The organism is Halomonas rhizosphaerae (assembly GCF_030010555.1).
Lineage (GTDB): Bacteria > Pseudomonadota > Gammaproteobacteria > Pseudomonadales > Halomonadaceae > Halomonas > Halomonas rhizosphaerae.
The window spans coordinates 1-57,671 of the sequence record NZ_JASCQP010000038.1 but is presented as its reverse complement, the minus strand read 5'-3'; the positions used below and the strand labels follow the sequence as shown (position 1 = coordinate 57,671).

Here is a 57,671-nt window from a genome sequence, read left to right as displayed (position 1 = left end):
GCCGGCCGACCGGACCTTCATCGAGCTCTTCTACACCTACCTGAACCCGCCCTCCGCCGGCCGCAACCTGCTGGGCGACACCGGTTACGACCAGCTGATGGCCGAGCTCGACGAAGGCGAGCACGCCATCGCCGTGATGGGCCGCGGCGACTACTCCTTCAAGGGCTCGGGCTACGTGCGCGGCGGCATCTTCGACCGCATCGAGCTCTCCCAGGGCAACGCCACCGTCAGCTTCCACGACCGCGACCATATCCGCCTGGGCGGCCTGGGCATCGAGGGGGCGCCGCCGTTCGACGAGCGAGACATCTTCATCGTTCGCGAAGACGCCGCCTTCGATCCCGGCCAGCCATGGCAACTGGAACTGCTGGTACGCCGTGCCTCGGGCCCACTGGACACCGAGTTCAGCCGCTTCAGCGCCGACTATAGCGTCCCCGAGGCCTATATCGAGCGTCCCGAGCCGCCGGTGGAAGAGCCGATCTGGGTACAGGTATGGCGCGACAAGGCCTTCCAGATCGGCGTGCTGGTGGCCGGCCTGCTGGTGCTGACCGGGATCATGCTGTTCCAGGACGTGCTGGCGCGTCACCCGAGGATCCTGCGTCCCCTGCGCCTGGGCTTTCTGGTCTACACCCTGGTGTTCATTGGCTGGTACTCCCTGGCCCAGCTCTCGGTGGTCAATATCCTGACCTTCACCAATTCGCTGATCAGCGGCTTCAGCTGGAGCTCCTTCCTGATCGACCCGATGATGTTCATCCTCTGGTCCTTCGTGGCGGTGACCCTGCTGCTTTGGGGCCGCGGCGTCTTCTGCGGCTGGCTGTGCCCCTTCGGCGCCCTGCAGGACCTGGTCAACAAGGCCGCCCGCAGGCTCGGGGTGAAGCAGATCGAGGTGCCCTTCGGCCTCCACGAGCGGCTCTGGGCCATCAAGTACATCATCCTGCTGGGGCTGTTCGCCGTCTCCCTGCACTCGCTGGGCACCGCCGAGCGCTACGCCGAGGTGGAGCCCTTCAAGACCGCCATCACCCTGCGCTTCCAGCGTGAATGGGCCTTCCTGCTCTATGCCCTGGGCCTGGTGGCGATCTCGGCCTTCAACCACAAGTTCTACTGCCGCTACGTCTGCCCGCTGGGCGCCGGCCTGGCGATTCCCGCCCGCCTGCGCCTGTTCGACTGGCTGAAGCGGCACCGCGGCGACTGTGGCACCCCGTGCCAGATCTGCGCCAACGAATGCGAAGTGGCCGCCATTCACCCCGATGGCCGCATCAATGCCAACGAGTGCCACTACTGTCTCGATTGCCAGATCACCTACCACGATGACCAGCGCTGTCCGCCGGTGATCAAGCGTCGCAAGCGCTACGAGAAGGCGGCCCGCCTGGCTGCGGGACAGGAAGGCGTCGAGACCCATGACCCCGGCAGCGCCGGACAACACAAGCTGCAGCGAATTCCGACCCATCAGGAGGAGTGAATCCATGAGTGACAAGAAGAAAGCGATCGAGAACCTCGGCCGCCGCCACTTCCTGCGCAACAGCGCGGTGACCGGTGTCGCCGGTGCCGGCCTGGCCGGCGGCTTCGGTGCCGGGGCGCTGATGAGCAGCCACGACGCCCGGGCCGCCGAGAACGGCATCGAGGTCTCGCCCGGCGAGCTCGACGAGTACTACGGCTTCTGGAGTGGCGGCCACCAGGGGGAGGTGCGGGTGCTGGGCATTCCCTCGATGCGCGAGCTGATGCGCATCCCGGTGTTCAACATCGACAGCGCCACCGGCTGGGGCATCACCAACGAGTCGAAGCGCATCATGGGCGACTCGGCGCGCTTCCTCAATGGCGACTGCCACCACCCGCACGTCTCCATGACCGACGGCCACTACGACGGCAAGTACCTGTTCATCAACGACAAAGCCAACACCCGGGTGGCGCGCATCCGTCTCGACATCATGAAGACGGACAAGATCACCACCATCCCCAACGTCCAGGCGATCCATGGCCTGCGCCTGCAGAAGGTGCCGCACACCAAGTATGTGTTCGCCAACGCCGAGCTGCCGATTCCCCAGATCAACGACGGCCGCGACCTGGAGACCCCGGACAACTACTTCACCATGTTCAACGCCATCGACGCCGAGAGCATGGACGTGGCCTGGCAGGTGATCGTCGACGGCAACCTCGACAACACCGATGCCGACTATACGGGGCGCTTCGTGGCCTCGACCTGCTACAACTCCGAGAAGGGCATGACCCTCGCCGACACCATGCGCGCCGAGCGCGACTGGGTGGTGGTATTCGACGTCGAGGCCATCGAGGCCGCCGTGGAAGCCGGCGACTTCGAGACCCTGGGAGACAGTGAGGTGCCGGTGCTCGACGGCCGCAAGGGCTCGAAGCTGACCCGCTACATCCCGGTGCCCAAGAACCCCCACGGCCTCAACACCTCGCCGGACGGCCAGTACTTCATCGCCAACGGCAAGCTCTCTCCGACCTGCACCATCCTCGCCATCGACAAGCTGCCGGAGCTGTTCGATGACGCCATCGAACCCCGCGACACCGTGGTCGGCGAACCGGAACTGGGCCTGGGGCCGCTGCACACCACCTTCGACGGCCGCGGCAACGCCTATACCACCCTGTTCATCGACAGCCAGGTGGCCAAGTGGAACATCGAGGACGCCATCCGCGCCTACAACGGCGAGGAAGTGAACTACCTGCGCCAGAAGCTCGACGTCCACTACCAGCCGGGGCACAACCATGCCAGCCTGACCGAGTCACGGGATGCCGACGGCAAGTGGCTGGTGGTGCTCTCCAAGTTCTCCAAGGACCGCTTCCTGCCGGTGGGTCCGCTGCACCCGGAGAACGACCAGCTGATCGACATCTCCGGCGAGGAGATGAAGCTGGTCCACGACGGCCCCACCTTCGCCGAACCCCACGACTGCATCCTGCTGCGCGCCGACCAGCTCAACCCCTCGCGGACCTGGACGCGTGACGACCCCTTCTTCGCCGAGACGCGTGACATGGCAGAAGCGGACGGTGTCACCCTGGAAAGCGACAACACGGTGATCCGCGACGGCAACAAGGTGCGGGTCTACATGACCTCCATCGCCCCGCAGTTCGGCCTCACCGAGTTCAAGGTCAAGCAGGGCGACGAGGTGACCGTGGTGGTGACCAACCTCGACCAGGTGGAGGACCTGACCCACGGCTTCGTCATGGTCAATCACGGCGCCTCCATGGAGATCGGCCCGCAGCAGACCGCCAGCGTCACCTTCACCGCCGACAGGCCCGGGGTGTACTGGTACTACTGCTCCTGGTTCTGCCATGCCATGCACATGGAGATGACCGGTCGCATGCTGGTCGAGAAGGCCTGATAGCGTTCGAATCAAGACAACAGGCCAAGGGAGGGTCACCGTTAGCCTCATGAAGCGAGAGGCGCCGGGGACAAGCCGAAGAGGAGGTCCTACGCCAGGGATGGCGTCGGTAGCGTACAGGGATGTATTCACAGCGCCTCCTCGCAGGCTTGTCGCCGGGTCAGCCTCGAACGATGAAAGCCAACCCTACTGCCCCTCGAAATTCCCCCGCCTTTTCGCGGAGAGACGCATGACCCGACGACTGCGAGACGTCGTCCTGACACCGATTCTTGTCGCCTGGTGGCTCGCGTGGCTGCCGGGCGACCTGCTGGCCGCCGAGTGGACGGCCAGCCCCGGCGAGCCGCTGCAGCCGCTGATCGACCAGGCCGACGACGGCGACCGCCTGAAGCTGCCCGAGGGCCGCTATCCCGGACCGCTGTCCATCGACCGCACGCTCACCCTGCAGGGCGAGCCGGGCGCCGTGATCGACGGCGGCGGCGACGGACACGCCGTCATGCTCGAGGCCCCCGACATCGTGCTGGACGGCCTCACCATCGAGAACTGGGGCGCCAACCTCACCGACATGGACGCCGGCATCTTCGTCGAGGCCAGTGCCACCGGCAGCGTGATCCGCGACTCGCGCCTCACGGGTCCGGGGTTCGGCATCTGGCTCGACGCCGTGGCCGAGGTGCAGGTGCTCGACAACGTGATCCGCGGCGACGCCTCGCTGCGCTCCCAGGATCGCGGCAACGGTGTGCACCTGTTCAACGTCCGGGACGTCACGGTGGCGGGCAACGACATCCGCCATACCCGCGACGGCATCTACATCGATACCAGCAGCCAGAGCCTGCTGCGCAGCAACCACATGCAGGCGTTGCGCTACGGCGTGCACTACATGTACGCCCACGACAATCGCCTGGAGGGTAACACCACCCGGAACACCCGCACCGGCTACGCGCTGATGCAGTCCAAGCGACTCGAGGTGATCGGCAACCGCTCGGAGGATGATCGCCACTACGGCATCCTGATGAACAACATCACCGACTCCACCCTGCGCGGTAACCATGTTACCGGCGTCAACCAGCGCCGGGACGCGCAGGGCCAGGGCCTGGTCAGCGGCGCCGAGGGCAAGGCGCTGTTCGTCTACAACGCCCAGTACAACCGCTTCGAGGCTAACCGCTTCGCCGAGAGCGATATTGGCATCCACCTCACCGCCGGCTCCGAGGACAACGTGCTGGTGGGCAACGCCTTCGTCGACAACCGCCAGCAGGTGATGTACGTGGCGACCCGCGCCCAGGAATGGTCGGAGAAGGGCCGCGGCAATCACTGGAGCGACTACCTGGGCTGGGACCTGGACGGCGACGGCGTGGGCGACATGCCCTTCGAACCCAACGATGCCATGGATCGCCTGCTGTGGCGCTACCCGGTGGCGCGGCTGCTGATGCACAGCCCCGCGGTGCTGGCCCTGCGCTGGGTACAGCGCCAGTTCCCGGTGTTTCGCCCCCAAGGCGTCAAGGACAGCCACCCGCTGATGAAAGAACCCGATCTGAATGAACCCGGCTTGAATCAACACAACCTCGGAGACACCAGCGCATGACCGCGGTGATCGACTTCCAGGGCGTGACCCGCCGCGACGGCGACCTGGTACGCCTCGACGCCCTCGACCTCGAGGTAAGCGAGGGCGAGGTACTGGCCCTGCTCGGCCACAACGGCGCCGGCAAGACCACCACCATGCACCTGATCCTCGGGCTGCTCTCGCCCAGCGAGGGGCGCGTGGCGGTGCTCGGCGGCGCACCCGACGGTGCCCACGCCGAGACCCTGCGCCGCCGCCTGGGCTACCTGCCCGAGAATGTCAGCTTCTACGCGCAGCTCAGCGGCCGCGAGGTGCTCGACTACTTCGCCCGGCTCAAGCGGGTCGACCGAGGCCAGGTGGACGAGCTGCTGGATCGGGTGGGCCTCGGCCACGCCGCCCGCCGGCGCGTGAAGACCTACTCCAAGGGCATGCGCCAGCGCCTGGGGCTGGCCCAGGCGCTGCTCGGGGACCCCCGCCTGCTGCTGCTCGACGAGCCCACCACCGGCCTCGACCCGGCCGCCACCCGCGACTTCTACGATACGGTGCGCGGCCTGCGCGAGCGCGGCTGTACGGTGCTGCTCTCCTCCCACGTGCTGCCCGGGGTGGAGCCCTACATCGACCGCGCGCTGATCCTCGGCGGCGGCCGCCGCCTGGCGCTGGGCAGCCTGGACGACCTGCGCCAGCTAGCCGCCCTGCCGCTCACCGTGCGCGCCCGCGGCCGCAGCGCCGAGGCCGACCTGACCCACTGGGACGACCCGCGCATCGCGGCCACCGCCGTCAACGGCCACGAGGTGGCACTCAGCGTGCCGCCGGACGCCAAGCTCGCCGTGCTGCGCCGGCTCACCGGCACCGCCGGCGTCGAGGACATCGAGCTGCTGCCCCCCACCCTGGAGCACCTCTACACCCACTTCTCCGCCGGCCTCTCGCCCGAGCAACGAGGAGACGCCCAATGAACGCCATCCTGACCATCGCCGGCAAGGAGTTCCGCGACGGCCTGCGCAATCGCTGGGTGCTGGCCATCGCCCTGGTGCTGGCCTTTCTCGCCGTGGGCATCGCCTGGTTCGGCGCCGCCGCCAGCGGCGGCCTGGGCTTCACCTCGCTGGCCACCACCCTGGTCAGCCTGGCGACGCTCGCGGTGTTCCTGATCCCGCTGATCGCCCTGCTGCTGGCCTACGACGCCGTGGTGGGCGAGCAGGAGGCCGGCACCCTGCTGCTGCTGCTCACCTACCCCATCAGCCGCACCCAGCTGCTGCTCGGCAAGTTCCTCGGCCACGGCTTGATCCTCGGCGCCGCCACGGCGCTGGGCTTCGGCGTCGCCGGGGGGGTGATCGCGGTGGGGGCCGAGGGGGTACCGCTCGGCGAGCTGGCCGCCGGCATGGGGCTGCTGATCGGCAGCAGCATCCTGCTGGGCTGGGTGTTCATCGCCTTCGCCTACCTGATCAGCGTCTGGGTCACCGAGAAGGCCCGTGCCGCCGGCCTGGCGCTGGTGGTGTGGTTCCTGTTCGTGCTGGTCTTCGACCTGGGGCTGCTGGCGCTGCTGGTCAGCGTCAAGCAGGGCGGCGACTGGCTGCCCTGGCTGCTGCTGCTCAACCCCATCGAGTGCTTCCGCCTGATCAACCTGGCCGGCTTCGAGGCCGCCCGCGACTATAGCGGCCTGACCTCCATCGCCGAGGGCGGTGCCTTCCGCCCCGCCGTGGTGACCACCATCCTGGTGGCCTGGGTGCTGGTGCCCCTGGGCCTGGCGCTGCTGCGCTTCCGCCGCCGCGCCGCCTGAACCCTCCTTACACGCATCGAGAGACCACCATGATCCGACGCGCCCTGTTGATCGCCCTACTCGCCAGCCTGCTACTGTCCGGCTGCGGCGAGTCCGAACCCGAGGACCTGGCTGCCGCCCAGCCCATCGAGGCCGGCGACAGCTGCCATGTCTGCGGCATGCTGATCGAGGAGTTCCCCGGGCCCAAGGGGGAGGCCTTCCTGGACAGCCAGGGCGAGGCGCTGAAGTTCTGCTCCACCATGGACCTCTTCGCCTTCCTCAAGCAGCCCGAGAACGAGACCCGTCTCTCCCACGCCTATGTCCACGACATCGGCGTGCCCCCCTGGGGGGAGCCGTCGGACGAGGCGTTCATCCGCGCGGAGGAGGCCTGGTACGTGGTAGGCCACGACCGGCGCGGCGCCATGGGCCACACCCTGGCCTCCTTCGCCGAGCAGGCCGACGCCGAGACATTCCGCAAGGCGCACGGCGGCGAGCTGGTCGCCTATGAGGAGATCGACCTCGACCTGCTGGGCCGCCTGGGCCGCGGCGAGCTGGGTGGCGATGGCGACGAGGGCATGGAGGACATGCCCGGCCATGACTGACGAGCTCGCGGGGCGTCGGGGATAGGCCAGCCCCCTCCAGCGTGCTAGCCTCGGCGCATCGCCGCCCGAGGAAGCGTCCCGCCATGCCCCGCCTCTCCCGACTCGCCCCCTACCTGCTGCCGTTCTGCCTGATCCTGGCCGGGACGGCGTCGGCCACCGACTACAATACCGGCGACGTCCAGGCCCATGGCGGCTGGCACTCCCTGGTGCTCTCGCTGGGCGAGGAGCGCCACTTCCGCGCCATCGACCAGCAGAGCTACAGCGACGCCATCTTCAGCGTCAACGCCAGCGCCGGGGCCTGCGAGGTGCCCTGGCTGGAGCTGCGCGTGGCGCTCGCCGAGAACCAGGCCGAGAGCGCCACGGTGAACCGCGTGCCCGCCGACCTGCGCGTCGATCACGCGACCATCCACCGCGGCAGCGCCGCCTTCGTCACCGAGCGCGGCGACGATGGCTTCTACGTGCGCTTCGCGCTCCCCGACCTGGCGCTGCTGCTCGAGGAGATGGCCGAGGGCGAACTGCTGCGCCTGCGCATGATGCGCGGCGAGGACGACCCCTGGTTCATGGTCTTCGGCCTGGCGGGCGCCGGCGAGGCGATCGAACGCCTGCATCGCCTCTGCGCCGAGGCCGGGCGCTGAGAAGACCGCACAGGGTTCGCGGAGGTCGAGAGGAGGAGAAGACGTGGCCGTGCTGCTGTTCCACCTGCGCAACGTGCCCGATGAGGAGGCCGAGGAGGTACGCCGGCTGCTCGACGAGCACGGCCTGGACACCTTCGAGACCCGAGCGGGCTTCTGGGGGCTCGGCGTGGCCGCGATCTGGCTGCGTGACCCGCACGAGCTGGCGCGGGCCCGTGGGCTGATCGACGCCTACCAGCAGGCCCTGGGCGAGCGGGTGCGGAGCGAGCAGGATGCCCTCGCCGCCCGCGGTGAGGCCCCCACCCTGTGGCGGCGCCTGGCGCGCCAGCCGATCCGCACGCTGCTGCTCGCCCTGCTCGCCGCCGCCGTGCTCGCCCTCTCTCTGCTGCCCTTCCTGTGGCTGGCCGGCTAATGCCGCCTCAGGCGCGCGGCCGGCGACTCTCGTCGCGCAGCGCCGCAAGCGCAGGCCCCAGGTCCTCGGCCAGCGCGGCCACCGCCGGCCGCGCATGGAAGTAGCCCTGCTGGCGGGTGATACCCGCACGCGCCAGCCAGAGTGCCTCTTCCCGGGTCTCCACGCCTTCGGCGATCAGCAGGATGTCGAGCTCGTCGGCCAGCCGCTTCACGGCCTGCAGCAGGACCTGGCGGCGACGGTCGCCGTCGCAGCCCATGATCAGTTCGCGGTCGACCTTGAGACGGTCGGGCGTGAGGTCGGTGAGCAGGTCCAGGTTGGCGTAGCCGTTGCCGAAGTCGTCCAGCGCCGTGGCGAAGCCCATGGCGCGGTAGGCCTCGATGATACTGCGCAGGTGCTGGCGGTCCCTGACCCGTTCGGTCTCGGTGATCTCGAAGACGATGCGCTCGGTGGGCCAGCCGACCCGCGCCGAGACGTCCAGGGTCGCCTGGATACAGGCCTCGGGCTCATAGACCGCATTGGGCAGGAAGTTGATCGACAGGTTCTCGCGCATGCCCAGCGCGCTGGCCATCTCGATGGCCCGCACCCGGCACGCCTGATCGAAGCGATAGAGCAGGTCATCGGTAACCTGGGCGAGGACACTCCAGGCCGATTCACCTCCCGGCCCCCGCACCAGCGCCTCGTAGGTGATGATCCGCGCCGCGTCCACGTCGACGATCGGCTGGAAGGCCATGGTGAAGTCGAAGGGCAGCTCCCCTTCGCAGCGGCCGCAGTGCCCCGCGACTCGCGCACAGCTCGACATCGGCGACTCCTTGTCAGTGCTTGTCGGTCTCCTCCCCCGGCAATCGATGCGGGGCGCTGTCGGTCTGGCCGAGGGCAGGCACCGTCGGCCCCACTATCCCAAGCATGAGAGGGTGACGCAATCACCGGTCCGGTGGCACCGGGCAGTTCACGCCGCCCCGGCAAGGGTGTAGGGTCATCGCCAGACCCCACGAGGACACCTCAGCCCTTGAACGCCCCGACATGCTACAGCGATGCCCAGATCGCCGCCGCCCTGGAGGCCTGCGCGCGGGAGCCGGTGCACATTCCGGGGGCCATCCAGCCGGCGGGGTGCCTGATCAGCCTCGATGCCGCCATGCGCCAGGTCCGGCAGGTCAGTGCCAACCTCGAGGAGGTCCTCGGGATCGGCGTCGCCGAAGCCCTTCGCTGCTCGCCCCGCGCGCTTCTCGGTGAACGGCTGTTCGACCGGCTGAAGCGGGAACTGGCCGACCAGGAGCGACTGCCCGCGGCCCTCACCATTCGCCGTCGGGTGAAGGGGCGTGAGTGCTACCTGCATGTGGTCGCCTATCGCAGCGGCGCGCGGCTGGTGGTCGAGCTCGAACCCCTTGCCCGGTCCGATGAGCGACGCCTGCTGGCGCTGGTCAACGAATGGCTGGTCCAGGTGGGCGAGATCGATGACGCCGAACGGCTGCTGCAGGCCCTGACCCGCATGGTCCAGCGACTCACCGGTCACGAGCGCGTGATGGTCTACCGCTTCGACGAGCAGTGGAACGGCCGGGTGGTCGCCGAGCACCGGCTGCCCCTGGCAGAGAGCTTCCTGGGCCATCACTTCCCGGCCAGCGACATTCCCGCCCAGGTCCGCCGGCTCTATGACATCAACCGCGTTCGCAGCATCCCCGATGCCGCCGCGGCGCCGGTCCCCCTGATGCCCGCCACGGACCCGCAGGATCCCGCCCCGCTGGACCTCTCGCGGGGCGTGCTGCGTGCCGTCTCCCCCATCCACCAGGAGTACCTGAGCAACATGGGCGTGGCCGCCTCCCTCTCCATTGCCATGCATGACGAGGGAAGGCTGTGGGGTTTGCTGGCCTGCCATGGCCTGTCCCCCAGGCCCCTGGCCGCGGTTGAGCGGGATGCCGCGCGCGCCCTGGTACAGATCGCCGTTCCGCGACTGATGCTGATACGCGCGCGCGACGAGGCCCGACTGCTGCAGAGCATCCACGACAGCCGCGACCTGCTGGCCGGGGAGCGCGGGCTGCTGGTCGACCCCGGCGAGATGGTCAAGCGCCACGGCCAGCAGTGGCTCGACCTGCTGCGTGCCGCCGGGGTGGCGCTGGTCGAGGAGGACCGGGCCCATGGGGTTGGACGGCGGCCGGACGACGGTCGGCTCAAGGCCATGGCGGAGTGGCTCGGCCGCCACCAGCGCCACGACACGCCCTGGTCCACCCAGACACTGGGGGAGACGCCGCTGGCCGACTGGCAGCAGGGCGACCTCTGCGGTCTGCTCGCCGCCCCGCTGCCCACCGACGCGCGTCGACCGGCCTGGCTGATGCTGTTCCGGCACGAGCAGCGCGAGGCTCGCCGCTGGGCCGGCAAGCCCGAGGACGTGCCCACGGAGCGGGACGGCAAGCTGATCATGACCCCACGCCGGTCCTTTGCCCAGTGGCAGGACGAGGTGAAGGGGCGCTGCCCCGCCTGGGGCGCCATCGAGCGCCGTGCCGCCGGGGACCTCGCCGAGGACCTCGCCGTGCTGGCCTCCGGCCACCAGATCCATCGGCTGAACGTGCAGCTGAGCCGGGCAAACGACCAGCTGCAGTCGCTGGCCTTCAGCGACAGCCTGACCGGCAGCTGGAACCGCTATCGCATGGAGCAGGCCATCGACGCGTCCCTGAATGCCGCCGAACGCTACGGCCACCCCTGTGCGGTGCTGCTGTTCGACGTGGATCACTTCAAGCGGTTCAACGACACCCACGGCCATGAGGCCGGGGATCGGGTGCTGGTCGAGATCACCCGGGCGCTGCAGGCCAGCCTGCGCGACAGTGACACCCTGGGGCGCTGGGGCGGCGAGGAGTTCCTGGTGCTGGCCAGCCACTGCGAGGGTCAAGGGGCGCTACACCTGGCGGAGCGCCTGCGCCGGTGCGTGGAGGGCGTCGACCTGGCCGAGCTGGGCCGGGTGACCATCAGCATCGGCGTGGCCAGCTGGCACCCCGGCGATACCCGCAAGCGGCTGGTCGCGCGGGCCGACGAGGCGATGTACCGGGCCAAGCAGAACGGCCGCAACCGCGTGGAGCAGGCAGCGGACGGCGCCGCGCAGGCATGAGGTACCGGCCATGGACGAAAATGCCCCCGCCGGGCCGACCGGCGGGGGCATGGGAGCGAAGGGCCTGCGGACGTCGACGACGCCCGGGGCGGTGGATCACTGGCGAATGAGGTAGTCGAAGGCGCCCAGGGCGGCCTTGGAGCCCTCGCCCATGGCGATGACGATCTGCTTGTAGGGCACGGTGGTCACGTCGCCGGCGGCGAAGATCCCGGGGACCGAGGTCATGCCGTGGGCGTCGACCACGATCTCGCCGCGCTCGGAGAGCTCGATGGACGAGTCCTGGAGCCACTCGGTGTTGGGCACCAGGCCGATCTGCACGAAGACGCCCTCCAGCTCGACCTGGCGGATCTCGCCGCTGGCGCGCTCCTCATAGGTGAGGCCGTTGACCCGCGTGCCGTCACCGTTCACCTCGGTGGTGCGGGCGCCGAGGATGATCTCCACGTTGGGCAGGCTGCGCAGCTTCTTCTGCAGTACCGCGTCGGCGCGCATCTCGTCCATGAACTCGATCAGGGTGACGTGACCGACGATGCCGGCCAGGTCGATGGCCGCCTCGACGCCGGAGTTGCCGCCGCCGATCACCGCCACGCGCTTGCCCTTGAACAGCGGGCCATCGCAGTGGGGGCAGTAGGCCACGCCCCTGTTGCGGTACTCGGCCTCGCCGGGCACGCCCATCTCGCGCCAGCGGGCGCCGGTGGCGAGCACCAGGGTCCGGCTCTTGAGGCTGGCGCCGGATTCGAACTGTACCTCGTGCTCCTCGCCGGGCTGGCCGGGCACCAGCGTGACCGCACGCTGCAGGTTCATGATGTCGACCTCATACTCCTTGACGTGCTCCTCCAGCGCCGCGGCCAGCTTGGGGCCCTCGGTGTGGGGGACGGAGATGAGGTTCTCGATGCCCATGGTGTCGAGCACCTGGCCGCCGAAGCGCTCGGCGGCCACCCCGGTGCGGATGCCCTTGCGGGCGGCATAGACCGCCGCCGCGGCGCCGGCGGGGCCGCCGCCGATCATCAGGGTGTCGAAGGTCGGCTTCTCGCCGAGCCTGGCGGCCTCGCGCTCGGCGGCGCCGGTGTCCACCTTGGCCAGGATCTGCTCCAGGCTCATGCGGCCCTGGTCGAAGGGCTCGCCATTGAGGTAGATGCTCGGCACCGACATCACCTGGCGCTCCTCCACCTCGTCCTTGAAGAGCGCGCCGTCGATGGCGACGTGGTGGACACCCGGGTTGAGGATCGCCATCAGGTTGAGCGCCTGGACCACGTCCGGGCAGTTCTGGCAGGAGAGCGAAAAGTAGGTCTCGAAGCGGAGCTCGCCCTCGAGGCCCTTGATCTGCTCGACGACCTCGTCGCTGGCCTTGGGCGGATGGCCGCCCACCTGCAGCAGCGCCAACACCAGTGAGGTGAACTCGTGGCCCATGGGCAGGCCGGCGAACACCACGCCCGTCTGCTCGCCGGGGCGGTTGAGCGCGAAGGAGGGACGGCGCGCGTCCTGGCCATCGAGCTTGAGGGTGATCTTGTCGGTCAGGCCGACGATATCGGTCAGCAGACCGTGCAGTTCCTTCGACTTGGCGCCGTCATCGAGGGACGCGACGATCTCGAAGGGCTGGGTGACCTTCGCCAGGTAGGCCTTGAGCTGAGTTTTCAGATTGTCGTCCAACATGACAGCGGCATTCCTTCATGTTCGGGTATCGGGGTGGAGGCATGAGGGGACCGGGACGTCCCGCGCGGGAAAGCCCAGTTCGCTCATGCTTCCGGAATCAGGGCCCGGGCAGGGGATACCCGGGCGGGGCAGGCGAGGCCGGAGCGGGCCTCGCCGGCAGGGGCAGGTCGCTTAGATCTTGCCGACCAGGTCCAGGGACGGAGACAGGGTCGCTTCGCCTTCTTCCCACTTGGCCGGGCAGACCTCGTTCGGGTTGGCGCGCACGTACTGGGCGGCCTTGACCTTGCGCAGCAGCTCCTCGGCGTTGCGGCCGATGTTGCCGGCGTTCAGCTCGATGATCTGGATCTTGCCGTCGGGGTCGACCACGAAGGTGCCACGCTCGGCGATGCCGTCTTCCTCGATCAGCACCTCGAAGTTGCGCGAGATGGCGTGGGTCGGGTCGGCCAGCATCGGGTACTGCAGCTTGTTGATGGTCTCGGAGCTGTCGTGCCAGGCCTTGTGGGTGAAGTGGGTGTCGGTGGAGACGCTGTAGATCTCGACGCCCAGCTTCTTGAACTCCTCGTAGTTGTCTGCCAGGTCACCCAGCTCGGTGGGGCAGACGAAGGTGAAGTCGGCCGGGTAGAAGAAGAAGATGTTCCACTGGCCCTTCAGGCTCTCCTCGGTGACGTCGATGAACTCGCCATTGTGGTAGGCAGTGGCCTTGAACGGCTTGACTTCGGTGTTCAGCAGCGACATTCGGTAGTGCTCCTTTCGACTTTCGTTGAATGGGTGACGGCGATACGGGGCGCATGGTAGCCCGTATCTCCCGATAGCGTAAATTGAATGGCGTCATGGACCTGATAATTCAACCCTATGGTCCATGACGGCGGGCGTCAGCCGATGTCCACCGCCTCGCCCTGGCGGTCGAAGGCCAGGAACTGCGAGATGTTGCCCATCTTGAGCGACTCCACCATGCGGTTGAGGTGCTGCTCGGCCTGGGCCTGGGCGTCCTCGCCGGCCAGGGCCGCCACGAAGACGATGTCCCAGTCGACCCCGGTCTCCCGGGATTCCGCCACCAGCGCTGCCATGTCGGAGAGCTCCTCGGGGGCCTTGTCGACGCAGACCACCGGGGTCAGCACGCCCCCTTCGCCCTGTTCGAAGCGGCGCCGCTGCTCCTCGCTGGGATGGTCCGGCAGCTCGGCGCGGGTGAAGACGAACAGCAGGCGCTGCGGCTCTGGCTGGGCACGCGCCTCGTCCAACAGGTCGGCATAACAGGAAATGGCCACGGGCTCTCCTCCGGTTCGGGATGGTATCGTGGCAGGCAGCGTAACGGGCCGGCTCCGCTTCGGGAAGGGGGTTTCGCGGCCCATGCGACCCAGGTCACGTTCCGGAGCGCCGATGAGCCCCCCTACCCCACCGCTGGCCCGTCAGCTGCGCGATGCCACCCGCGACGCCCACCGCGCCCTGGACCACCACCCGGCGCTGCAGTGCCTGCTCGCCCCCACCCTGACCCGGGAGGCCTACGCCGCCTCGCTGTTGGCGCTCTATCCCGCCCATGCAACACTGGAGAACCGCGTCTGCCAGGAGATCGCGCGGCTCGGCCTGCGCCTCCGGGTGCCACGGCGGCTGTCGCACCTTACCGACGACCTCGGCATCCTCGGCCTGACGCCGGAAGCGCCCGCCTCCGAGACCGCACATCCCCCGACCTCCCCCGCCACCCTGGCGGGAGAGCTCTACGTGCTGGAGGGCTCGCGCCTGGGGGGGCAGATGATTGCCGACCGGCTGCGCCGGACCCTGGGCCCCGGGGTGCCGCACGCCTTCTTCTCCCTGGCCATGGCCCCCGAGGAGTGGCCGCGGCGACTGGCCGAGCTCGAGGCGCTCTGCCCACCCGGCCAGAGTGACGCCGCCCTGGCCGGCGCCCACGAGGCCTTCGCCCGCTTCCACCATCAGTTGGACACTCACTTCCGGGCCTAGCCGGCCATATTCAGCGGGAGGTCATCGCCTGGCGCAGGCGTAGCTCCAGGCGCCGCTCATAGAGCCCCTTGGTCACCAGGGTGCCCAGCACCAGCCCGCCCCCGACCAGGGCGATCGGTGCCGGGGTCTCGCCCAGCAGCCACCAGGCCCAGAGGGTGCCGACCACCACCTCCAGCAGCAGCAGCAGGCCGACCTCGGCGGCGGGCAGGTAGAGGGGCCCGCGCTGCAGCAGGGTCACGCCCGTCGGCACGATGAACAGGCACAGCAGGACCACCAGCAGCCAGCGATCGATGGGCGGCATGACGATCCCGCCACCGCCCAGCCACAGCGCCAGGGCAGCGCCGCTACCCACGATGAGGCCGTTGAACACCAGCATCGGGCTCATGTCCACGCCGGGGCGCCGACGGCAGAGCGTGAAGTTGAGCGCCAGGGTGGTGGCGGCCATCAGGGCGAAGGCATTGCCCACCCAGGAGCCGGCCCCGGTGTCATCGATCACGATCATCCCGATACCCAGCATGCAGAGCCCGATCGCCAGCCAGGTGCGGCGCGGCAGCCGCTCGGCGAGGATCGTGCGGGACAGCAGGGCGGCGATCAGCGGCGCCCCCGCGAGGATCAGCAGGACGTTACCCGCCTTGGTGTACTGGTTGCCCAGCACGAAGCCGCAGGTCGTCAGGCTGAAGAGCAGCGCCACGGCGATGCCGGTGCCGCCGCAGCGCCGGTAGGCGGCCAGGGTGCCGCGGCCGTAGCGCGCCAGGGCGATCACCAGAAAGCCCAGCGCCGAGAGGAATCCCCGCCACATCAGGATCTCGGCGTCCGGCAGGGCCGCCAGCTTGATCAGCAGGGCATCCGGCGACATGATCAGCGCCCCGCCCCCGGTCAGCAGCAGCCCCTGCTGGCGGTGGGAGGGCCCGTCGCCCGACCGCCACGCCATCACGGACGCCCCTCCATCAGCCCTTCTCCCGCTCCAGGACGCGGATGACTTCCGGCACCGTCAGGCCCTGGTCGTCGATCCCCGCATACAGTGCCTCCACCGCCTCGGCGACGCTGCGACCGGCCCCCAGCTCGTCGGTCATGGCATGGTAGTAGCCCAGGTCCTTGCTGGCATTGGCCACGCTGAAACGGAAGCCGGATGCGTCGCCCTCGGCGATGAAGGGCCGCAGGCGGTCGAAGACCACCCCGCCACCGCCGCCCTTGCCCACCACCTCGAGGAAGGCCGCATCGTCGATGCCCGCCCGGCGCGACGCCGCGGCCGCCTCGGCCAGCACCGCCGAGAAGCCCAGTGAGACGAAGTTGTGCACAAGCTTCAGGGTATGCCCGGCCCCCACCTCGCCGGCATGTGTGATGTTCTCGGCAAAGCTCTCGAGCAGCGGCCGCATCTGCGAGAACAGCGCCGAAGAGGCCCCCACGATCAGGTTCAGGCGCCCCTCCTCCGCCTCCCGGGGGGTCCGGGTCATGGCGGCATCCATGAAGTGGCCGCCGGCCTGGACCACCCGATCGGCGACCCGGGCCGTGGAGCTGGGCAGCGCCGTGGAGCAGTCGATCACCACGCCCCCCGGCGCCAGGCCCTCCAGGACCCCACCCGGCTCGAAGAGCACCGCCTCGACCTGAGGCGAGCCGGTCACGCAGAGCAGCACCGCATCCGCGGCCTCGGCCACCTCGTGCCCCGTGCTCGCCAGCTGGGCCCCCGCTTGCACCAGGTCATCCACCGGCTGGTTGCCGGGATGCTCCAGGAGCGTCAGCGGATAGCCGCCCCGAAGGATATTGCGGGCGATACCGTGGCCCATCAGGCCAACCCCGACCAGGCCGATACGCAGCGTCTGTGTCATGCTTGCCTCCTTGCTCATCCGTGGTGGATCGCGACGGTCTTGATGCGTGTATAGCTGCGCAGCCCCTCGAAGCCCTTTTCGCGACCATGCCCGGAGCGGCCGACGCCGCCGAACGGCAGCTCGATCCCGCCGGCGGCACCATAGTTGTTGACGAAGACCTGGCCGCTGCGCACGCCCTTGGCCAGGCGCAGCTGGCGACCGCCGTCGCGGGTCCAGATGCCCGCGCAGAGGCCGAAGTCGGTGCCATTGGCCAGTGCCAGGGCCTCGGCCTCGTCGTCGAAGACCTGCACCGCCAGGACCGGCCCGAACAGTTCCTCACGCAGCACCTCGTGCCCTGCCGGGATATCGACCAGCAGCTGCGGCACCGCGAAGTGGCCGCCGGCGGGCGCTCCCGCCGCCAGTTGTCCGCGGGCCAGGGTGCGGATGCCGTCGGCATGGGCCGCCGCCAAGCGGGCCTCCAGCTTCGCCTTCTGGCGGGCGTTGATCAACGGACCGCAGTCGGCGTCCGCCTCGCCGACGTCGCAGCGCAGGGCTTCGAAACGTGCGGCCAGGCGCCCCAGCAGCTCATCGGCCACCTCGCGCTGCACCAGCAGCCGACTGCCTGCGGAGCAGGTCTGGCCGGCGTTCTGGATGATGCCGCGAACCACGAAGGGCAGCGCCGCCTCCAGATCCGCATCGGCGAAGAGGATCTGCGGCGATTTCCCCCCCAGTTCCATGGTGACCGGCACATGGTGGACCGCGGCGGCCTGGGCCACCAGGGTGCCGGTTTCCGGGGAACCGGTGAAGGAGAGATGGTCGATGGAGGGGTGCGCCGACAGCGCGGCACCGGCCTCGCGGCCAAGGCCGGGCACGACATTGAGCGCTCCCGCCGGCAGGCCATGCTCTACGGCCAGCTCGGCCAGGCGAAGCACGCTCAGGCAGGCGTCCTCGGCGGGCTTGAGCACCACGGTATTGCCGGCCGCCAGAGCCGCGGCGACACAGCGACCGAAGATCTGCGCGGGGTAGTTCCAGGGAATGATCTGCCCGCAGACCCCATAGGGCTCGCGCAGGGTCATCACGGCGAAGTCGTTCTCGAAGGGGATCGTCTCGCCATGGAGCTTGTCAGCGGCCCCGCCATAGAAGCGGAAATATCGGGCACAGGCGCTGATATCGCCACGTGCCTGAGTCATCGGCTTACCGGTATCCGCACACTCCAGGGCGGCGAGCCGCTCATGATCGTCCTCGATGGCCGTGGCGAAGGCCAGCAGCCACTCGCTGCGCCGCCGGGCCGTCCAGCGCGACCATTCGTCGAGCCGGCCGGAAAAGGCGTGGCCGGCCGCCGACACGGCCTGGTCGATCTCTTCTTCCTGGCAGCGGGCGATCCGCGCGATCGTCTTGCCGTGGGAAGGCGCCTCCACGTCCAGGGTCGAGCGGGTGGCAACCCAGGCTCCACCGATCAGGGCCTGGTGGGAGGGCATCTCGGGGAAGGACTGCACGTCGTGGACTCCTTGTCATTGTTGTCTTCGCCACCCCGACAGGAGTCAGGTCACGGCGAACCTTCATTCAATACAGCAGGTCGACCAGTCCCATGGATATCCAGGGCATATAGGTGATCCCCATGAGGCAGGCCAGCACTACCAGCACGAAAGGCAGCAGCCAGGGCAGCATCTCGTCGATGGAGATCTTGGCCACCGCACAGGCGGCGAAGAGGTTCACGCCCAAAGGCGGGGTAATCATGCCCAGAGCGAGATTGACGACCATGATCAGCCCGAAATGCACCGGCTGAATGCCGAACTGGATAGCGATCGGCGTCAGGATCGGCGCCAACACCAGGATCGCCGCGGAGGTCTCGATGAACATCCCCACGATCAACAGCAACCCATTGACGGCCAGCAGGAAGGCCCAGGGGCTCTCGAACACCTGGTTCACCCAGGCAGCGATCTCGCCCGGCAGTCCAGAACGGCTGATCAGGAAGCTGAACAGGGCCGCCGCCGCGATGATCAGCATCACCGCCGCCGTAGAGATCACGCTCTGGCGCAGGATCGGCCAGAGATCCTTCAGACGCAGCTCGCGGTAGAGCAGACCGCCCACCGCCAGGGCATAGAAGACCGCCACCGCAGAGGCTTCGGTGGGGGTGAAGATACCGCCATAGATCCCGCCGATCACCACCACCGGCATCAGGATGGCCGCCCAGGCACGCTTGAAGGCCACCGTAAAGTGGCTGCGATCCTCGCGATCCTGCAGGCCATAGCCACGCAGCTTGCAGAAGAGGTAGAGAAACAGCAGCAAGGCACCACCGATCAGCACCCCGGGGCCGATGCCGGCGATGAACAGCTGACCGATGGAGGTATCGGTGCTGACGCCATAGAGGATCAACGGAATGGACGGGGGGATCAGCACGCCCAGCTCAGCGGAGGACGCCTGAATGGAGGCCGCCAGCGGCGTGGGGTAGCCATGGCGAACCATGGCCGGGATCAGGATGGCGCCGATGGCGAAGGTCGTGGCCACACTCGATCCCGAAACCGCGGCAAACATCATGCAGGTCAGCACGCAGGTCATGGCCAGGCCGCCCTGGACACCGCCGACGATGGACTTTGCCAGGTCGACCAGGCGGCTGGATATCCCTCCCGAGGCCATCAGGTTGCCGGCCAGAATGAAGAACGGAATGGCCATCAGGGGGAAATGGTCGATGCCCACGAAGATCTGCTGCGGCACCATCAGCAGAGGCAGTCGCGAGAAGAATTCGATACCGATGATCGAGGCCAGGATGATCGAGATGGCGATGGGAACGCCGAAGGCAAAGAGGATGATCAGCGAGAGGCCGATGACGAGGTTCATGGACGATCACCTCCGTTGACCGAGCTGTGGCCGGCCTCTCCCTCGGCCAGGGTGGAGCTCGCCTGCTGAACCACATCGGCATCCACCTCGGGAGCCAGATTGCTGTTCTCCGGGCCCAGTTTCTCCAGCCCGAGGCCCTGGGAAATCAATCGGGCGATCACCGCTACCATGGCGAAGGCACTCCCGGTGGGAATCGCGGCGTAGGACCAGGCGATGGACATTCCCAGGCCCGAGAGCATCTGGCTGCGTACCCGAAGCGTCATCTGGATGCCGTACACCATCAAGACACCGAGGACCAGCAGGCAGCAGGCGCCGATGACTATCTCGAGCGCCAGCAGGGTTCGACGCGGTACCAGCTTGTAGACCAGTTCCACGGCCATCATGTAGCCACCACGGAAGGTAGCCGCCGCCCCCATGAATACGCACCAGATCATGGTGGAACGCGATATCACTTCCGACCAGGTGGAGGGCGCGTTGAAGATGAAGCGCGTCAGAACCTGAAAGAAACCCAGCGACACGGAAATGATGAGCATCACCACCGCGATCACCAGCGCTAGCCGGGTCAGTCGGCTTTCCAGGCGAAGAAACCAGGAGAGCATCGGGATCACCTTGTCAGGAAAAGGAAACCTCCGGCGACCACGCCGGAGGTTGGGTGGGATCAGCAGTCGCTGGCGCGGATACGATCCAGCATCTCGCTGCCGTACTCATCGGTGTAGATCTCGTAGGCAGGTTCGACCGCCTCCTGGAACGGCGCCGGGTCGATATCGGTCTTGACGGTCATGCCCTTCTCACGCAGCAGCGCCACACCTTCTTCCTCGAGACGGCTGACTTCCTCGCGAGTGGCTTCGGCCGACGCTTGAGCGGCCTGGTTGAACCACTCGCGCTCTTCGTCACTCAGGCCGTCGAGCAGGATCGGCGAAGCCAGGATGGCAGCGGGCGAATAGACGTGTCCGGTGAGCGACAGATGATCCTGCACCTCCCAGAAGTTGGTCGCCACGATCACCGTGATGGGGTTCTCCTGGCCATCCACGGTGCCCTGCTGCAGCGCCGTGAAGAGCTCGGGAAACGCCATCGGCGTAGGGCTGGCGCCCATCTGCCTGAAGGCTTCCTGGTGCACCCGGTTCTCCATGGTGCGCACCTTCAGCCCTTCCGCATCCTCCGGCGTATTGATCTCGCGCATGCTGTTGGTCATGTGGCGAAAGCCGTTCTCCGACCAGGCCAGGCCGACCAGGTCATGGTCACTCATCTTGGTCAACAGTTCCTCGCCGATCTCGCCATCGAGCACACAGCGCGCCTGGTCGTAGTCCTCAAAGAGGAACGGCAGGTCGAGCACATAGGTCTCGGGGACGAAGTTGCCCAGCGGCCCGGTGGAGGTGATGACCACATCCACGGTGCCGATCTGCAGGCCTTCGATCATCGCCCGCTCGCCACCGAGCGAACCGGAGGGATGTTCGTTGACCGTGAACTCACCATCAGAGAGCCGCTCCAGCGTCTCCTTGAAGGCATCGGCGCCCACCGAGTAATGAGAGCTGTCCGACAAGGTGTGCCCCAGGGTCACCTCGGTGGCGGCCTGAACCTGGAGGCTAAGCGTCGTGGCGGCCAGACCACCGATGGCGACGGCGAGCGTGCGGCGTGCGAAATGCTTGGTCATAGTGATTCCTCTTTGTTGTTGTCGGGACGACGAGAGCCTCGGCGTTCTCGTCCCGCATCCAGATCGGCACCCTAAAGGATGCCGGTTTCACGAGCGTTCCCGGATGAACGCCTCGATGATCTCCCGGAGATCCCGGTCTCCCTCGAACCCCAGTCGCCGGGCCTTGGCGGTATCGAAACGTGCCGGCCAGTTGGAGACGATGGCGGTGATGGCCTCGTCCGGCTCGTGGCGGACCCTGGACACGGCCTCGGCACCGGCCACTTCGCCCAGGGCCTCGAGCATCTCGGCCACAGTGACCGTGATGCCCGGCAGCATGAAGGCACGGAAAGGGGCCCAGTCTGCCCGTGGCACCTCGGCTCCGTGGATCAACGCCTCGATCACCCGGCCGGGCGACATCACGAATAGCGCCAGGTCGGTGGGGACCGGACAGACGGCCTCCTCGCCGCTCAAGGGCTCGCGCAGGATGCTGGAGGCAAAGCTCGAAGCCGCGGCATTGGGCCGTCCCGGGCGGATGACGATGGTCGGCAGGCGCAGGACACGGCCATCGACGAGGCCGCGACGGCCGTAGTCATTGATCAACAGCTCACACATGGCCTTCTGGGTGCCGTAGGAGTTCTGGGGGTGCAGCGCCGTCATGTCGTCGAGCGTCTCGGGCAGGTCGCCGCCGTAGGCAGCCACCGAGCTGGCCATGATCAGGCGCGTCTCCGCAAGGGCATGGTGTCGGCAGCCCTCCAGCAGTGCCCGGGTGGCATCGAAGTTGACCCGCATCCCCAGGTCCAGGTCGCCCTCGGCGGCGGAACTGACCACCGCCGCCAGGTGATAGATCACCGTCGGCCGCTCGACCAGGATGGCATCCAGTGCCCGGGGCGCGGTGATATCCATGGCCAGGGAGATTATCTCCACATCGGTCGCGGCCGGTACCTGTGGCTCGATCTGGTCGACCAGGGTCAGGCGGCGTATCGCCTGGCCGTCGAGTTCGCCCCGCTCGAGCAGGCGGGCGAGGAGGCGTTGTCCGAGAAATCCGGCGCCGCCGGTGATGACGATATGCATGCTGATCCTGTTCCTGTTGTCGTTGTCTGTCTCTCGAGAGGCGCCGTGGGGTATCAGGGCGCCAACCCATGCTCTCGTCCCCAGCCCAGCCCCTCGCGAGTACCCGCGGCCGGACGGTACTCGCAGCCCACCCAGCCCATGTAGCCGAGCGCCTCGAGTCGCGCAAAGAGCGCGGGATAGTGCACCTCGCCGACATCCGGCTCGTGACGCTGGGGTACCCCGGCGATCTGGACATGCCCGATCCGCTCGAACTGCCGTTCCAGGTGCTTGATCAGGTCGCCGTCCATGATCTGGCAGTGGTAGAGATCGAACTGAAGACGCAGGCTGGGCTGGTTCACCTCCTCCAGCACCGCCATGGCTTGGGCCTGGCGGGACAGAAAGAAGCCGGGAATGTCGCGAGTATTGATCGGCTCGATCAACAGCTCGCGACCCACCCTGGCCGCTTCCCCGGCGGCGAACCGCAGGTTCGCCAGATAGGTGGTCTGGTGGGCCGCCTGGGTCTCGGGATCGGCATCCGGCGGCAGCAGCCCCGCCATGGCATGCACGCGGGGGCAGTCGAGCGCCTCGGCATAGCGCAGCGCCTCGACCACGGAATCGCGGAACTCGGCCTCGCGTCCGGGCAGGCTGGCGATGCCTCGCTCCCCCGCCTCCCAGTCGCCGGGCGGCAGGTTGAACAGCACCTGCTCGAGGCCGGCCTCATCCAGTGCGGTCTTGATGTCCTCGGGGGAATGGGCATAGGGAAACAGATACTCCACTCCACGAAAGCCGGCCTCGGCGGCCGCAGCAAAGCGGTCGAGGAAATCATGCTCGCTGAACAGCATGCTCAGGTTGGCGGCCAGTCGGATCATGGTCGGGTCCTTGTGGAATCGGATCAGTCGCGGGGGAAGCGGGCCTCGAGCTCGGCCACCTGTTCCGGTGTCAGGGCGCGCGGATGTCGGCCGTGCAGCAGCAGATAGAGCTTGGCAGTCTCCTCCAGCTCCTCGGTGGCGTAGACCGCCGCTTCCAGGCTCTTGCCGGCCACCACCGGGCCGTGATTGGCGAGCAGCACGGCACTGTGTTGCCCCGCCAGGCCGCGCACCGCATCGCCCAGGGCGGGGTCTCCCGGCAGGTGGTAGGGCACCAGCGGCAGCTTGCCCACTCGCATCACGTAATAGGCGGTCAGGGGAGGAATGCAGTCACAGGGGTCGATATCGGGCAGGCAGGAGACCGCGACCGAGTGGGTCGAATGCAGGTGCACGATGGCCTCGGACTGGGGGCGTTCGGCATACATGGCCATGTGCAGGAAGTGCTCCTTGGTCGGCCTGTCGCCCTCCTGCCAGCGCCCCTCGCCGTCGAGCCGCGAGATGCGCGCCGGGTCCAGCCGACCCAGGCAGGCATTGGTGGGAGTCATCAGCCAGCCGCCGTCATCCAGCCGCAGGCTGATGTTGCCGCTGGAGCCCATGGTCAGGCCCCTGTCGAACAGCGACTTGCCCAGCGTGGCGATCTGTTCACGCAGTCGCGTCTCGTCGTGGCGGCTCATGCGCTCCCCTCCCCTGCGGTCAGTTCCTCCAGCACGGTGAAGGCCCGGGTAAAGAAATCCTCTGCGCCGAAGTTGCCGGACTTAAGCGCCAGCGACAGCGGTGCCTCTCGGCCGGGCCAGGGCGCCTGGGTCCAGGGCACCCCGGGGTCGATCTGGCCACCGATGCGAAGCTGACGGACGCCCAGCGCAGAGACCACCGCGCCGGACGTCTCGCCGCCGGCGACCACCAGGCGGCCGACGCCTTCGTCGACCAGGGTGCGCGCCAGCTGGCCCATGGCCTGCTCCACCTGCTCACCGGCACGCTCGACCCCGAGCGCCGCCTGGGCCTCCTTGACGCGCTGGGGATCCGCGGAGGCATAGACCAGCACCGGGCCGCCGTCGGCCAGCTGCTCGCGGGCGAAGGCCAGGGCCTCGGCCAGGTGAGACTCGCCCGCCGCCAGCGCCAGCGGGTTCAGGGCGACACCAGGATGGCGCCCGAGGAAGTGATCGACCTGGCCGAGCGTGGCACGCGAGCAGCTGCCCGACAGCACCAGCGCACTGCCGGCAGCCGGCGACAGTCGCCCCGGCTCGGAGACCTCGTCCAGCCAGCCCCGGCGGCGATACTGCTCGGGCAGCGCCTGTCCCAGCCCCGACCCGCCGGTCACCAGGGGATAGTCGACCAGTGCCTCGGCGAGCACCTCGAGGTCCCGTTCGTCGAGGGTGTCGCAGATCACATGGCGTACGCCCTGTTCCGACAGGGCACGAAGATGGTCGCGCGTGGCATCGGCGCCACGGGCCAACACCGACCGCGGCGCCAGGCCCACCGCATGGGGGGTCTGGCGGCTCAGGAAGCGCACCAGGTCGGCATCCGTCATCGGGTTGAGCGGATGGTGCTCCATCCCGCTCTCGTTGAGCAGGCGATCGCCGACGAAGAGGTGGCCCTGATAGACGGTACGGTGATTGGCCGGGAAGGCGGGGACCATCACGGTCTGGGCGCTCCCCAACCGCTCCAGGAGGGCATCGGCCACCGGCCCGATATTGCCGGCGTCCGTGGAGTCGAAGGTGGAGCAGTACTTGAAGAATATCTGTCTTGTGCCCCGGGCCTGCAGCCACTCCAGCGCTGCCAGGGACTCCGTCACGGCCTCGCCTGCCGGGCAGGAGCGGGACTTCAACGCCACCACCACCGCATCGACATCGCCGATGTCTGCCTCGGCGGCCGGCACGCCGATGGCCTGCACGCAGCGCATTCCGGCGCGCACCAGGTTGTTGGCGAGATCCGTGGCCCCGGTGAAGTCGTCGGCGATAGCACCCAGCACGATGGCCATGGTCAGGCTCCTTCGGCGTCGTTGGCGGCCTCGGGCAGCGTGATGCCCGACAGCCGCTCGTAGACCTTGATCACGGCCGCGTCGTCCTCGCGGCCGAAGCCGGCCCCCTTGGCCGCGGTGAACTGCTGCAGTGCCGAAGAGGCGACCGGGGTCGGCAGGGCCAGCTCACGCCCGGTCTCGTGGACGATATTGAGGTCCTTGACGAAGATGTCGACGGCAGACAGCGGCGTGTAGTCGCCCTTGAGGATATGCGGCACCCGGTTCTCGAACATCCAGGAGTTGCCCGCCGAGTGGGTAATCACCTCGTAGATGGTATCCGGGTCGAGCCCCATGCGGATGCCCAGTGCCATGGCCTCGGCGGCGGTGGCGATGTGCACTCCGGCGAGCAGCTGGTTGACGAGCTTCATGCTCGAACCCACGCCGGGCGTGTCCCCCAGCCGGTAGACGGTGGCGGCCATGGCATCGAGGACGGGCGCCGCCATGGCGAAGGCACTCTCGGCGCCCGAGGCCATCACCGACAGCTCGCCGCTGCGCGCCTTGGCGGCGCCACCGCTGATCGGCGCATCGAGCATCTCGAGTCCCTCGCCGGCGAGCCGCTCCCCCAGGCGACGCGCGATGCTGGGGGCCACCGTGGCGCATTGCATGATCAGCCCACCGCGGCGTAGGGAACCCACGACCCCCTGGTGGCCGAACAGCACCTGCTCGACCTGATCGGCATTGACCACCACCAGCAGCACGATGTCACTGCGGGCCGCCAGTGCCGCCGGCGTCTCGGCGCTCTCCCCGCCGCGCGCCTCGAAGGCCTCGCGAGCCCCGGCCGAGATATCGCAGCCCGTGACCTCCAGGCCGCTCTCGAGCAGCGCAGTGGCCGTGCCCATGCCCATGGCCCCCAGGCCGATGACGCCGACGCGGGGCGCCCCTGTGGTTGCATCGCTCACCTTCTGGCCTCCTGATGACGGATCCATTCCCGTGACTGGTAGCGCTAACATGTTAGCGCTAACATCGTTGTAGATGATCCATCATCAGGCAGCAAGGGCCGAGAGAGAGGGTGCGACCAATGTCTAAAAACAAGACACAGTCACGTCAGAGGCGGGGCTCCCACCAACCGACCCTCGCCCAAGTAGCTGAAGTGGCTGGTGTTTCTTCCATCACGGCTTCACGAGTGCTCAACGACCCCGAACGCGTCAATGCCTCGACGCGACAACGTGTCCTGGAGGCCATGGAACACCTCGGATACGTACCCAACCTGATCGCAGGCAGCCTGGCATCGGCTCGATCCCGCTTCATCGCAGTGATCGTACCGTCGCTGGCCAACACCGTCTTCATCGAGGTCATCAAGGGGCTCCAGGCCACCTTCGAGGCTGCTGGCTATCAGATCCTGCTGGGTAACACCGACTATGACATCGAGCGCGAGCAGCAGCTGGTCAGAACGTTCCTGGGCTGGTCCTGCTCCGCGCTGGTTACGGCGGGACTCAAGCACACCCCGGCGTGCCGTCGATTGCTGAAGGAGTGTGATCGCCCCGTGATGGAGGTGATGGAGCTCGGGGACGCGATGGATCTCAACGTCGGCCTGGACCATCAGGAAGCGGGCCGCTGCATGGCCAGGCATCTGCTGGGGCGCGGCTATCGCCAGCCGGTCTACGTCGGCGCAAGACTCTCGGATGACTATCGCGCAGGCATGCGTTATGCGGGGCATCGCGAAGTGCTGCAGGCCTCCGGAATCGAGCCCCTGCTGATCGAACTCGACCAGCTCGGCAGTCTCGAAGAGGGGGCTAGAGGGCTGGAGCAAGTTCAAGCGCACTATCCCGGGGCCGACGCCATCCACTTCGCCAACGATGACCTGGCATCCGGCGCCCTGCTGCATGCCCAGCGTCTCGGCCTGCGGGTCCCCGGGGATATCGCCATCGCAGGATTCAATGGGCTGCCGCTGGGTCAGTACGTCATGCCGCGCCTGACCACCATTCAGTCACCCCGCGAGGCCATGGGGCGATTGGCGGCAGAGCAGGTCTTGAGACGACTGGACCACCAGCCGGTGACGCAACCGCAGCAGGATGTGGGTTTCACGCTCATGCTCGGCCAGAGCACCTGAGGCCGGGAATCCCGCGCCCGGCCTTCCGCCTGTGCGCTGACGGGTCGGGTCATGAACGCCCTCACCCTCTCCGGTTCGGCGGCACCAGGCCGTGGCGCTGCATCCGCCGGTAGACGGTGGGGCGCGACACGCCCAGCCGCCGGGCCACCTGGCTGATGTTCCAGCGGGCCTGCTGCAACAGCTCGTGGAGGACCTGCCCGTCGTCGTCTACCGCCTCGTCGCCTTGCTGAGCCAGCGTGAGCGTAGCCGGAGGCGCATCGACCAGGCACTCCTCCGGCAGGTCATGGACGGTGATCTCGTCCCCCTCGACCGTGGCCAGGGCAAAGCCCAGGGCATTCTTCAGCTGCCGGATGTTGCCCGGCCAGCCATAGGCCAGCAGGGCACTCATGGCATCGGCGCGCAGGCGGGTGGCCTGCTCGCGCTCGGCGACCAGCGCCTCGTAGACGCTGCGGATCACGAAGTGCCGGTCGGCGCGCTCCCGCAGCGCCGGCAGGCGCAGCTGGGCGCCGTTGAGCCGGTAGTAGAGGTCTTCCCGGAAATGGCCGTCGCCAATCATCCGGCTCATGTCACGGTGGGTGGCGGTGATCACCCGGATGTCGACCTTCACCGGCGTCTCGGCGCCAAGGGGCATCACCTCGCGCTCCGCCAGCACCCGCAACAGCCGCGACTGCAGGGGCAGCGGCATGTCGCCGATCTCGTCCAGGAAGAGGGTGCCACCGTCGGCCTGCTGGATCAGCCCGCGCATGCCGTGGCGTCGGCCGCCGGTGAAGGCGCCCGGCAGGTAGCCGAAGAGCTCGCTCTCGATCAGCGACTCGGGGATGGCCGCACAGTTCACCGCGACGAAGGGACCGCTCGCCCGCGTGCCGCTGTCATGCAGGGCCCGCGCCAGCACCTCCTTGCCGGTGCCGGTCTCCCCGGTGATCAGCACGCTCACCTCCTCGTTGCGCAGGCGCCGCGCCAGCTTGAGCACTCGATGCATGGCCGGGTCGTCCGAGGCGAGCCTGTCGAGTGCCGGCACCGGTGCCGGCGATGCCGGCAGGGCGCGCGCAGCGACACGCCGTCCTCGTGGCTCGATCAGGGTGACGAAGCAGGTGGCATCACTGGCGCGGGCGCGGAAGGCGCGTATCTGGTCGCCGCAGGCCGAGAGGATACCCAGGACGTCGCTGATCTCGCCGTCGAACAGCTGGGTGATCGAGGGCATGCGGTCCGGGGACCAGGGGGGCCAGCGGTGAAGGTGCTCCCCGATCAGGGCGCGCCCGCTGCCATTGGCGGCGATGAGGGTGCCGTCCTCCTCGATGGCGATCAGCCCCCGGCCGTTGAGGTGAACGAACTCGCGCGCTGTGTCATAGCGCAGGATCAGGCAGTCCCGGTAGCGGTGCATGAAGTAGGCATCCTCGATCATCCGCGCGTAGAGCGTCACCAGCGAGAGGCCGAAATTCTGGCTCTCGTGGGATCGCGGCGACTCCAGGGCCGAGATGTCGAGGACGGCGATCACGTTGCCCTGCGGATCGGTGATCGGCGCCGCCGTGCAGGTCAGGTTGATGTGGGTCGCGTCGAAGTGCTCGCCGTGATGGCAGGTGATGGCTCGGGTGTCGTGGATGCAGGTGCCGACGGCACAGGTCCCCGCATAGCGCTCATCCCAGTCGGCCCCGAGATAGAGGCCCGCCTTGCGCAGCGCTCGGTCCCGGTGGCGCTGGCCACGGAACTCCACGGTGATGCCGCGATGGTCGGTGAGCAGCAGCACATAGCCCAGTCGGGCCACCTGGGCATGGAGCTGGTCGACACCGGCACGGGCCACGTGCAGCAGGTCATCCACCGACTCCTGGTGGTCGCGCAGGGCCTGCTGGGTCAACACCCGCACCGGGCGCGGTCGGCTGGGATCGAGCCGATATTCATCGACGCAGCGTGCCCAGGAGCGACGGATCACCTCGCGGCAGGCACCGAGTCCCGTCTCCCGGCCTTCGCTGAGCTGGATCAGGGTATCGATATGCTGGCGTTGTTCGGTTTGCAGGCTCATGTCTGCCTCCCGGGGTCCCGCTTCGCCAGGCAGGAAGGGGTGACGGGACCGTTGTTGTTGTCTGGCAGGCCAGCTCCCAGCCTATGCCGACCCGGCGGAGAGTCAATCGACAATGCCTTCACCCTTTGTCGGACGTTACAGCTGTAACGCCCTGGCCGTCATGGGCATGACAGGTGGCACGCCATCCGCCGGCCCCGGACACCGATGCCCGACGGGCGCAAGCCCTGCCCAGGGAACTCGATTTCCTTTTTTTTCAATGCATTGAAAGCCATGCCGCCATCGCTTCTCGCGCCTGGCATGAATGCTGCTTCTGTCAGGGGGCATACCCCATGACGAACAGTGGAGAACAATGATGACAACACACACGCCGACACAAGACGTCACCCAATGGCTGGAGCAGTTCGAGGCCGCCCTGCACGAGAGAGACCTCCAACAGGTCGTCGGCCTGTTCGGCGAGGAGTGCTACTGGCGGGACCTGGTCACCTTCACCTGGAACCTCAAGACGCTGGAGGGCAAGGAGGAGATCCAGGCCATGCTGGAGGCCACCCTGGACGAAACGCGCCCCACGAACTGGCGCCTGGACGGCGAGGCCAACGAGGCCGACGAGGCCGACGGGGTGATCGAGGCCTGGATCACCTTCGAGACGGCGGTGGCCAGCGGCAAGGGGCTGCTGCGTCTGAAGGACGGCCGGTGCTGGACGCTGCTGACCACCATGCAGGAGCTCAGGGACCATCCCGAGCCCAGCCGGGAGCGCCGCCCCAAGGGGGCCCAACATGGGGCCAGCAAGTCACGCGAGACCTGGCTGGAGGCGCGCCATCGCGAGCAGGAGGAGCTGGGCTACACGCGCCAGCCCTACTGCGTCATCATCGGCGGCGGCCAGGGCGGCATCGCGCTCGCCGCTCGCCTGCGTCAGCTGGACGTCCCCACCATCGTGGTGGAGAAGAACCCGCGACCCGGCGACTCCTGGCGCAACCGCTACAAGTCGCTCTGCCTGCACGACCCGGTCTGGTATGACCACCTGCCCTACATCCCCTTCCCCGAGAACTGGCCGGTCTTCGCGCCCAAGGACAAGCTGGGCGACTGGCTGGAGATGTACACGAAAGTGATGGAGCTCAACTACTGGGGCTCCACCGAATGCGAGGGCGCCCGCTACGACGAGGCCGCCGGCGAGTGGATCGTCGAGGTCAACCGTGACGGCGAGCGGGTCACGCTACGCCCCCAACAGCTGGTGCTGGCCACCGGCATGTCGGGCGTGCCCAACATTCCCCACTTCCCGGGCGCCGAGCGCTTCGAGGGCGAGCAGCAGCACTCCAGCCAGCACCCCGGGCCGGATGCCTATCGCGGCAAGAAGGTGGTCGTGGTGGGTGCCAACAACTCCGCCCATGACATCTGTGCCGCGCTCTGGGAGAACGACGCCGACGTCACCATGCTGCAGCGCTCCTCGACCCACATCGTCAAGTCCGACTCGCTGATGGACGTGGTGCTCGGCCCGCTCTACTCCGAGGAGGCGGTGCGCAGCGGCATCACCCACGACAAGGCCGACCTGATCTTCGCCTCGATTCCCTACAAGGTGCTGCCCGACGTCCAGAAGCCGGCCTTCGACGAGATCCGCAAGCGGGACGCCGAGTTCTACCAGCGGCTGGAGGAGGCCGGCTTCCTGCTGGACTTCGGTTCCGACGATTCCGGCCTCTTCCTCAAGTACCTGCGGCGGGGCTCGGGCTACTACATCGACGTGGGCGCCTGCGACCTGGTCGCCAACGGCGAGATCAAGCTGCGCAGTGGCGTCGGCATCGAGTGCATCAACCCGCGCTCGGTGACCCTCACCGACGGCTCCGAGCTACCCGCGGACCTCATCGTCTACGCCACCGGCTACGGCTCCATGAACGGCTGGGCGGCGCGCATCATCTCCCAGGAGGTGGCGGACAAGGTCGGCAAGTGCTGGGGCCTGGGCTCCGATACCCCGAAGGATCCGGGGCCGTGGGAAGGCGAGCTGCGCAACATGTGGAAGCCCACCCAGCAGGAGGCGCTGTGGTTCCACGGCGGCAACCTCCACCAGTCGCGTCACTACTCCCGGTATCTGGCCCTGCAGCTCAAGGCGCGCCAGGAGGGCATCCCGACACCGGTCTACGGCCTGCAGGAGGTCCACCACCTGGCCTGACCACTCCCGAAAAGGGCCGGTGCCTGGGGCGCCGGCCGTGTCGCCACGGTCGGCCGCTGGGTCGCGAGAACGGCTATCGCTCGAAGATCACGGTGCGTCTTGCGTGCAGGAAGACGCGCCGTTCCACATGCAGGGTCACGGCCCTCGCCAGTGCCAGGCACTCGATGTCCCGCCCCTTGGCCACCAGGTCCTCCGGATAGTCGGCGTGGCTGACCGGCTCCACCGCCTGGGTGATGATCGGCCCCTCGTCCAGGTCGTCGTTGATGTAGTGGGCCGTCGCGCCGACCAGCTTCACCCCCTTCTCGTAGGCCTGATGATAGGGCTTCGCTCCCTTGAACCCCGGCAGCAAGGAGTGATGGATGTTGATCGCGCGGCCGGCGAGCTTCGCGCACATTGCGCTCGAGAGCACCTGCATGTAGCGCGCCAGGATCACCAGCTCGGCGCCGGTCTCCTCGATCACCCGGGAGACCTGCGCCTCCTGCTCGGGCTTGGTCTCGGGGGTGATCGGGAAATGGTGGTAGGGCAGGCCGTGCCAGGCCGCCAGCGGCTCCAGGTCCGGGTGGTTGGAGACCACCGCACGGATCTCGATCGGCAGCTGGCCGGTCCGGTAGCGGTAGAGCAGGTCATTCAGGCAGTGATCGGCCTTCGAGACCATGATCACCACCGGGATACGCGCCCCCGGCGCGGAGAGCTCGAAGACCATGCCGTACTCGGCGGCCCGAGAAGCGAAGGCCGAGCGGAACGCCTCGGCATCGAGGTCATGGTCCTGGGGCCGGAACTCGGTACGGATGAAGAAGCGCTCGGCCAGGCGATCGTCGAAGGAGTGCTGCTCGGTGATGTAGCAGCGGCTCTCCTTGAGGAAGCGGGTAACCACATCCACGGTACCCAGCCGGCTGGGGCACTGGGCGGTCAGGATCCAGGTGTCGGCACTGCGGCTCATGGGGGAAATCTCCTGTCGAAAAGGGCCGGGGGAACCCGGCCCTGGCAAGCGCCTCGCGGCACGGGGCCCGGCTCAGCCCTTAACGCCGATGCCGTACTCGTCGCCGGCATCCAGCAGCCAGCGGTAGGTATAATCGGCGAAGCTGCGGCGCACCACCAGCTCCCAGCGCAGCTCGTCTGGGCGGCGCAGGATCACCGTGGTCTTGGCGAACACCGTGGTCACGCCCTTGCCCACCGGGAATTGGCTGGGGTGGACGTCGTAGATCACCGACTTCATCAACAGCTCCCGGGCGGCCTCGCCCTCGAGCTCGACCAGGGTCTGGCCGCCGCTGGCGTTGCTGATGGCGAAGTGGGCATCGCCCAGGGCCTCACGCAGCCGGTTCTCGAGCGTGAACTCCTCGCCACCGGGCACGATGACCAGCCACTCGTCCGGCGACAGCCACTGGACGCTGCGCTCGCCGTCGGCGTCCTGCACCAGGCCCTGGGGCTCGCCCGGCAGCGAGACACCGAGCACCTCGCGCACCGCCTCGTCGAGGACGATGGCGCCACCGCGCAGGATCAGGTGGCCGAGGAAGGGCCGCTCGCGCAGCACCACCCGGCTCTTGCCGGTGGGGGCCGGGGCCCCCGAGCGGCGGTAGGAATAGGCCAGCGGCGACTCCACCGGGATCTTGGCCTCGGTGCGGGTATCGAAGGTTGCGACGTTAGACATTCTGACGCTCTCCCTTGGGATCGAGGAAGATGGGGCTGACGATCTCGGCCTCATGGACCTGGCCGTCGGCCATGGGCAGATAGACGGTCTCGCCCATCTTCTGCTGACCGCCCTTGACCACCGCCAGGGCGAAGCCCGAGTCGAGGGTCGGGCTGTAGTAGCTCGAGGTCACGTGCCCCACCATGGGCATGGGGATCGCGTGGTTCGGGTCGAAGACGATCTGCGCGCCCTCCTCCAGCACCACCTTGGCGTCCCTGGGCTTGAGGCCCACCAACTGCTTGCGGTCGGTGCGCGCGGTATCCGGCCGGGTCAGTGCCCGCTGGCCGATCCAGGAGAACGGCTTGTCGTAGCCGACCGCCCAGTGCATGCCCAGGTCCTCCGGGGTCACCGAGCCGTCGGTCTCCTGACCGGCGATGATGAAGCCCTTCTCGGCGCGCAGCACGTGCATGGTCTCGGTGCCGTAAGGCGTCAGGCCGTACTTGTCACCATGCGCGAACAGCGTCTCCCAGACATGCAGGGCATAGTTGGCCTGGACGTTGATCTCGTAGGCCAGCTCGCCGGTGAAGGAGATGCGGAACACCCGCGCCGGCACGCCGGCCACGGTGCCTTCGCGCCAGTCCATGAACTTGAACGCTTCCTTGTCCAGGTCGATGTCGGTGATCTCGGCCATCAGCTTGCGCGCCTCCGGGCCGGTGACGGTCATGGTCGCCCAGTGATCGGTGACCGAGGTGAAGTAGACGTCGAGCTCCGGCCACTCGGTCTGGTGCCACAGTTCCAGCCACTCCAGCACGCCGGCGGCACCGCCGGTGGTGGTGGTCATCAGGAAGTGGTTCGCGCCCAGGCAGCTGGTGGTGCCGTCGTCGAACACCATGCCGTCGTCCTTGCACATCAGGCCATAGCGCACGCGCCCCGGGGCCAGCTGGGCCCACTTGTTGGTGTAGACCCGCCCCAGGAACTCTCGGGCGTCCGGGCCCTGGATGTCGATCTTGCCCAGGGTGGAGGCATCCAGGATACCCACTGCCTCGCGCACCGCCCGGCACTCCCGGGCCACCGCCTCGTGCATGGTCTCGGTCTTGCCGTTGACCTGGCGCGGGAAGTACCAGGGGCGCTTCCACTGCCCCACCTCCTCGAACTCGGCGCCGTGCTCCACGTGCCACTGGTGCATCGCAGTGTAGCGCTCGGGATCGAACAGCTCGCGGCAGTGACGGCCGACGATGGCACCGAAGGTCACCGGCGTGTAGTTGGGACGGAACACCGTGGTGCCGACCTCGGGGATCGAGCGACCCAACAAGCGGGCGGCGATGGCCATGCCATTGATGTTGCCGAGCTTGCCCTGATCAGTGCCGAAGCCCATGGCGGTGTAGCGCTTGACGTGCTCGATGGACTCGAAGCCCTCGCGGGTGGCCACCTCGATACCCGCCGCGGTGACGTCGTTCTGCAGATCGACGAACTGCTTGGGCCCGCGCAGGGTCGGCTTCTCGTGGGGAACCTGGTAGAGCGCGCAGGCCGTACCGTCGCGACGCGCGGCGACCCGGGGCAGGCTCACCGAGGCCGCCGGGAGGCCGGCCTCGGTGGCCGCCTGGCGGCCCGCCTCGACGCCGTCGGCCAGGACCTCAGCGGTGGCATAGACGCCCTGGGCACCGCCGGCCGCGCTCACGCCCTTCACTAGGGTGGGCACGAAGCCGAGGATATCGTCGCGCCAGGTCGGCCGGGCGCCGGTGTGCGAGGCCAGGTGGATCACCGGGCTGTAGCCGCCGGAGCTGGCGATGGTGTCGCAATCCAGGGTCTCGACGGCGCCGGCGACCCGGAAGCCATCCAGGTCGACCTTCGCCACCCGCGCCCCGCTGACCCGGCTGTCGCCCTTGGCCTCGATCACCGCCGCGCCTTCGATGATGCGGATACCCTGGGCCCGGGCCTGCTCGACCAGCTCACCGTCCGGGTTGGCGCGGACGTCGGCGATGGCCACCACCTCGCGGCCGCTCTCCAGCCAGTCCAGGGCGGCGCGATAGGCATGGTCGTTGCTGGTGGAGAGCACCAGCCGCTTGCCCGGCACGACGCCATAGCGACGGACATAGGTCGAGACCGCCCCGGCCAGCAGGTTGCCCGGCACGTCGTTGTTGCCATAGACCAGCGGGCGCTCGTGGGCGCCGGTGGCCAGCACGACGCGGCCGGCGCGCACGCGGTGCATGCGCGAGCGCACCTGGCGACGACCGTCCTTGAGCGGGGCGGTCTCGGCGAGATGCTCGGTACGCCGCTCGTGGAGGGTCACGAAGTGGTGGTCGTGATAGCCGTTGGCGGTGGTGCGCGGCAGCAGGGTGACGTTGTCCAGGCCGGCCAGTTCCTTCAGGGCCTCGGTGACCCACTGATCCGCCGGCTTGTCGTCGAGCAGCTCGCGGGTATCCAGCAGCGAGCCACCCATCTCCTCCTGCTCATCGACCAGGATCACCCGCGCACCGCTGCGCGCCGCGGCCAGGGCCGCGGTGAGGCCCGCCGGACCGGCGCCGATCACCAGCACGTCGCAGTGCTGGTGCAGGTGGTCGTAGATGTCCGGGTCGTTCTCCATGGGGCTGCGCCCCAGGCCCGCGCTCTTGCGGATGTACTTCTCGTAGGTCATCCACAGCGAGGCCGGGGCCATGAAGGTCTTGTAGTAGAACCCCGGCGGCATGAACTGGCCGCCCAGCTTGCCGACCAGGCTCATCAGGTCGCGCTGGACGTTCGGCCAGCCGTTGGTACTGCGCGCCTCCAGGCCGTCGAACAGCGCTTGCTGGGTGGCCCGCACGTTGGGCACCTGGCCCGCCTCGGTCTTGCCGAGCTGGACCACCGCATTGGGCTCCTCGGCGCCGGCGGCGACGATGCCGCGGGGCCGCGAGTACTTGAAGCTGCGGTTGACGATGTCGACGCCATTGGCGAGCAGCGCCGAAGCCAGGGTATCGCCGGCATGGCCCTGATAGCGCTTGCCGTTGAAGGTGAAGCTCAGCCTGCGGGAGCGGTCGATGCGCCCGCCCCGGGCGAGACGATTGAGCTGACTCATGCGCGGACTCCTTCACGAAGCGGTGCCGGTTCGACGCCGTCCTGGGACGGCCGGCCCTCGGGATGCTCGGCGGTGAACCTCGGCTGCTCGCCCATCTTGTAGGTCTCGAGGATCTCGTAGGTCACGGTGTGACGGGTGATGTTGAAGAACTTGCGGCAGCCCACGGCGTGTACCCACAGCTCGTGGTGGATGCCGCGGGGGTTGTCGCGGAAGAACAGGTAGTCGCCCCACTCCTCGTCGCTGCAGGACTCGGGGTCCTCGGGCCGCGCGATATGCGCCTGGCCCTTGGGATGAAATTCCTCCTCCTCCCGGAGCTCGCCGCAGTAGGGACAATGGATATAGAACATGGCGAAATCTCCTTAGTGGGCCACACCGGCGGCGCCGTGCTCGTCGACCAGCGCCCCGGTGTTGAAGCGATCGATGGAGAACGGCTCAGCGATCGGGTGCATCTCGCCCTTGGCGAGGCTGGCGGCGAACACATGGGCCGACCCCGGCGTGGCCTTGAAGCCGCCGGTGCCCCAGCCACAGTTGAAGTACAGCCCCTTGACCTTGGTCTTGGAGAGGATCGGACAGGCATCCGGGCAGGTGTCGACGATGCCGCCCCACTGGCGGTTCATACGCACTCGGGAGAAGATCGGGAACATCTCGACGATGGCCTGCAGGGTGTGCTCCACGGTGGGGTAGCTGCCGCGCTGCCCGTAGCCGTTGTAGCCGTCGATGCCCGCGCCGATGACCAGGTCGCCCTTGTCGGACTGGCTGATGTAGCCGTGCACGTGGTTGGACATCACCACGGTGTCGAGCACCGGCTTGAGGGGCTCGGAGACCAGCGCCTGCAGCGGATGCGACTCCAGCGGCAGCTTGAGGCCTGCCATGCCGGCCAGCACGCCGGAGTTGCCGGCGGTCACGCAGCCGACGGTCTTGGCCTCGATGTCGCCGCGGTTGGTGTGCACCCCGTAGACCTGGCCGTCGCGGATCTTGAAGCCGGTGACCTCGGTCTGCTGGAGGATGTCAACGCCGTGGGCGTCGGCCGCCCGGGCGAAGCCCCAGGCCACGGCGTCGTGGCGCGCCACGCCGGCACGCGGCTGCCAGGAGGCCCCCAGCACCGGGTAGCGGGCATTCTTCGAGCAGTCCATGATCGGCACCAGCTCCTGGACGCCCTTGGCGTCGAGCACCTCGCCGTCGATGCCGTTCAGGCGGTTGGCGTTGACCCGGCGCTGGATGTCGCGCATGTCCTGAAGGGTATGCCCCAGGTTGAGCACGCCGCGCTGGGAGAACATGACGTTGTAGTTGATATCCTGGGACAGGCCCTCCCACAGCTTCATGGAGTGCTCATACAGGGCCGCCGCCTCGTCCCACAGGTAGTTGGAGCGCACGATGGTCGTATTACGCGCGGTGTTGCCGCCGCCCAGCCAGCCCTTCTCGATCACGGCGACGTTGGTGATGCCGAATTCCTTGGCCAGGTAATAGGCGGTCCCCAGGCCATGACCGCCGCCACCGATGATGATGACGTCGTAGGCCTTCTTGGGCGTCGGGTTGCGCCACTGGCGCTGCCAGTTCTCGTGATGGCTAAGTGCGTGCTTGACCAGCCCGAAGCCTGAATAACGTTGCATAGGGATCTCCTCGAGGGTCCCGCCGGGGCCGGCGGGAACGGGCTCACGCGGTGGCAGTGCCGGCCTGCTCGGCGACGGCCTTGGCATAGACGGGGTGGCGGTTGCACAGCTCGGCGACCTTGCCACGCACCTCGGACTCGACCTCGGTGGTGTCGGCCTCGGCGGCCAGGGTGTCGAGGATGTCGCAGATCCAGCCGGCCAGGGCCTCGCAGTCGGCCTGGCCGAAGCCGCGGGTGGTCACCGCCGGGGTGCCGATGCGCAGGCCCGAGGTCACGAAGGGGCTCTGGGGGTCATTGGGCACCGCGTTCTTGTTGACGGTGACATGGGCCCGACCCAGCGCCGCATCGGCGTCCTTGCCGGTGACGCCTTGGCGGATCAGCGAGACCAGGAACAGATGATCGTCGGTGCCGCCGGAGACCACGTCATAGCCGCGGTCGAGGAACACGGTAGCCATCGCCCGGGCGTTGTCGATCACCCGCTGCTGGTAGCGTACGAAGTCCTGGCTCATGGCCTCCTTGAAGGCCACCGCCTTGGCGGCGATCACATGCATCAGCGGGCCGCCCTGCTGGCCCGGGAAGACCGCGCCGTTGAGCTTCTTGTAGAGCCCCTCGTCGCCGTGGGCGGAGAGGATCAGGCCGCCACGCGGGCCGCGCAGCGTCTTGTGGGTGGTGGTGGTGACCACGTGGGCATGGGGCAGCGGGCTCGGGTAGTGACCGGCGGCGACCAGGCCGGCGACATGGGCCATGTCGACTAGCAGCCAGGCGCCGACCTCGTCGGCGATGGCGCGGAATCGGCGCCAGTCGACCACCCGGGAGTAAGCGGAGAAGCCGGCGATGATCATCTTCGGCTTGTGGCTGCGCGCCAGGCGCTCGACCTCGGCGTAGTCGATCTCGCCGGTCTCCGGGTTCAGGCCATACTGGATGGCGTGATAATGCTTGCCCGAGAAGTTGGGCGCCGCGCCGTGGGTCAGGTGGCCGCCGTGGGCCAGGCTCATGCCCAGCACGGTGTCGCCCGGCGAGACCAGGGCCATGAAGGCCGCGGCGTTGGCCTGGGCGCCGGAGTGCGGCTGGACGTTGGCGTAGTCGGCGCCGAACAGGTCGCAGGCGCGGTCGATAGCCAGCTGCTCGACCACGTCGACATGCTCGCAGCCGCCGTAGTAGCGCTTGCCCGGATAGCCCTCGGCGTACTTGTTGGTGAGCTGGGTGCCCTGGGCCTCCATCACGGCGTGGCTGGCGTAGTTCTCCGAGGCGATCAGCTCGACGTGTGCCTCCTGGCGGGCCACCTCGTCGGCGATGGCGGCGGCGATCTGCGGGTCGGTTGTTGTAAGGTTGTTGGCGTTCATGGCATCACCCTGGTGGTTGGCTTTGTTACGTTAAGAGAAAGAGGCGCACGAGGTATTCTGGAAACGACACCGCCGTCATTGCGCGAGGCAGGCGCCCGGAAGGGACCTGAGGCGCCCCGCAGTTCGAGCCGATACGGCGCGGAGCGGTCAATATTCCACCACCACGTCGCCCAGCGGCTTGCTGCAGCAGGAGAGGATATAGCCCTCGGCGACGTCCTCGTCGGTGATACCGCCGTTGTGCTCCATGTCGACCTGACCGGCGCTGAGGGGCACCCGGCAGGTCCCGCAGATCCCCATGCCGCAGGCCTTGGGAATATGCAGCCCCAACTTGGCCGCCGCTGAGTGCACTGTCTCACCCGGCTGGACGCGTACGCTCTTGCCGCTCGTGCTGAACTCGACACTGAGCATCTCGGCCACGTCGAACTCCTCGGCCTCGACCTCGGCCTGCTCGGCATGCTCCAGTACCTCCTCCTGCACCTCGACCGGCGTGGCACCGAAGGACTCCTCGTGGTAGCGGTTCATATCGAAGCCCTGGGCCCGGAGCAGCTGCTTGATGGCCTGCATGTAGGGCGTGGGGCCGCAGCAGAAGATCTCGCGGTCCATGAAGTCCGGTGCCATCAGCTCCATCATCGCCTGGCTGAGGTAGCCACGGAAGCCGGCCCAGGCCTCGCCCAGCTCGTCGCTGCGCTCACAGACGATATGCAGTTTGAACTCGGGAATCCGCGAGAAGATGTGCTCGAGTTCGCGGTGGAAGATGATGTCGCGCGGCGTCCGCGCGCTGTGCACGAACTGCAGGTCCACCGCCGCATTGGTGTCGAAGAACCAGCGCACCATGGACATCAGGGGGGTGATCCCGACCCCGCCGGAGAGCATCAGGATCTTCTCCGCCGGGTAGTCGATGACGTTGAAGTTGCCGACCGGCCCGTGCACCGCCAGCTCATCGTTGACCCCGAGGTTGTCGTGCAGCCAGTTCGAGACCATCCCCCCGGGGATGCGCTTGACGGTAATCGAGAAGCTGTAGGGCACCGACGGCGAGCTGGAGATGGTGTAGGAGCGCATCACCTGCTGGCCATCGATCTCCAGCTCCAGGGTCACGAACTGCCCCGGCTTGAAGAAAAACATCACGGGCTGCTCGGCCATGAAGCAGAAGGTGCGGGTATCCCAGGTTTCCTGGATCACCTTGACGCAGCGCACCAGGTGACGGCCGTTGGTCCAGGTCTGGGTGCTGACGGGATTGAGGAAGCTCGTTGTCATTTGTCGTATCGCCCGGGCTGCAGCATGAGGGTCTCCGACCGCGGTACCACCGCCTGCCGTTGAGCGCATTCTGCGCAGCCTGAGGCGCCGCGACTTGCCTGCCAGCGACACGGACATGCCCGTGACCTCCTGCCTTGCCTCCCGTTGTTGCCTGTCGCGTCGCTGCCGCATCATCGCGCGTCGCGGCCAGACAATTGCCCGCCGGGCGGCTGATCCACACTCGCCGCAATCCGCCACCATCTTCGTCCGTGAGCGGCCATCCACAGGACCCCGGTTTTCCCTGAACAACCCCGAGGCCGCCCAAGCGGCCCTGCTAGAGGACGTATCGTCATGGACCCCATGTCTCCCGCTCGCCTGGATGACCCCCTGGCACCGGCACGCGAAGCCACCGCCGAGATGCTGCTCCATCGCCGGCGACACTTCTCGCTGCCCCAGCCCTTCTACAACGATGCGCGGCTGTTCGCCCTGGACATGCAGGAGATCTTCGAGAAGGAGTGGCTTTTCGCCGGGATGACCTGCGAGATTCCCGCCAAGGGCAACTTCATGACCCTGGACGTGGGCGACAACCCGGTGATCATCGTGCGGGGCGATAAAGGCGAGATCCATGCCTTCCATAACGTCTGCCGGCATCGCGGCTCCCGGCTCTGCGTCAGCGACAAGGGCAAAGTGGCCAAGCTGGTCTGCCCCTACCACCAGTGGACCTACGAACTGGACGGCCGGCTGCTGTTCGCCGGCAGCGACATGGGCACGAACTTCGACCTCGCCGCCTACGGGCTCAAGCCCGTGAACGTGCGCAGCGCCGGCGGCTACCTCTTCGTCAGCCTGGCCGAGGAGCCGCCGGCCATCGACGACTTCCTCGAGAGACTGGAGCACTACCTCGCCCCCTACGACATGGAGAACGTCAAGGTGGCGGTGGAATCCAGCATCGTCGAGCAGGCCAACTGGAAGCTGGTGATCGAGAACAACCGCGAGTGCTACCACTGCAACGGCGCCCATCCGGAGCTGCTCAACTCGCTGCAGGAGTTCGACGACAGCGACGACCCGCGCGCCACGCCGTCCTACAGGGCGCTGGTGGAGCGCAAGCAGCAGCAGTGGGATGCGATGGGCGTGCCCTGGCAGCTCAGCCGCCTGGGCAAGCGCAACCGCCTGACCCGCACCCCGCTGCTGGAGGGCACGGTGTCGATGACCATCGATGGCCGGCCGGGATGCCGCAAGCTGATGGGTCGGCTCGAGAGCCCCGACATGGGCTCGCTGCGCATCCTGCACCTGCCCAACTCCTGGAACCACTTCATGGGCGACCATGCCGTGGTGTTCCGGGTGATGCCGCTGGGGCCCCAGCAGACGGTGGTGACCACCAAGTGGCTGGTCCACAAGGACGCCGTGGAGGGCGTCGATTACGACCCGACCCAGCTGCGCCGCGTGTGGGACGCCACCAATGAGCAGGATCGTCGCCTGGCGGAGGAGAATCAGCGCGGGATCAACTCCCGGGGCTACGAGCCCGGCCCCTACTCGGAGACCTACGAGTTCGGGGTGATCGACTTCATCGACTGGTACAGCGAGAGCCTGCTGGAGAACCTCGGCCATACCGCCCCGCACCTGAAGGTGGTAGAAAGCTGAGTCCTCCCCTTCGACAGGAGAAACGGCCCCCGGTGGCGATCACCGGGGGCCGTGTCGTTGGCAACCATGCGCCCTGGCCGCGCCGGGTCAGGGCCTGACAGGCGCCGTCGGGTCAGCGAACCAGCGGCAGGAGATGGGTCTCCAGCGCCCGGCGGACCGAGGGCAGCATTATCTCGCGCTTGCCCTCCAGCTCGCCGACCAGCTCGGCAAGCCCGGGCACGTCACCCTCGAGCGCGCAGCGTCGGGCCAGCCGGGCGCTGCTCTCGGGACAGGCGCCCTCCGGGATGCGGATGCCCAGGGCCACCAGGCGATCACGGAAATCGTCGCCATCGATCAGCTCGACGATCATCATGGGCAACCCTCCTCGGTCTCAGTCGCTGTCCGTCAGTGCCGCCGCCGCGCGGCCCAGGCGGCAGGCGGCATACTTGAACTCGGGGATCTTGCCGTCGGGGTCGAGCGCCGGATTGGTCAGCAGGTTGGCCGCCGCCTCCACGTAGCAGAAGGGCACGAACACCATCCCCTCCGACATCAGCGGGTCGACCCGCGTCTTCAAGGTGATGTCCCCGCGCCGGGTGGTGATGGTGATCGGCTCGCCCGGCGTCATGCGCAGGCGCACCAGTTCGGCCGGGGCCAGGCTCGCCACCGCCTCGGGCTCGAGGTCGTCGAGCACCCGGCTGCGACGGGTCATGGAGCCGGTGTGCCAGTGTTCCAGCTGGCGGCCGGTGATCAGCACCGTGGGATAGTCGCCGTCGACGGGCTCGTCCGGCGGCAGCGGCCGGGTCAGGGCGAACGTCGCCCGCCCGTTCCCGGTGGGGAAGGCGTCGGAGAACACCACGTCCGCCCCGGGGGCGTCGTCGGCGGGGCAGGGATAGGTCACCGAGCTCTCGCGCTCGAGACGCTCCCAGGTAATGTGGTCGAGCGAGGCCATGCCCTGCTTCATCTCGGCGAACACCTCGCGCGGATGCGTATAGTCCCAGCCCAGGCCCAGGCGGTTGGCGATCTGCTGGATGATCCACCAGTCGGGACGGGCCTCGCCGGGCAGCGGCACGGCGGCGCGGCCCAGCTGCACCTGGCGGTTGGTGTTGGTGACGCTGCCGTCCTTCTCCGGCCAGGCCGAGGCCGGCAGGATGACATCGGCGAACTGGGCGGTCTCGGTGACGAACAGGTCCTGCACCACCAGGTGCTCGAGCCGGGCCAGGGCCGCCCGGGCATGGTCGAGGTCCGGGTCGGACATCGCCGGGTTCTCGCCGAGGATGTACATCCCCTTGATGGTCCCGGCCGTGATGGCATCCATGATCTCCACCACGGTGAGCCCCGGCGTCGCGTCGAGCGGGGTGTTCCACAGCTCCTCGAAGGCGGCACGCACCTGGGCATCGGTCACCGGCTGATAGTCGGGCAGCACCATGGGGATCATGCCGGCATCGGAGGCCCCCTGGACGTTGTTCTGGCCGCGCAGCGGGTGCAGGCCGGTGCCGGGGCGTCCGGTGTGGCCGCAGGCCAGCGCCAGCGAGATCAGGCAGCGGGCGTTGTCGGTACCGTGCACGTGCTGGGAAATGCCCATGCCCCAGAAGATCATCGCCCGCTCTGCCCTCGCATAGAGCCGGGCGAGCTCGCGAATCAGCTCGGGGGCGACGCCACAGGCGGGCGACATCGCCTCGGGCGTCAGGTCGCGCACATGGGCCTTGAGCGCCTCGAAGCCCTCGGTGTGGGCATCGATATAGGCCTGGTCATACAGCCCCTCGCTGACGATCACGTTGAGCATGGCGTTGTAGAGCGATACGTCGCCGCCGGGGGTGAAGCGCACGCTGTGGTGGGCGTAGGCGTCCAGCGCCTGGCCGCGGGGGTCGAGGATGATCAGCTTGGTGCCGGCCCTCGCCGCCTGCTTGAAGTAGGTGGCCGCCACCGGGTGGTTGATCGCTGGATTGCAGCCGGTGAGGATCACCACGTCGGACTGCAGCGCCTGCATGAAGGAGGCCGTCACCGCCCCCGAACCGATGCACTCCATCAGCGCCGCCACCGAGCTGGCGTGGCACAGCCGGGTACAGTGGTCGACATGGTTGGAGCCGAAGCCGGTACGCACCAGCTTCTGGAACAGCCAGGCCTCCTCGTTGGAGCACTTGGCGCTGCCGAAGCCGGCCAGGGCGTCGGGGCCATGGGCCGCCTTGAGCTCGGCGAGCCCCCGGGCGGCAAGGTCCAGCGCCTCCTCCCAGCTCGCCTCGCGGAAATGGGTCAGCGGGTCGAGGGGGTCGAAATCGGGATCGAGCCCCTTGGGCACCCCCGGCCGGCGGATCAGCGGTCGGGTGAGCCGGGTGGGATGGTAGGGGTAGTCGTAGCCGAAGCGCCCCTTGACGCACAGCCGCCCCTCGTTGGAGGGGCCGTCGCGCCCCTCGACGAAGAGGATCCGCTCGTCCTTGATGTGGTAGGTGAGCTGACAGCCCACCCCGCAGTAGGGACAGACCGAGTCGACGGTGCGATCGGCCGCCTTCGAGTCGCCGCGCCCCTGCGCGTCCACCAGGGTCGCCGGCATCAGCGCACCGGTGGGACAGGCCCGGACGCACTCGCCGCAGGCCACACAGGTGCTCTCGCCCATGGGATCGTCGAAGTCGAAGACGACCTTCGCGGCCGCGCCGCGATGGGCCAGGCCGATGACGTCGTTGCCCTGCACCTCGCGACAGGCGCGTACACAGAGGTTGCACTCGATGCAGGCATCGAGGTTGACGTTCATCGCCGAATGGGTGGCGTCATGCCCGTGGGCATGGGGGAGCGCGGCGGACCGTTCGGCGACATGGTGCACCGTGGGTGCGGCTCGCTCGGCCCGCGCCGGCAGCCGCTCGCGCACCGCGCTGGCGTCGATGGCCAGTTGATCGGCCATGGCCCAGAAGTGGCTCGAGCGGTCGGGGCCCGCCTCGCGCACGGGCTGGTCGGCGATCAGCAGTTCCATGACGCCCTCGCGGGACACCCGGGCCCGCTCGGAGGTGGCGCTCTTGACCACCATGCCGGGCGTCGCCTCGCGCAGGCAGCTCGCCGCCAGCACGCGCTCACCCTCGATCTCCACCATGCAGGCGCGACAGTTGCCGTCGCTGCGGTAGCCGGGGGCATCCTTGAAGCACAGATGCGGAATGGTCTCGCCGGCGCGCCTGGCCACCTGCCACAAGGACTCGCCGGGCTGGGCGCGCACCTCGGCGCCATCCAGGGTCAGGGTAAAGCTGTCGTTCAAGCTCTGGTCAGTCATGGTCTGCCTCCCTACCCCTTGACGATCACGTTCTGGCTGGCGAGCTCACCGCGGAAGTCCTTGAGCAGCCCAAGCACCGGATTGGGCGCCGCCTGGCCCAGGCCACAGATGGAGGCGTCCATCATCACCTGGGACAGCCGTTCGAGCTCCTCGACTCGCCACTCGTCACGCTCGAGCAGTGTCAGCATCTTCTCGGTCCCGACACGGCACGGCGTGCACTGGCCGCAGGATTCGTCGGCGAAGAAGGCGAGCAGGTTGGTGGCCACCGCCCTGAGGTCGTCCTGATCGGAGAGCACGATGATCGCCGCCGAGCCGATGAAGCACCCCGCCTCCTGCAGGGTATCGAAGTCCAGCGGAATATCGGCCTTGCTCGCCGGGAGTATCCCCCCGGAGGCGCCACCCGGCAGGTAGCCGGCCAGGCGATGCCCCTCGGCCATGCCGCCGCCATACTCCTCGACCAGCTCGTTCAAGGTGATGCCGGCGGGCGCCAGGTGGACCCCGGGTCGCCGGACCCGGCCTGAGAGCGAGAAGCTGCGCAGGCCCTGGCGGCCATGGCGACCGTGGCCGGCGAACCAGGCGGCGCCCTTCTCGTGGATCAGGGGGATCCAGTAGACGGTCTCGACGTTGTTGACCAGGGTCGGGCGGTCGAAGAGCCCCTTCTGGGCGACGAAGGGTGGGCGATGGCGCGGCTTGCCGGGCTTGCCCTCCAGCGACTCGATCATCGCCGACTCCTCGCCGCAGATGTAGGCGCCGGCCCCCCGACGCAGCACGATGTAGCCCGGCGGCGCAAGGCCTTCGGCCTCGAGCTCGGCGATCGCCTCATGCAGCACCCGGTGCAGGCCGGGGTACTCGTCACGCAGGTAGATATAGAGCGCCTCGGCCTCCACCGCCCAGGCGCTGACCAGGGCTCCCTCGAGGAAGCGGTGCGGCGAGCGCTCCAGATAGTAGCGATCCTTGAAGGTGCCGGGCTCGCCCTCGTCGGCGTTGATCGCACAGTAGCGCGGCCCGGGTTCCTGGCGCACGAAGTGCCACTTCTTGAAGGTGGGAAAACCGGCGCCGCCCAGGCCGCGCAGGTTGGCCCGCTCGAGCGTCTCCTTCAGCGCCTCGACCGTGACCCGTCCCTCGCGACAGTCGGCGAGCAGCCGATAGCCGCCCGCGGCGCGATAGTCCGCCAGGCGCTGCCAGACGATCGCCTCGGGATGGAAGTGGCCGGTATCCACCACCGCCTCCACGCCCTCGACAGTGGCGAACAGCACATGGTGGTGCCCCACTTCCACCACCGGCGCCGTCTCGCAGCGCCCCATGCAAGGCGCCCGCACCACCCGCACCGCCTGCGGGTCGACACCGGCCTCCAGTTGCGCCTTGAGCGTCGCGGCGCCGGCCAGCTGGCAGGAGAGCGAATCGCAGACCCGCACCGTCACCTCCGGCGGCGGCGCCTGGTCGTCATGCACCACGTCGAAGTGGGCGTAGAAGGTCGCCGTCTCGTAGACCGCCGCCATGGGCAGGTTCATGTAGGCCGCCAGCGCCCGCAGCGCCACCAGCGGCAGGTGGCCGTGGGCGTCCTGGATGGCGTGCAGGTGCTCGATCAGCAGGTCACGGCGCCGCAGCCCGGGATCGCTTCGCTCGTCGCCCAGCAGCTGGCGCAGCGAGGCCAGGGCAACGGGGGGCAGGTCACGGCCACGGGGCCTGCCGCGGAAACGGCGCTTGGGGGTGACGGTCTCGACGGTCATGGCGTGCTCGTTGAAGTGCTTGTGAGGTGACCCGATATCGACAGCTTCCTGCCCCTTCGCGGGCGACGACGGGCATCATCGGCATGGTGTCACTCGCCCGTCATCAGGACAATGGCCGGGCGCAGGGCCGGTGAGCGGATGGATACGAGGATGTCGCTCTCAGCATGCCTCGGCGTCGGCTGTCTCCTGAATGACAGCATAGGCCACTATCTCGACGAGCATCTCCTCCCGGGCGAACCCCGAGACGATGATCGCGGCGCGATTGGGATAGGGCGCGCTGACGTACTCGGCATAGAGGCGATTGACCGTGGCAAGGTCCTCGCGACGGGTGACATAGATCAGCACCTGGGTCAGGCTGGACATGCCTCCCCCGGCACAGGCCAGGGTGTGGCGCAGGTTCTCCAGGGTCTGGCGGGCCTGGGCCTCGATCCCGCCATCCACGACGGCGCCATCGGCGCCGATGGGGATCTGAGCGGTGAAGAGGATGCCATTGCCGATGACGGCCCACTCCAGCGGGGCCTTGGCGGCATAGAGGTCGGTGGCGACGGGGTGGATCATGGAAGAGTCTCGCGAGGAAAGTGGGTCAGTCGTTGTCGTGGTCGCCGGCACCGGCACCGCCCCGGGAGGCCTCGGTGGATTCCACCAGGATGCGATGGGCCAGCGTCTTGAGGCGCGCCCAGATGGTGTCGTCCACCTCGATGCCTTCCTTGAGGGCCAGCTGCCGGCAAGCCAGCAGTTCCGACTCGGGATGATGGGCCAGCAGGTCGAGGTCGTGGTCGGCACCCAGCGACGGCAGCAGCTCCACATGATTGGCCATCACCAGGGTGATGCCGTCGTTGGGCTCGTTCTCCTCGGGTACGTCGCGTACCGAGTAGACACGCACCTCGGGAATGGCATGGCCCGCGCGGAAGCCCACCACCTGCTCGGTGAGGGGCACCTGAGCATTGCGCCAGAAGGCGGTGATGTTCATGCCACGCCCGGCAAGCCGCGAAAGGTAGCCCATGATCAGCTGCCGATTGTGGCAGCGGCGGATCTTGACCACCGAGAGACCGCGGGCCCGTGCCTTGGCAAAGCCAAGCTCGGTGGCCAGACTGATGCTTCGCAGCACGCTGTGGCCCTGTCCGTCGAGCACCGCCAGGTCACCGTCCTGGTAGATCAACCGCGGCCTCGCCTCGGGATCCTCCTCGAGCAGGTAGTCCAGCCCCCGGTTGAGCTGCTCGACGCCGTGCAGGCCGTGACACTGCATCCAGGCGACCATGTCGGCCGCATCGGCGGCATCCCCCTCCTCGAAGCCGATGCCGCTGAACGCCTTGCGGCACAGGCCCTGAAGTTCGTTGTAGGACACGTTCATTCGGCTACTACTCCCGAACGCCCATGGAATGACCTTGCATCCCCCTCCCGGGCGGGCTCGAGGGGGAAGCTCCAGTCGTCGAAGTCGGCGAGGTCCTGCGGCTCGGCATTGAGCTCCTCGACCAGCGGCGCTCCCTGGAACAGGGTGATCCGTACCCAGCGGTCCGACTTGGGATCGAAGCGACTGGCCCCGAAGAAGGAGAGCTTGGTGCGCAGCAGGTGCATCGGCTTCATGTCGCGATGCCAGAGATTGGCGTGGATATCGCCATAGGGCGCCTTGATCAGCGTCTGGATGCGGCGCACCACCTCCTTGTGGCGGGGATGCTCGAGCAGGAAGTCGACCACCGTGGCACGAGGATGATCCTCGAGGAATTCGCAGACCCCCTGGTGGGTGCGCGCCACGCGTGGGCCGATGGCAATCTGCATCTCCTTCTCGGCGCCGGGCTCGGCATGGCGCACTCCCAGCCTCGGCTCCTCCTTCTCGGCGGAGCGATACCAGAACCAGTAGGCGCCCTCGCGGCTCTCGTAGTCATGGGCCAGCGCCCAGCCATAGTGGGTCTCGATCAGCTGGCGCAGGCGCATCAGCGGCATGTCCGGCGCGAGGTCGAGGTTCTCCGCCACCCCCATCTGGTCCTCCAGGGCGTCGACCTGGTCCGGATAGAGCTCGATCAGCAGGGTGTTGATCAGTTCCTGGGCCTCCAGCGGCAGCGTCCTTGCGCTCCACTCCACCAGCTGCTGCCAGATACCGGCCTCCAGCGGCACGCTGGCAAGCCAGGTCAGCACGTCTGGGAGCGCGGCCACCGTGACGGCATTGCGTTCGGCCTGTTCGGCGTCCTCAGTGACGGTCTCGTCGAGATGGTGCATGGCGCGGCGGGTCAGCGCGATGAGACGCTCGCGCTCGGCCTCCTCCGGTGCCTGACGCAGGGCGAGCGTCAGGGCCGTCTCGCGCTGGGTGACCCACTGGGCAATCAGCTGCGGATGGTTGATCAGGAAGGGCGCCATGCCGAGCCCCGTGGAATTGCCGATGCCCAGGTAACGCCGCAGTTCGGTGGCAAGTGGGCAGGCGGTATCCGGTGAGCGGTAGGCCGCGAGGTGCTCGACCTGCTCGATGGAAAAGTGCCTCAGGAGATAGACACCGGCCATCTGCGCCGAGAAGGGCCGTCGGAAATCGGGGTTGTCCAGCAGGCGGGCGAAATCGGCGATGCCGAACTTGCCGTTACCGTAGACCGCCGTGGTCCGGTAGAGATAGCCGACCCGGGTCAGCCAGGCGGGATCGGGCTGCTCGCCATCCGCCAGGGCCTCGACGAAGTGGGCGAAGTTGCGCAGGCTCTTGTTGGCCCGCGACAGCACCAGCACCTTCGGGTGCTGACGTCCCGCCTCCTGCAGCGGCACGTTGGCGGCCATCTGCGCCAGCAGGCTGTCATCGACGTCCCCCTCCACCAAGCCGAAGGTCACGTCCCAGGCCTCGGCGATGACCCGGTCGGAGCGCCGCGCGTCATCCAGCGGCTGGGCGAACATCACGCCATGGTAGCGGCCATGGGGCGTCTGCAGCCGATAGATGGCCGTACCATGGCCGTTGGCATCCAGGTCGAAGCGCTCCCTGCTGATCTGCCACCGCTGACGGGCCATCTGGCGTACCAGGCTGCGCACGAAGCTCAGCCGGGTGGCATGCAGGCTGCCGAGCCGCTCGAGTCGCATCACCTCATCGGCGGGACGCAGGCCGAGCGGCGCTGCCGAGACGAGATCCGCACTAGTCATTGACGATCACCTTGTGGCGGGTGGTGAGGCCCTGCTGGCGCGCCATGGCGTAGGCCGCCTGGGGCCCGGTCCACAGCGAGGGCAGCAGGATCAGGGAGACAGGGATCGCGGTTATCACGATGAACTGCTGGAGCACGCCGATCTGGCCGGCGCCCATGTAGAGCAGGATGGCGGCCATCAATGACATGGCCACGCCCCAGAAGACACGAACACCGACATGGGGCCGATCATGCCCGGTGCAGACCACGGCGATGGCATAGCTCATGGAGTCCCCGGTGGTGGCGACGAAGATGGTGGTCAGCAGCAGGATGGCGAGCGCCATCAGGGTACCGCCCGGCAGGGCCTGGGCCACGGTAAGCGTCGCCACGTCGAACTGGAAGTTGTTGAGCGCCTCCGTGAGGTCGATCGCGCCGGTCAGCTGGAAATGGATCCCCGAACCGCCCAGCAGGGTGAACCAGACGGTGGTGGCGATGGGCGCCATGACCGCCACGGCAAGGATCATCTGGCGGATGGTGCGTCCCCTAGAGATGCGCGCCACGAAGATGGCCATCAGCGGGCCATAGCCGATGAACCAGGCGAAGAAGAACACCGTCCACCACTGCATCCACCAGGCGGGGGCGGTTTCCGAGGTCATGGTGGCCATGGCCAGGAAGGAGCTCATGTACTCGCCGAACCCCTGCAGGTAGGCGTTGGTGAAGAACAGCGTGGGACCGAACAGGAAGATGACGGCGGCAATGGCCAACGCCAGGAAGACATTGAACCGGCTGAGCAGCTGGATGCCACGATGGATGCCGGTCGCCGCCGAGGTGACGTAGAGCGCCCCCAGTACCACCAGGATCACCAGCTGGGTGCCATAGCCCTCGGCGACGCCCAGCAGTTCATGCAGGCCGAAGCTGACCTGGGTGGCCAGGAAGCCGATCGGACCCACGGTGCCTGCCACGACGGCGATCACGCAGCAGGCATCGACCACACCGCCGAGCCAGCCGCTCATCACCCGCTCGCCGAGGACCGGATAGAGCAGCGTGCGCGGCTGCAGCGGCAATCCCTTGTCGTAGTGGGAGTGGGCCAGCACCACGGCGGTCAACGAGCCCAGCACCGCCCAGGCCAGGAAGCCCCAGTGCATGAACGACTGCGCGAGCGCCCCGGCCACCGCCTCCACGGTACCCGCCTCGGTATCGAAGGCCGGCGGCGTGACCACGAAGTGATAGACCGGCTCGCCGGCGGCGAAGAAGACGCCACCCCCGGCCAGCAGGGTGCACATGATGATCGATAGCCACTTGAAGGTGCTCAGCTCGGGCGTCTCGAGACCACCGACCTTGGCGCTGGCCGCCGGCGAGACGGCGAGCCCCATGGCGATGAAGAAGGTCAGCAGCAGCAACAGCTGGAAATAGGAGCCGAGCATGGCGGCGGTCCAGGCGAAGCCGGCGCCGATGGCAGCCGCCACGCCCTCGACGTCGATGATCGACAGGACGACGAACAGCACGACGAAACCGACGCTGAGCCCCAGGACGACGGAGTCGCCGAAGCGATTGACGTGACCGGGGATCGGCCTTTCCGAGGAATGGTTGTCAGGCGTACTCATGATATTTTCCTTGTTATGGGATGAACCGTCGGTGGGGCGTTCAGGCGGCGACGGGGGTAGCGGCGCGCTCGAGCAGTGCCACCCAGTTGCGGCCCATGATGCGTTCGACCTCGCCCTCGTCGAAGCCGCGCTGGCGCAGCCCGTTGATCAGGTTGGGGAAGTCCCGGCTGTCGCGTAGCCAGGGCAGCGGGCGCGGCCAACCGGCATTGCTGGCACTGCCCTCGCCGTAGTCCATCTCCTTGGACCAGCGTCCGTTGCGCATCCATTCGAGCACCGCGACGGGCTGCGCCTGGCAGAGGTCGGTACCCAGGCCCACATGGTCGATGCCCATCAGGTCGACGGTCCGCGCGATCATCTCGCAGTAGGCCTCGAGGGTGCAGTCCGGGCCGTCCTTGAGGTGGAAGGGGTAGGCCGAGAAGCCCAGCAGGCCATCGCACTCGGCGATCGCCGCGAGCACGCGGTTCGACTTGTTGCGCTTGGCCGGGTGGAAGAACTCGGGGTTGGCATGGGAGATGATCACCGGACGCTCGGAGAGCTCGATGGCCTCGAGCGTGGAGCGCTCGGCACTGTGGGACATGTCGATGACCATGCCGACCCGATTCATCTCGCGAATCACCTGCCGGCCGAAACGCGTGATGCCGCTGTCCTCGCTCTCGTAGCACCCGCAGGCCAGCAGGCTCTGGTTATTGTAGGTTAGCTGCATGATCAGCAGGCCCAACCGGCGCATCACCGCCACCATGTCGATATCGTCCTCGATCGGCGAGCAGTTCTGGGCACCGAGGAAGATCCCCACCTTGCCGGCGGCGCGGGCATGTGCGATGTCGCCCGGCTCGCGCACCGGCATGATCAGGTCATGATGCTGCTCGAAACGGCGATTCCACTCGCCAAGCCGCGACAGGGTCTCCCGGGTGTTCTCGTGATAGACCAGCGTCGCATGCACGGCGTCGAGGCCGCCCTCGCGCATCTGCTGGAAGATCTCCCTTGACCAGTTCGAGTACTGCAGGCCGTCGATGGTCAGCATTTGCTTGGACATGGAACGCTCCTCAGGCCTTGACGTAGCAGGTCTTGACCACGGTGTAGAACTCGCGGGCATTGCGACCCTGCTCGCGGGGACCGAAGCTCGAGTCCTTGCGGCCCCCGAACGGCACGTGGTAATCGGTGCCGGCGGTGGCCAGGTTGACCATCACGCAGCCGGTCTCGGCGCGGGCCTTGAAGGCGTTGGCCAGTTTCAGGGAGTCGGTGATGATGCCGGCGGTCAGGCCGAAGTTGGTGTCGTTGAGGGTCTCGATGGCCGTCTCGGCATCCGCGACCTTGATCACACAGGCGATGGGGCCGAAGACCTCCTCACGGTTGATCGCCATGTCATTGGTGGTGTCGGTGAACAAGGTCGGCGCCATGTAGTAGCCCGGGGTCTCGCGCTCGAGACGCTCGCCCCCGTAGGCCAGCAGGGCACCCTGTTCGCGGGCCCGCTCGATCCAGGACAGGTTGGATTCGAGCTGGCGGGCATCCGCGACCGGGCCGATCTGCACGCCCTCCGCCAGGGCATGGCCCACCGTCGCCCGGTCCAGCCGGGCGATGAGCTTCTCGACGAAGGCGTCGTGTACCGCCTCGGTGACGATCAGCCGCGAGGACGCCGTGCACTTCTGCCCGGTGCCGGAATAGGCGCCGGCGAAGGCCGCCTCCACGGCCAGGTCGAGGTCGGCATCATCGGCCACGATCAGCGCATTCTTGGACCCCATCTCCAGCTGGCATTTCACCAGGTTCCCGGCGGTAGCGGCCGCCACACGCCGCCCTACGTCCAGCGAGCCGGTGAAGCTCAAGGCATGGATGTCGGGGCTCGAGATGAGGGCATCGCCGACGCTGCTGCCGGGGCCCATCAGCAGGTTGAAGGTGCCGGGCGGCAGCGCCTGGCGGCTGATGATCTCGGTCAGCGCCCAGGCACTGGCCGGCACCAGGTTGGCCGGCTTGAAGACCACCGCGTTGCCGAAGGCTAGCGCCGGGGCGATCTTCCATACCGCCGTGGCCATGGGGAAGTTCCAGGGGCTGATCACGCCCACCACGCCGACCGGCTCGCGGCGGGTATCGATCTCGACACCGGGGCGCACGGAGTCCACCCGCTCGTCGAGCTGGCGCAGCACCTCGGCGGCGTAGTAGTGAAAGAACTGTGCCGAGCGATAGACTTCGCCCACACCTTCGGCCAGCGGCTTGCCCTCCTCGCGGGAGAGCAGGCGACCCAACTCGTCCTTGCGGGCGACCAGCTCGTCGCCGATCGCCATGAGAGCCGCATAGCGCGGCTCCAGGCCACTCTTGGCCCACTCGCGCTGGGCCTGTCTTGCTGCGTCGATGGCCTCGCCGACCTGGGCGACGCTGGCCTGGGCGTAGTGGCCGACCAGGTCGTCGGTGTCCGAGGGGTTGTGGTTGGCGATGGTGCTCTCGCCCTCGCGCCACTGGCCAGCGATGAAAAGCGGATAGGAATGGGACATGGGATACCTCCTGGATAGCGTTGACGCCATCCTAGGAGAGCCCCCAGGATAAGGATAATCAATAAATCCGATAAAATGATCAGGAAGCCTTACCATGCTGCCCGAGCTGAAGCTCCAGCCGCTGCGCTGCGTGCTGGCCATCATCGACCAGGGCGGTTTCCATGCCGCGGCCAGGCACCTGCATCGCAGCCAGCCGGCGATCTCCATGGCGGTGCGCGACCTCGAGGAGCGCCTCGGTCAGCCCCTCTTCGAGAAGGGCAACGGCAAGGCCACGCTGACCCCCTTCGGGCAGTGGTGCCTGCCGCGCTTTCGCGAACTGGTTGCCCACCACGACCGGGTAAGCCGCGACGCCCTGGCCATGGCCAGCCACCAGGCCGGTCGGGTGGATATCGCCACGGTGCCCTCGGTGGCCAGCCGCGTCATGCCCGGCATCCTGGCGAGCTTCGTGATCGACTTCCCGGGCATCGAGATCAACCTGCAGGATGGCCACTCCGAGCTGGTCAGCCAGATGGTGCTGGCCGGCGAGGTGGAGCTCGGCATCACCAGCCTCTGGCAACCCGAGGAGGGGCTGGAGTTCATCCCGCTGCTGCACGATGAGATCGGCGTGGTGTGCCGGGACGATCATCCGCTGGCCGGCCATGCGCGCCTGCACTGGCGCGAGCTGGCCGGGCAACCCCTGATCCGCAACGGCACCTCGCGGCTGCTCGAGGGCTCACCCGCCGCCGAACTGCTCGAGCGCAGTGCCCTGTACATCTCCAACATGATCTCACTGACCGCGATGCTCGAGGCGGGCATCGGCATCACGACCCTGCCGCGCCTGGCCTTCCAGGAGGAGCATGCCCGGCTACGCTTCGTGCCGCTGTCGGCCCCCCGCCTGGAGCGCCGGATCGGGCTGATCTGCCGGGCCGGCGTCAGCCTGTCGCCGGCGGCAGCGGCCATGCAACGGCATGTGATGGCCTACCTGACAGACCGGGGAGCCTGAGGAACGGCAATGGGCGGCCTCGGTCGAGCGCTGGCTCGACCGGGGCCACCTGCATCGGTGCTGCTCAGGCGGCGACGCTGCCGTGGGGGTCGATCACGAATTTCTTCGCCGCACCACCATCGAAGTCGGCATAGCCCTTGGGTGCCTGGTCCAGCGTAATCATCTGGACATTGACCGCATCGGCAATATTCACCTTGCCGAAGAGGATCGCCTGCATCAGCGGACGGTGGTACTTCATCACCGGGCACTGACCGGTGTGGAAGCTATGCGACTTGGCCCAGCCCAGGCCGAAGCGCATGCTCAAGGCTCCCTGCTTGGCCGCATCGTCGGCCGCGCCGGGATCCTCGGTCACGTAGAGGCCCGGGATGCCGATCTGGCCGCCGGCACGCGTCATCTGCATGGCCGAGTTGAGCACGGTAGCGGGCGCCTCCTTGCCATGGTTGCAACCACAGGCATGGGCCTCGAAGCCGACACAGTCGACGAAGGCATCGACTTCACGCTCGCCGAGGATCGCTTCGATCCTGTCGGCCATGTCCCCCTCCTGGGTCAGGTCGAGGGTCTCGCAACCGAAGCTGCGGGCCTGAGCCAGGCGCTCTTCGATCATGTCGCCCACGATCACGCAGGCGGCCCCCAGCAGCTGGGCAGAAACCGCAGCAGCGAGGCCCACCGGGCCGGCGCCCGCAATGTAGACGGTACTGCCCGGCCCGACGCCCGCGGTCACACAGCCATGGAAACCGGTAGGGAAGATGTCGGAGAGCAGGGTCAGGTCACGGATCTTCTCCATGGCCTGATCGGCATCCGGGAACTTCAGCAGGTTGAAGTCGGCATAGGGCACCATGACGTACTCGGTCTGGCCGCCGACCCAGCCGCCCATGTCGACATAGCCGTAGGCCGCTCCGGGCCGCGCCGGGTTGACGTTGAGACAGATCCCGGTCCGGCCTTCCTTGCAGTTGCGGCAGCGCCCGCAGGCGATATTGAACGGCACGGACACCAGGTCCCCCGGCTTGATGAACTCGACGTCGCGGCCGGTTTCGATAACCAGGCCGGTGATCTCGTGGCCCAGCACCAGGCCGGACGGCGCGGTGGTGCGGCCGCGCACCATGTGCTGGTCGCTGCCGCAGATATTGGTGGTGACGACCTTCAGGATCACGCCGTGGTCGCATTTGCGATTGCCGAGGGCAAGTTCCGGATAGGCGATGGATTCGACGGCGACGTTACCCGGGCCCTTATAGACGACTCCGCGGTTGGCTGCACTCATGGCTGGCTCCTCGATGTTGTTGTAACGGACTGCGTTGTAGCGTGGCAGATGCTTCCGCTGCTCCAGCCTATGCCCTCCTCGCCCGACGACTTGCCCCACAGAGGCACTCACGTACCTGTGAAAGACATTCCCGTCATCTTCCGGCGAGGCACCGGATAGCTAGAGGTCGCTTTCACGACACCCCCTCGCTCCGGCAGGCCCAATAATGCGCAGGCCCGGGGATGCCGGAGCCTCCCCGGGACCAACAACAACACTCGAGGAACCCCTATGACGAGCGATGACGACCCGATCCTGTCCCCCGGACAGGACAATACCCAGATACTGGGACTGGACTTCCACAATCCCGTCTTCCCCCTCTCCGCCCTGGCCATCCTGGCCTTCATCCTCTATGCCCTGATCTACCCCGATGCCGCCAATACCCAGCTGACCGCGGCCCGAGGCTGGTCCATCGAGCACTTCGACTGGCTGTTCATGATCGCCGGCAACCTCTTCGTGCTGCTCTGCCTGGCCCTGATCGTGCTGCCGGTGGGGCGGATACGGCTGGGCGGCGACCAGGCGCGGCCCGAGTACTCGACGATCTCCTGGTTCGCCATGCTGTTTGCCGCCGGCATGGGCATCGGCCTGATGTTCTGGAGCGTGGCCGAACCGGTGGCCTACTACACCGACTGGTCCGGCACGCCGCTGAACGCCGCCGCCGGCACCCCGGCGGGGGCGAATGCCGCCATGGGGGCCACCATGTTCCACTGGGGCCTGCACCCCTGGGCCATCTACGCCGTGGTGGGCCTCTCCCTGGCCTTCTTCGCCTACAACCGCGGCCTGCCCCTGACCCTGCGCTCGGCCTTCACCCCGCTGCTGGGTGACCGGGCACGCGGCTGGGCCGGCCACCTGATCGACATCACCGCGGTACTGGCGACCATCTTCGGCCTGGCCACCTCCCTGGGCTTCGGGGCCTCCCAGGCCGCCGGCGGCCTCAACTACCTGTTCGACGTCCCCAACACCCTCGGCACCCAGCTGGCGATCATCGTCGGCGTCACGGTGGTGGCGCTGTTCTCGGTATGGCGGGGCATCGACGGGGGCGTGAAGCTGTTCTCCAACATCAACATGGTGATCGCCTTCGCCCTGCTGGCCTTCGTGGTGATCACCGGCTCCACCCTGCTGTTCCTCAACGGCCTGTGGGACACCACCCTGGCCTACGCCAGCCATGTCGTGCCGCTCTCCAACTGGATCGGCCGAGACGACACCACCTGGTACCACGGCTGGACGGTGTTCTACTGGGCCTGGTGGATCTCCTGGTCGCCCTTCGTCGGCATGTTCATCGCCCGGGTCTCGCGCGGGCGCACGGTCCGCGAGTTCCTGACCGCCGTGCTGCTGGTACCGACC

The 57,671-nt window shown here is 67.8% G+C and carries 48 protein-coding genes (1 of these 48 running past the window's edge); 15 read left to right on the top strand and 33 right to left on the bottom strand.

Features of this window, described 5'->3' with window-relative positions; translation table 11 throughout:
• The 8 genes from nosR to QLQ83_RS16880 form a co-directional block, all read left to right on the top strand.
• On the top strand, positions 1–1,456 hold the 3' portion of the coding sequence (nosR, locus tag QLQ83_RS16915; RefSeq protein ID WP_282736687.1) for a transcriptional regulator NosR. It extends 683 nt beyond the left edge of the window; the window shows 1,456 of its 2,139 coding nt (coding positions 684–2,139); its start codon lies off the left edge, out of view; it ends in the stop codon at positions 1,454–1,456.
• 4 nt (positions 1,457–1,460) lie between these two features.
• Positions 1,461–3,335: a TAT-dependent nitrous-oxide reductase gene (gene nosZ / locus QLQ83_RS16910; protein WP_282736686.1), complete on the top strand. Its 1,875-nt coding sequence runs from the start codon at positions 1,461–1,463 to the stop codon at positions 3,333–3,335.
• Positions 3,336–3,564: 229 nt separating this feature from the next.
• Positions 3,565–4,911, top strand: coding sequence for a nitrous oxide reductase family maturation protein NosD (locus tag QLQ83_RS16905; protein WP_282736685.1), 1,347 nt, complete (start codon positions 3,565–3,567; stop codon positions 4,909–4,911).
• A complete protein-coding gene (locus QLQ83_RS16900; RefSeq protein ID WP_282736684.1) occupies positions 4,908–5,840 on the top strand; it encodes an ABC transporter ATP-binding protein in 933 nt (310 codons plus the stop codon). The genes QLQ83_RS16905 and QLQ83_RS16900 overlap by 4 nt, the downstream gene beginning before the upstream one ends.
• Positions 5,837–6,661, top strand: a complete 825-nt coding sequence (locus QLQ83_RS16895; RefSeq protein WP_282736683.1) for an ABC transporter permease — start codon at positions 5,837–5,839, stop codon at positions 6,659–6,661. The genes QLQ83_RS16900 and QLQ83_RS16895 overlap by 4 nt, the downstream gene beginning before the upstream one ends.
• Positions 6,662–6,690: 29 nt before the next feature.
• Positions 6,691–7,242: a nitrous oxide reductase accessory protein NosL gene (locus QLQ83_RS16890; protein WP_282736682.1), complete on the top strand. Its 552-nt coding sequence runs from the start codon at positions 6,691–6,693 to the stop codon at positions 7,240–7,242.
• An 83-nt stretch (positions 7,243–7,325) separates the two neighbouring features.
• Positions 7,326–7,877, top strand: coding sequence for a hypothetical protein (locus tag QLQ83_RS16885; RefSeq protein WP_282736681.1), 552 nt, complete (start codon positions 7,326–7,328; stop codon positions 7,875–7,877).
• Between the two features lie 43 nt (positions 7,878–7,920).
• Positions 7,921–8,286: a DUF6164 family protein gene (locus tag QLQ83_RS16880; protein ID WP_282736680.1), complete on the top strand. Its 366-nt coding sequence runs from the start codon at positions 7,921–7,923 to the stop codon at positions 8,284–8,286.
• Between the two features lie 7 nt (positions 8,287–8,293).
• Here the strand turns inward: QLQ83_RS16880 and QLQ83_RS16875 are convergent, their stop codons facing one another.
• Positions 8,294–9,085 (bottom strand): EAL domain-containing protein, encoded by a 792-nt coding sequence (locus QLQ83_RS16875; RefSeq protein ID WP_282736679.1) that lies wholly within the window; start codon positions 9,083–9,085, stop codon positions 8,294–8,296.
• A 207-nt stretch (positions 9,086–9,292) separates the two neighbouring features.
• Here QLQ83_RS16875 and QLQ83_RS16870 point away from each other — a divergent pair, with 207 nt between their 5' ends.
• Complete coding sequence (locus tag QLQ83_RS16870) at positions 9,293–11,380, top strand: sensor domain-containing diguanylate cyclase (protein ID WP_282736678.1); 2,088 nt, start codon at positions 9,293–9,295, stop codon at positions 11,378–11,380.
• 96 nt (positions 11,381–11,476) lie between these two features.
• Here QLQ83_RS16870 and ahpF read toward each other — a convergent pair whose 3' ends face one another.
• From ahpF to QLQ83_RS16855, 3 genes are all read right to left on the bottom strand, one after another.
• Entirely contained in the window at positions 11,477–13,030 is a 1,554-nt protein-coding gene (gene ahpF, locus QLQ83_RS16865; RefSeq protein ID WP_282736677.1) for an alkyl hydroperoxide reductase subunit F, read from the bottom strand.
• A 171-nt stretch (positions 13,031–13,201) separates the two neighbouring features.
• The gene (gene ahpC, locus QLQ83_RS16860; protein WP_282736676.1) at positions 13,202–13,765 is read right to left on the bottom strand and encodes an alkyl hydroperoxide reductase subunit C; all 564 of its coding nucleotides are present in this window, start codon (positions 13,763–13,765) and stop codon (positions 13,202–13,204) included.
• Positions 13,766–13,902: 137 nt separating this feature from the next.
• Positions 13,903–14,295, bottom strand: a complete 393-nt coding sequence (locus tag QLQ83_RS16855) for a ribonucleotide reductase subunit alpha (RefSeq protein ID WP_278032227.1) — start codon at positions 14,293–14,295, stop codon at positions 13,903–13,905.
• 112 nt (positions 14,296–14,407) lie between these two features.
• Here QLQ83_RS16855 and QLQ83_RS16850 point away from each other — a divergent pair, with 112 nt between their 5' ends.
• Positions 14,408–14,983, top strand: coding sequence for a biliverdin-producing heme oxygenase (locus QLQ83_RS16850; protein ID WP_282736675.1), 576 nt, complete (start codon positions 14,408–14,410; stop codon positions 14,981–14,983).
• Positions 14,984–14,993: 10 nt separating this feature from the next.
• On the opposite strand, the gene QLQ83_RS16845 is transcribed toward QLQ83_RS16850, so the two are convergent.
• The 11 genes from QLQ83_RS16845 to ltnD form a co-directional block, all read right to left on the bottom strand.
• Entirely contained in the window at positions 14,994–15,914 is a 921-nt protein-coding gene (locus QLQ83_RS16845; protein ID WP_282736707.1) for a DMT family transporter, read from the bottom strand.
• A gap of 16 nt (positions 15,915–15,930) precedes the next feature.
• Positions 15,931–16,809: an NAD(P)-dependent oxidoreductase gene (locus QLQ83_RS16840; protein ID WP_282736674.1), complete on the bottom strand. Its 879-nt coding sequence runs from the start codon at positions 16,807–16,809 to the stop codon at positions 15,931–15,933.
• Positions 16,810–16,823: 14 nt separating this feature from the next.
• Positions 16,824–18,284 (bottom strand): aldehyde dehydrogenase family protein, encoded by a 1,461-nt coding sequence (locus QLQ83_RS16835; RefSeq protein WP_282736673.1) that lies wholly within the window; start codon positions 18,282–18,284, stop codon positions 16,824–16,826.
• A 67-nt stretch (positions 18,285–18,351) separates the two neighbouring features.
• Positions 18,352–19,626 (bottom strand): TRAP transporter large permease, encoded by a 1,275-nt coding sequence (locus tag QLQ83_RS16830; RefSeq protein WP_282736672.1) that lies wholly within the window; start codon positions 19,624–19,626, stop codon positions 18,352–18,354.
• Positions 19,623–20,225, bottom strand: a complete 603-nt coding sequence (locus QLQ83_RS16825; RefSeq protein ID WP_282736671.1) for a TRAP transporter small permease — start codon at positions 20,223–20,225, stop codon at positions 19,623–19,625. Before QLQ83_RS16825 ends, QLQ83_RS16830 begins: the two co-directional genes overlap by 4 nt.
• Before the next feature lie 59 nt (positions 20,226–20,284).
• Positions 20,285–21,277 carry a TRAP transporter substrate-binding protein gene (locus QLQ83_RS16820; RefSeq protein WP_282736670.1) on the bottom strand — a complete coding sequence of 331 codons (993 nt, stop codon included), beginning with the start codon at positions 21,275–21,277 and terminating at the stop codon, positions 20,285–20,287.
• Between the two features lie 87 nt (positions 21,278–21,364).
• The gene (gene denD / locus QLQ83_RS16815) at positions 21,365–22,327 is read right to left on the bottom strand and encodes a D-erythronate dehydrogenase (protein ID WP_282736669.1); all 963 of its coding nucleotides are present in this window, start codon (positions 22,325–22,327) and stop codon (positions 21,365–21,367) included.
• A gap of 53 nt (positions 22,328–22,380) precedes the next feature.
• Positions 22,381–23,175, bottom strand: a complete 795-nt coding sequence (gene otnI / locus QLQ83_RS16810; protein ID WP_282736668.1) for a 2-oxo-tetronate isomerase — start codon at positions 23,173–23,175, stop codon at positions 22,381–22,383.
• A gap of 23 nt (positions 23,176–23,198) precedes the next feature.
• On the bottom strand, positions 23,199–23,846 hold the full coding sequence (gene otnC / locus QLQ83_RS16805; RefSeq protein WP_282736667.1) for a 3-oxo-tetronate 4-phosphate decarboxylase: 648 nt from the start codon (positions 23,844–23,846) through the stop codon (positions 23,199–23,201).
• On the bottom strand, positions 23,843–25,150 hold the full coding sequence (otnK, locus tag QLQ83_RS16800; protein WP_282736666.1) for a 3-oxo-tetronate kinase: 1,308 nt from the start codon (positions 25,148–25,150) through the stop codon (positions 23,843–23,845). The genes otnC and otnK overlap by 4 nt, the downstream gene beginning before the upstream one ends.
• 2 nt (positions 25,151–25,152) lie before the next feature.
• Entirely contained in the window at positions 25,153–26,088 is a 936-nt protein-coding gene (gene ltnD / locus QLQ83_RS16795; RefSeq protein WP_282736665.1) for an L-threonate dehydrogenase, read from the bottom strand.
• 119 nt (positions 26,089–26,207) lie between these two features.
• Between ltnD and QLQ83_RS16790 the strand changes: the two genes are divergently transcribed.
• Positions 26,208–27,239: a LacI family DNA-binding transcriptional regulator gene (locus QLQ83_RS16790; RefSeq protein WP_282736664.1), complete on the top strand. Its 1,032-nt coding sequence runs from the start codon at positions 26,208–26,210 to the stop codon at positions 27,237–27,239.
• 61 nt (positions 27,240–27,300) lie between these two features.
• On the opposite strand, the gene QLQ83_RS16785 is transcribed toward QLQ83_RS16790, so the two are convergent.
• Entirely contained in the window at positions 27,301–29,256 is a 1,956-nt protein-coding gene (locus tag QLQ83_RS16785) for a sigma-54-dependent Fis family transcriptional regulator (RefSeq protein WP_282736663.1), read from the bottom strand.
• A 352-nt stretch (positions 29,257–29,608) separates the two neighbouring features.
• Here QLQ83_RS16785 and QLQ83_RS16780 point away from each other — a divergent pair, with 352 nt between their 5' ends.
• Positions 29,609–31,414 carry an NAD(P)/FAD-dependent oxidoreductase gene (locus QLQ83_RS16780; RefSeq protein ID WP_282736662.1) on the top strand — a complete coding sequence of 602 codons (1,806 nt, stop codon included), beginning with the start codon at positions 29,609–29,611 and terminating at the stop codon, positions 31,412–31,414.
• A gap of 73 nt (positions 31,415–31,487) precedes the next feature.
• Here the strand turns inward: QLQ83_RS16780 and purU are convergent, their stop codons facing one another.
• The 7 genes from purU to QLQ83_RS16745 form a co-directional block, all read right to left on the bottom strand.
• Entirely contained in the window at positions 31,488–32,354 is an 867-nt protein-coding gene (gene purU, locus QLQ83_RS16775) for a formyltetrahydrofolate deformylase (RefSeq protein WP_282736661.1), read from the bottom strand.
• Between the two features lie 72 nt (positions 32,355–32,426).
• A complete protein-coding gene (locus QLQ83_RS16770) occupies positions 32,427–33,062 on the bottom strand; it encodes a sarcosine oxidase subunit gamma (RefSeq protein WP_282736660.1) in 636 nt (211 codons plus the stop codon).
• Positions 33,055–36,093 (bottom strand): sarcosine oxidase subunit alpha, encoded by a 3,039-nt coding sequence (locus tag QLQ83_RS16765; protein ID WP_282736659.1) that lies wholly within the window; start codon positions 36,091–36,093, stop codon positions 33,055–33,057. The genes QLQ83_RS16770 and QLQ83_RS16765 overlap by 8 nt, the downstream gene beginning before the upstream one ends.
• Positions 36,090–36,440 (bottom strand): sarcosine oxidase subunit delta, encoded by a 351-nt coding sequence (locus tag QLQ83_RS16760; RefSeq protein ID WP_282736658.1) that lies wholly within the window; start codon positions 36,438–36,440, stop codon positions 36,090–36,092. The genes QLQ83_RS16765 and QLQ83_RS16760 overlap by 4 nt, the downstream gene beginning before the upstream one ends.
• A 12-nt stretch (positions 36,441–36,452) precedes the next feature.
• The gene (locus tag QLQ83_RS16755; protein WP_282736657.1) at positions 36,453–37,703 is read right to left on the bottom strand and encodes a sarcosine oxidase subunit beta family protein; all 1,251 of its coding nucleotides are present in this window, start codon (positions 37,701–37,703) and stop codon (positions 36,453–36,455) included.
• A gap of 43 nt (positions 37,704–37,746) precedes the next feature.
• Positions 37,747–39,045 carry a serine hydroxymethyltransferase gene (gene glyA, locus QLQ83_RS16750; RefSeq protein ID WP_282736656.1) on the bottom strand — a complete coding sequence of 433 codons (1,299 nt, stop codon included), beginning with the start codon at positions 39,043–39,045 and terminating at the stop codon, positions 37,747–37,749.
• Between the two features lie 147 nt (positions 39,046–39,192).
• Positions 39,193–40,299 (bottom strand): FAD-binding oxidoreductase, encoded by a 1,107-nt coding sequence (locus QLQ83_RS16745; protein WP_282736655.1) that lies wholly within the window; start codon positions 40,297–40,299, stop codon positions 39,193–39,195.
• A gap of 330 nt (positions 40,300–40,629) precedes the next feature.
• On the opposite strand from QLQ83_RS16745, the gene QLQ83_RS16740 reads away from it, so the two are divergent.
• Entirely contained in the window at positions 40,630–41,916 is a 1,287-nt protein-coding gene (locus QLQ83_RS16740; RefSeq protein WP_282736654.1) for an aromatic ring-hydroxylating oxygenase subunit alpha, read from the top strand.
• Positions 41,917–42,028: 112 nt separating this feature from the next.
• Here the strand turns inward: QLQ83_RS16740 and QLQ83_RS16735 are convergent, their stop codons facing one another.
• The 9 genes from QLQ83_RS16735 to QLQ83_RS16695 form a co-directional block, all read right to left on the bottom strand.
• Positions 42,029–42,268, bottom strand: coding sequence for a hypothetical protein (locus QLQ83_RS16735; RefSeq protein WP_282736653.1), 240 nt, complete (start codon positions 42,266–42,268; stop codon positions 42,029–42,031).
• 18 nt (positions 42,269–42,286) lie between these two features.
• The gene (fdhF, locus tag QLQ83_RS16730) at positions 42,287–45,148 is read right to left on the bottom strand and encodes a formate dehydrogenase subunit alpha (RefSeq protein WP_282736652.1); all 2,862 of its coding nucleotides are present in this window, start codon (positions 45,146–45,148) and stop codon (positions 42,287–42,289) included.
• A gap of 11 nt (positions 45,149–45,159) precedes the next feature.
• The gene (locus tag QLQ83_RS16725) at positions 45,160–46,878 is read right to left on the bottom strand and encodes an NADH-ubiquinone oxidoreductase-F iron-sulfur binding region domain-containing protein (RefSeq protein WP_282736651.1); all 1,719 of its coding nucleotides are present in this window, start codon (positions 46,876–46,878) and stop codon (positions 45,160–45,162) included.
• Positions 46,879–47,037: 159 nt separating this feature from the next.
• Positions 47,038–47,436 carry a RidA family protein gene (locus QLQ83_RS16720; RefSeq protein ID WP_282736650.1) on the bottom strand — a complete coding sequence of 133 codons (399 nt, stop codon included), beginning with the start codon at positions 47,434–47,436 and terminating at the stop codon, positions 47,038–47,040.
• Between the two features lie 25 nt (positions 47,437–47,461).
• Positions 47,462–48,229 carry an Ldh family oxidoreductase gene (locus tag QLQ83_RS16715; RefSeq protein ID WP_282736649.1) on the bottom strand — a complete coding sequence of 256 codons (768 nt, stop codon included), beginning with the start codon at positions 48,227–48,229 and terminating at the stop codon, positions 47,462–47,464.
• A complete protein-coding gene (locus QLQ83_RS16710) occupies positions 48,226–49,986 on the bottom strand; it encodes a hypothetical protein (RefSeq protein WP_282736648.1) in 1,761 nt (586 codons plus the stop codon). The genes QLQ83_RS16715 and QLQ83_RS16710 overlap by 4 nt, the downstream gene beginning before the upstream one ends.
• Positions 49,979–51,568, bottom strand: coding sequence for a BCCT family transporter (locus QLQ83_RS16705; RefSeq protein WP_282736647.1), 1,590 nt, complete (start codon positions 51,566–51,568; stop codon positions 49,979–49,981). Before QLQ83_RS16705 ends, QLQ83_RS16710 begins: the two co-directional genes overlap by 8 nt.
• 40 nt (positions 51,569–51,608) lie before the next feature.
• Positions 51,609–52,601 (bottom strand): dipeptidase, encoded by a 993-nt coding sequence (locus tag QLQ83_RS16700; protein ID WP_282736646.1) that lies wholly within the window; start codon positions 52,599–52,601, stop codon positions 51,609–51,611.
• Positions 52,602–52,611: 10 nt separating this feature from the next.
• Positions 52,612–54,051, bottom strand: a complete 1,440-nt coding sequence (locus QLQ83_RS16695) for an aldehyde dehydrogenase family protein (protein ID WP_282736645.1) — start codon at positions 54,049–54,051, stop codon at positions 52,612–52,614.
• A 94-nt stretch (positions 54,052–54,145) separates the two neighbouring features.
• On the opposite strand from QLQ83_RS16695, the gene QLQ83_RS16690 reads away from it, so the two are divergent.
• Positions 54,146–55,033, top strand: a complete 888-nt coding sequence (locus tag QLQ83_RS16690) for a LysR family transcriptional regulator (RefSeq protein ID WP_282736644.1) — start codon at positions 54,146–54,148, stop codon at positions 55,031–55,033.
• A 64-nt stretch (positions 55,034–55,097) separates the two neighbouring features.
• Here the strand turns inward: QLQ83_RS16690 and fdhA are convergent, their stop codons facing one another.
• Complete coding sequence (fdhA, locus tag QLQ83_RS16685; RefSeq protein ID WP_282736643.1) at positions 55,098–56,291, bottom strand: formaldehyde dehydrogenase, glutathione-independent; 1,194 nt, start codon at positions 56,289–56,291, stop codon at positions 55,098–55,100.
• Positions 56,292–56,558: 267 nt separating this feature from the next.
• On the opposite strand from fdhA, the gene QLQ83_RS16680 reads away from it, so the two are divergent.
• Positions 56,559–57,671: BCCT family transporter (locus tag QLQ83_RS16680; protein WP_282736642.1), on the top strand; the 1,113-nt coding region annotated here is incomplete at its 3' end.

Bases quoted from the DNA above. Each gene is read 5' to 3' on its own strand.
- nosZ (WP_282736686.1), top strand. From the start codon at position 1,461: ATGAGTGACAAGAAGAAAGCGATCGAGAACCTCGGCCGCCGCCACTTC.
- QLQ83_RS16905 (WP_282736685.1), top strand. From the start codon at position 3,565: ATGACCCGACGACTGCGAGACGTCGTCCTGACACCGATTCTTGTCGCC.
- QLQ83_RS16900 (WP_282736684.1), top strand. From the start codon at position 4,908: ATGACCGCGGTGATCGACTTCCAGGGCGTGACCCGCCGCGACGGCGAC.
- QLQ83_RS16895 (WP_282736683.1), top strand. From the start codon at position 5,837: ATGAACGCCATCCTGACCATCGCCGGCAAGGAGTTCCGCGACGGCCTG.
- QLQ83_RS16890 (WP_282736682.1), top strand. From the start codon at position 6,691: ATGATCCGACGCGCCCTGTTGATCGCCCTACTCGCCAGCCTGCTACTG.
- QLQ83_RS16885 (WP_282736681.1), top strand. From the start codon at position 7,326: ATGCCCCGCCTCTCCCGACTCGCCCCCTACCTGCTGCCGTTCTGCCTG.
- QLQ83_RS16875 (WP_282736679.1), bottom strand. From the start codon at position 9,085: ATGTCGAGCTGTGCGCGAGTCGCGGGGCACTGCGGCCGCTGCGAAGGG.
- ahpF (WP_282736677.1), bottom strand. From the start codon at position 13,030: ATGTTGGACGACAATCTGAAAACTCAGCTCAAGGCCTACCTGGCGAAG.
- ahpC (WP_282736676.1), bottom strand. From the start codon at position 13,765: ATGTCGCTGCTGAACACCGAAGTCAAGCCGTTCAAGGCCACTGCCTAC.
- QLQ83_RS16850 (WP_282736675.1), top strand. From the start codon at position 14,408: ATGAGCCCCCCTACCCCACCGCTGGCCCGTCAGCTGCGCGATGCCACC.
- QLQ83_RS16845 (WP_282736707.1), bottom strand. From the start codon at position 15,914: ATGGCGTGGCGGTCGGGCGACGGGCCCTCCCACCGCCAGCAGGGGCTG.
- QLQ83_RS16840 (WP_282736674.1), bottom strand. From the start codon at position 16,809: ATGACACAGACGCTGCGTATCGGCCTGGTCGGGGTTGGCCTGATGGGC.
- QLQ83_RS16830 (WP_282736672.1), bottom strand. From the start codon at position 19,626: ATGAACCTCGTCATCGGCCTCTCGCTGATCATCCTCTTTGCCTTCGGC.
- QLQ83_RS16825 (WP_282736671.1), bottom strand. From the start codon at position 20,225: ATGCTCTCCTGGTTTCTTCGCCTGGAAAGCCGACTGACCCGGCTAGCG.
- QLQ83_RS16820 (WP_282736670.1), bottom strand. From the start codon at position 21,277: ATGACCAAGCATTTCGCACGCCGCACGCTCGCCGTCGCCATCGGTGGT.
- denD (WP_282736669.1), bottom strand. From the start codon at position 22,327: ATGCATATCGTCATCACCGGCGGCGCCGGATTTCTCGGACAACGCCTC.
- otnI (WP_282736668.1), bottom strand. From the start codon at position 23,175: ATGATCCGACTGGCCGCCAACCTGAGCATGCTGTTCAGCGAGCATGAT.
- otnC (WP_282736667.1), bottom strand. From the start codon at position 23,846: ATGAGCCGCCACGACGAGACGCGACTGCGTGAACAGATCGCCACGCTG.
- otnK (WP_282736666.1), bottom strand. From the start codon at position 25,150: ATGGCCATCGTGCTGGGTGCTATCGCCGACGACTTCACCGGGGCCACG.
- QLQ83_RS16790 (WP_282736664.1), top strand. From the start codon at position 26,208: ATGTCTAAAAACAAGACACAGTCACGTCAGAGGCGGGGCTCCCACCAA.
- QLQ83_RS16785 (WP_282736663.1), bottom strand. From the start codon at position 29,256: ATGAGCCTGCAAACCGAACAACGCCAGCATATCGATACCCTGATCCAG.
- QLQ83_RS16780 (WP_282736662.1), top strand. From the start codon at position 29,609: ATGACAACACACACGCCGACACAAGACGTCACCCAATGGCTGGAGCAG.
- purU (WP_282736661.1), bottom strand. From the start codon at position 32,354: ATGAGCCGCAGTGCCGACACCTGGATCCTGACCGCCCAGTGCCCCAGC.
- QLQ83_RS16770 (WP_282736660.1), bottom strand. From the start codon at position 33,062: ATGTCTAACGTCGCAACCTTCGATACCCGCACCGAGGCCAAGATCCCG.
- QLQ83_RS16765 (WP_282736659.1), bottom strand. From the start codon at position 36,093: ATGAGTCAGCTCAATCGTCTCGCCCGGGGCGGGCGCATCGACCGCTCC.
- QLQ83_RS16760 (WP_282736658.1), bottom strand. From the start codon at position 36,440: ATGTTCTATATCCATTGTCCCTACTGCGGCGAGCTCCGGGAGGAGGAG.
- QLQ83_RS16755 (WP_282736657.1), bottom strand. From the start codon at position 37,703: ATGCAACGTTATTCAGGCTTCGGGCTGGTCAAGCACGCACTTAGCCAT.
- glyA (WP_282736656.1), bottom strand. From the start codon at position 39,045: ATGAACGCCAACAACCTTACAACAACCGACCCGCAGATCGCCGCCGCC.
- QLQ83_RS16745 (WP_282736655.1), bottom strand. From the start codon at position 40,299: ATGACAACGAGCTTCCTCAATCCCGTCAGCACCCAGACCTGGACCAAC.
- QLQ83_RS16740 (WP_282736654.1), top strand. From the start codon at position 40,630: ATGGACCCCATGTCTCCCGCTCGCCTGGATGACCCCCTGGCACCGGCA.
- QLQ83_RS16735 (WP_282736653.1), bottom strand. From the start codon at position 42,268: ATGATGATCGTCGAGCTGATCGATGGCGACGATTTCCGTGATCGCCTG.
- fdhF (WP_282736652.1), bottom strand. From the start codon at position 45,148: ATGACTGACCAGAGCTTGAACGACAGCTTTACCCTGACCCTGGATGGC.
- QLQ83_RS16725 (WP_282736651.1), bottom strand. From the start codon at position 46,878: ATGACCGTCGAGACCGTCACCCCCAAGCGCCGTTTCCGCGGCAGGCCC.
- QLQ83_RS16720 (WP_282736650.1), bottom strand. From the start codon at position 47,436: ATGATCCACCCCGTCGCCACCGACCTCTATGCCGCCAAGGCCCCGCTG.
- QLQ83_RS16715 (WP_282736649.1), bottom strand. From the start codon at position 48,229: ATGAACGTGTCCTACAACGAACTTCAGGGCCTGTGCCGCAAGGCGTTC.
- QLQ83_RS16710 (WP_282736648.1), bottom strand. From the start codon at position 49,986: ATGACTAGTGCGGATCTCGTCTCGGCAGCGCCGCTCGGCCTGCGTCCC.
- QLQ83_RS16705 (WP_282736647.1), bottom strand. From the start codon at position 51,568: ATGAGTACGCCTGACAACCATTCCTCGGAAAGGCCGATCCCCGGTCAC.
- QLQ83_RS16700 (WP_282736646.1), bottom strand. From the start codon at position 52,601: ATGTCCAAGCAAATGCTGACCATCGACGGCCTGCAGTACTCGAACTGG.
- QLQ83_RS16695 (WP_282736645.1), bottom strand. From the start codon at position 54,051: ATGTCCCATTCCTATCCGCTTTTCATCGCTGGCCAGTGGCGCGAGGGC.
- QLQ83_RS16690 (WP_282736644.1), top strand. From the start codon at position 54,146: ATGCTGCCCGAGCTGAAGCTCCAGCCGCTGCGCTGCGTGCTGGCCATC.
- fdhA (WP_282736643.1), bottom strand. From the start codon at position 56,291: ATGAGTGCAGCCAACCGCGGAGTCGTCTATAAGGGCCCGGGTAACGTC.